Source organism: Kitasatospora sp. NBC_01302 (assembly GCF_035976515.1).
In the GTDB taxonomy this organism is placed as follows: Bacteria; Actinomycetota; Actinomycetes; order Streptomycetales; family Streptomycetaceae; genus Kitasatospora.
Genome location: NZ_CP108404.1, coordinates 1,771,038 through 1,828,708, shown reverse-complemented (window position 1 = coordinate 1,828,708; position 57,671 = coordinate 1,771,038). Strand labels below are relative to the sequence as shown.

Below are 57,671 nucleotides of genomic sequence, written 5' to 3'. Positions count from 1 at the left end.
GCACCGAGCGCGCGCTGCCCGGCGAACAGTCGGTGGTCGAGCTCTTCCGCGCCCAGGTCGAGCGCACGCCGGACCGGATCGCGCTGAGCGGCCCCGAGGGCAAGGTGACGTACGCGGAGCTGAGCCGCCGGGCGGACCGGGTCGCCGCCGACCTGCGCCGCGCGGGGGTGGGCCCCGGCAGCGTGGTCGGCCTGCTGGCGGACCGCACGGTGGCCGGGATCGCGGGCCTGTGGGGGGTGCTGCGGGCCGGGGCCTGCTACCTGCCCCTGGACAGCCGCCACCCGGACGCCCGGATCGCGGGCCTGCTGGCCGATGCCGGAAGCGGCCACTGCCTGCTGGAGCGGCCCTACGAGCAGCGCGACTGCCTTCCGCCCGGCTGCCGGGCGCTGCCGCTGGACGAGCTGGCGATGGACGGCGAGGTGCCCGCGGACTTCCGGGAGGCCGTCGTCGATCCCGCGGACCTGGTCTACGTCATCTACACCTCGGGCTCCACCGGCCGGCCCAAGGGCGTGCAGATCGAGCACCGCAGCCTGACCAACTACGTGCACTGGGCGACCCGCGCCTTCGGGGTGGACACCGACACCCGGCTGCCGCTGATCACCTCGCCCTCCTTCGACGTCACGGGAACCTCGGTCTTCCTGCCACTGCTGGCCGGCGGCGAGGTGATCCTGCTGCGCGAGGAGCCGACCCACCTCTCGCTGCGCCACCTGCTGGAGCGCTCGGGCGCCAACATGCTCAACCTCACGCCCTCCCACCTGGACCTGATCGGCCGCCTCGACCTCGCGCCCGCCGGCTACCGCACGGTGCTGGTGATCGGCGAGCAGCTGCGGGTGGAGGTCGCCGCCCGGGCCCAGGAGATGTTCGGGCCCGCCTGCCGGATCGTCAACGAGTACGGCCCCACCGAGGCCACCATCGGCTGCACCGCGCACACCTACGACCCGCAGGGCGACGCCGGTCTCGCGGTGGTGCCGATCGGCCTGCCCGCCGACAACACCACCGCCCATCTGCTCGACGAGGAGCTGCGGTTCGTCGCCCCCGGCGAGATCGGCGAGCTGTACCTGGGCGGCGCGCAGCTCGCCCGCGGCTACCTCGGCCGGCCCGAACTCGACCGGGAGCGCTTCGTGCGGCTGGCCGACGGCACCCGGGTCTACCGCACCGGCGACCTGGTGCGCCTGCTGCCCTCGGGCGAGCTGGAGTGCGTCGGGCGGATCGACGACCAGGTGAAGGTGCGCGGGCACCGGGTCGAACCGGCGGAGGTGGCGCGGGCGCTGGAGGAGCACCCCGCTGTGCACCGCGCGGTGGTGATCGCCCGGGCCCGGCCCGGACAGCGGGCCAAGGCGCTGTACGGCTACGTGCTGGCCGACCCGGTGGTCGACGCTGCGGAGCTGACGGCACACCTGGCCGAGCGGCTGCCCGCCTACCTGGTGCCCGCGGCCGTCATGGTGCTGCCCGAACTGCCCTACACGGTGAGCGGCAAGGTCGACGCGCGCGCCCTGCCGGATCCGTTCGCCACCGACTCGCCCGCCACCGGCCCGGCCGCCGCCGCAGTGCCCGAGGCGGAACTGGCGCCGCCGGTGGACGCGGTGGAGGATGCGGTGGCCGGCATCTGGGCCGGCGCCCTCGGGGTGCCGCGCGAACGGCTCGACGGGGCAGCCGACTTCCACCGGCTGGGCGGGGACTCGGTGACGCTGCTCGCCATGCTGTCGGGCATCTGCCGGGACGTTCTGCTGAGTCCGGGGCAGGAGGAGGCTTTCATGGGACAGTTGGCGTGGATCCTGCGGGAACCCACCCTGACCCGGGTCGCCGACCTGGCCCGCCGGGCCCGGGCCGGCCAGCGGCTCTGAGCACCGGTGCGCCACCGCGCCACCCGGTGCGGTGGCGCGGCGGCGCCGCCCGCGACCCCTATTCGGCGGCCGTTGCCCACCGCCGCTGAACTGCACCGATGCCCTGGACGAGGGCGGTGCGCGGTCGGCTACGGGGTGGCTACGGGTGTCCCGGCCGAGGCCCCGTCGTTAGCCTGGCCCACCGGTGACTGACTGTCTTGATCCGGATCGGTCGAAGGAACGAAAGCGTGGGAACTCAGGTGGACCAGACCCAGCTCAGTATCGCCCTGGTGCTGGAGAACGCGCTGCAGCGGTTCGGGGTCGAGGGCATGATCCGCTTCCCCGACCGCCTCGGCGCGGTCCAGTCGTTCAACCCCGGTGGCGGACAAGCCTGTTCGGCGGCAGGGAAGCGCTTCGACCTGATCCTGACCGCCTCGGCCGAGCTGGCCACCGGCCGCACCCGGGAGACCGTCCGGGCGCTCTGCGCCCAGGGCGCCCGGCTGCTGCTGCTGGTCGACGGGCCCGACGGGATCGACGCGGCGGCGCTGGCGGAGTACGAGGCCCAGGGCGTCCTGGACTGGTCCGAGCTGGACCCGCAGACCCTGCGCGAGGCCGTCCTCGACGTGATGGCGGGCAAGTTCCACGTCTCCGGCACGCTGGCCCGCCAGCTGCTGGTGCGGGCCGGCCAGGCCTCGGTCCGCGGCGGCCAGGTGGGCGCGCCGGCGGGAGCCGCGCTGACCCCGCGCGAGCTGGAGGTGCTGCGGCTGGTGGCCGAGGGCCTGAGCAACAAGCAGGTCTCCCGCCAGCTGGAGATCTCCGAGCACGGGGTGAAGCGCCACGTCGGCAACGTGCTGACCAAGCTGAACTGCCCCAACCGCACCCTGGCCGTCGTCCGCGCGCTGGAGGACGGGCTGCTGGCGGTGTGAACTGCCTCTTGCCTCAGCGAAGTTCAGGCCGGCGAACGTCGGGTCGGCGCGTTTCGGGGCCGCCGCCGAACCGGGCCGCCAGCTCGCGCTTGAGCACCTTGCCACTGGGGCCGAGCGGGAACGCGTCGACGAACTCCACCAGCCGCGGGTACTTGTACGCGGCCAGCCGCTGCCTGCTCCAGGCGACGATCTCCGCACCCAGCTCCGCGCCGGGCTCGGCGCCGGGCCGGGTGCGCACCACCGCGCAGACCTCCTCGCCGTGCCGCGCGTGCGGCACCCCGACGACCGCGACCTCGGCGATCGCCGGGTGGTGCACCAGCACCTCCTCGACCTCGCGCGGGTAGACGTTGTAGCCGCCGCGCAGCACCAGGTCCTTCTTGCGGTCGACGACGGACAGATAGCCGTCCGCGTCCTTGACCCCGAGGTCGCCGGAGCGGAACCAGCCGTCCACCAGCACCTCGGCGGTGGCCTCGGGACGGCCCAGGTAGCCGGCCATCACACCGTGGCCGCGGATGACGATCTCGCCCACCTCGCCCACCGGCAGCAGCTCGATCCGGCCCTCCAGCTCGGCGCGGGCGATCTCCACCGTCACGCCCCACAGCGGCTTGCCGACCGTGCCGGGGCGGCACGGCCAGGCCCGCTGGTTGTAGCAGACCGACGGCGAGGTCTCGGTCAGGCCGTAGCCCTCGTAGATCTCGCAGCCGAAGGTCTCCCGGAACTCCTGGAGCACCGTGACCGGCAGCGCCGAGCCACCGGAGAAGGCACGGTCCAGCGGCGGCCGGCGCGGGTCGCGGGCCGCCGCGTCGAGCAGCGCCAGGTACATCGTCGGAACGCCCATGAACACCGTGCAGCCGTGGGCCGCCATCAGCTCCAGGGCGCCGGGGCCGTCGAAGCGCTCCATCAGCACCATGGCGGCGCCGGCGCGGAAGCAGGTGAGCATGCCGCAGATCTGGCCGAAGGTGTGGAACAGCGGCAGGCAGCCGAGCAGCACGTCCTCGGGCCGGAAGTCGAAGGGGGAGAGCATCCCGACGCCGACGTTCATCGTGATGTTGAGGTGGGTGAGCATCGCACCCTTGGGCCGGCCGGTGGTGCCGGAGGTGTAGAGCACCACCGCGAGGTCCCCGGGCTCGCACGGCGCGTACCCGGCGACCGGCTCGGCCCGTTCGGCCAGCAGATCCAGCCGCGGCGCCTCGCGCTCCTCGGGAGCGTCCACCGTGAGCAGCGGCACGCCGGCGACCTCCGCGCCCTTGCGGCCCTCGGCGAGCAGGGGACCGGCACAGACGAGCACCCGGGCGGCGCTGTCGCGCAGCACGTACTCGATCTCCGGCGCCCTGAGCAGCGCGTGCACCGGCACGACGACCGCGCCGAGCGCGAGCACGGCGAAGTAGGCGGGCGGGAACGCCAGTCCGTTGGGCAGCAGCAGCGCGACCCGGTCGCCGGGGCGGATGCCCTGCGCCGCCAGCACGCTCGCGTACCGGCGGGCCCGCAGCCACAGGTCGCGGTAGGTCACCTGCTCCCGGCCGAGGGTGATCGCCGGGTGGTCCGGTCGCCGGGCCGCCGATTCGGCGAGCACGGCCGCTACCGAGAGAGTCACCACACCTCCAGGGTCGATCGCTGTCCGCTGTGCGGGGTACGGCAGTCGGCCGGGTGACGGGGGCACCCGGCCGGCCGCCGGGCGCTATCCCTCGGTGCGGGCGATGCCGAGCTCCTGCCAGATGGCGTCCAGCGCCTCGGCGAACTTCTCGACGTCGGCCGTGGTGTGTGTGGCCGAGGGGGCCACGCGCAGGATCTCCTCGCCCTCGCGGACGCTCGGGGCGTTGATCGCCTGCACGTAGATGCCGTAGCGCTCCAGCAGCATGGCCGAGGCCTGGCGGCAGGTGCTGTCCTCGCCGACGAAGACGGAGACGATGTGGGACATCGGCGAGACGAACGGGATGCGCCGCTCGGTCAGCAGCCGGTGCAGCAGCTGCGCGTTCTCCCGCAGGCGGGTGCGCTCCTCGTCCGAGGAGCGCAGGTGCCGCACCGCTGCCAGCGCGCCCGCCGCGATGGCCGGCGGGAGCGAGGTGGTGAAGATGAAGCCGCGGGCGAAGCCGCGCACCGCGTCGATCATCGCGGCGGGGCCGGCGATGTAGCCGCCGCAGGTGCCGTAGCCCTTGGCGAGGGTGCCCATCACGACGGTGAACTCGTCGGCGATGCCCTCCAGGGCGGCGATGCCCGCGCCCTCGGGGCCGTACATGCCGACCGCGTGCACCTCGTCGATGTACGTGGTGGCGCCGTGGCGCCGGGCGGCCTCGGCGATCTCGGCGAGCGGCGCGATGTCACCGGACATCGAGTACACCGACTCCATGACGACGAGCTTGGGGCGGTCGCCGTCGGCGGCCATCAGCTCGTCGAGGTGCGCGACGTCGTTGTGGCGGAAGATCCGCTTCTCCACGCCGCTGTGGCGCAGGCCGTCGATGATCGAGGCGTGGTTCAGCTGGTCGGAGTAGACGACGGTGCCGGGCATCCGGCCGGCCAGCACGGTGAGCGCGGCGTCGTTCGCGGTGTAGCCGGAGGTGAACAGCAGCGCCGCCTCCTTGCCGTGCAGCGCCGCGAGTTCCTTCTCCAGCAGCACGTGGTGGTAGTTCGTGCCGCCGATGTTGCGCGAACCGCCGGAGCCGGCCCCGAAGGTGTCGATGGCCTCCTTCATGGCCGCCAGCACCGACGGGTTCTGGCCCATGCCGAGGTAGTCGTTGCTGCACCAGACGCTGATCTCCAGCTCGCCGCCCTCGTGCCCCTCGCGCGCGGTGGCGCTGGGGAACCGGCCGGCGCGGCGGCCGATCTCCAGGAACTGCCTTGCCTGGTCGGCGAATTCCTGCATCTCCCGGGTGAAGAATTCCAGGTGTTGGGTCATGGTGGTGTCACTCGCCTTCTGAGGAACGAGGCCCAGCGCGCGCAGCTGCGGCTTGTCCGGCTTGCCGGAGGCGTTCAGCGGGAGCTCGTCGAGCAGCATGATGTGTTCGGGGGCGTGCACGGGGGACAGGGCCGCGGCGACGTGGGACCGGATGTCCTCGGCGCCGATCCCGGCACCGGGCTGCAGCACCACGGCCGCGTGCACGTGTTCGACGTTGTCGGCGTCCTTGACGCCGTAGACCGCGGCGTGCGCGACGCCGGGCAGCGCCAGCACGGCGCGCTCCACCTCGGTCGGGTGGACCTTGACGCCCCGGGTCTTGACCACGTCGGCGATCCGGTCCAGCAGGTACAGCAGGCCGTCCTCGTCGAGCCGGCCGAGGTCGCCGGTGCGCACCCAGCCGTCGCGCAGCACGGTGGCCGACAGCTCGGGGTCGTCCCAGTAGCCGTCCATCACGTGCGGCGAACGGAACCACACCTCGCCCTGGGTCCCCACCGGGACCTCGGCGCCGGAGTCGGGGTCGCACACCTTGACCTCGACCTCGGGGAACGGGCGGCCCACCGAGGAGAGCAGTCGCGGGTCCTGGTGCTCCCAGGGGTTGAGGTGGGTGATCCGGCCGCCCTCGCTGGCCCCGTAGGCCTGGAGCAGCCGGAAGCCGAACACCTCGACGGCGTCGGCCAGTCGGGCGGGTGCCGCGGCGCTGCCGGTGTAGATCAGCAGCCAGAGCGTGGTCAGGTCGGCCGTGCGGCTGTCGGGGTGGTCGAGCAGGCGGTAGAGGTGCTCGGTGGCCATGAAGGTCCGGGTGATCTTCTCCTCGGCCACCGTGCGCAGCACCGCGCCGGGCTCGAACTCCTCGTGCAGCACGACCGTTCCGCCGGAGAGCAGGACGGCGTCGGCCATCGGGCCGACCGTGTGGCTCAGCGGGGTGGTGACGAGCATCCGGGGGTGGTCGGCCTCGATCATCGAGCCGAGGTTGGTGCGGACGCTGCTCTCCCAGATGCGGTTGGACATCCGGATGCCCTTGGGGCGCCCGGTGCTGCCGCTGGTGAACAGCACCGCGGCCAGCGCCTCGGCGTCGAACGGCGTGCTCTCGCCGAGCTCCGCCGCGGGCCGCGCGGCGATCGGCACCGCGCCCGCCGCGTCCAGGCGGTAGCCGGTGATCGTCGGCGGCGTGTCCGCCAGAGCAGCCAACTCGGCGGCCCGCGCCACGTTTTCGGCATCGGTGAAGAGCACCGAGACGGCCGTGTCGCGCAGGATCCGCAGCTGTCCCTCGACCGGCAGCACCCGCTTGGCCGACCCCGGGTTGATCGTGCCGAGGTAGCAGACGGCGGCGCCGAGCAGATGGGCGGCGTGACGCGCGCTGAACATGTCGGGGCTGTTGGGCGTCACCAGGATGCCCACCATGCTGCCGGGACCGACCCCGAGGCCGCGCAGGGTGTGCACCGCGCCGCTGACGGCGTCGGCGAAGTCGCCGGCCCGCACGTCGCGACCCTGCCAGGACAGGGCGGCGCGGTCCGGGTCCGCCGCCAGTGCCGCCATGATCTCGGCGGCGTAACCGCCGGTCTGCGAGTCGTCCGGATCAGCCATGGTGACCTCGATTCAATGCGCTTGCCCTGGCCCGGTCCGCGGTCTTGCACGGACTCACGCCAGCTTTTCCGCTGGGCCGACCCACCGGCAATGGGCGAACGGGCCGCCGGACCGGGCCCCCGCCACGGGGCACCACGGGGGTACCCGATCGGCTACTGCCGGATCGGCGCACGCCACGGGCGCGGTGAGCAGCGCACGGGCAGCGCCCTAGGGGACGGTTAGGGGTTGAGGGGCCCCTGGGGCCCGACCATCATCTGGCTAGCGAAATGCCATGGGCGAGGTGGCTGCGAACTCCTGCCGGTGAATTCCGTCGAAGCGCGACGTGAGCCGACTGGATGCGTTGAAGAGGTGGGCAATCAGATGTCGAATGAAGAGACGCTTCGTGACTACCTCAAGTGGGTGACCGCCGATCTGGCGCAGACCCGCCAGCGCCTCCAGGAGGTGGAGAGCGCCGACCACGAACCGATCGCCATCATCGGCATGGCCTGCCGCTTCCCCGGCGACGTCGCCTCGCCGGAGGAGCTGTGGCGCCTGGTGCACGAGGGCCGGGACGCCGTCGACGCCTTCCCCGTCAACCGCGGCTGGGACCGCGACGCCATCTACCACCCGGACCCGGACCACCCGGGCACCTCCTACGTCGACGAGGGCGGCTTCCTGCACCGGGCCACCGAGTTCGACCCGGCGTTCTTCGGCATCTCGCCGCGCGAGGCGCTCGCGATGGACCCGCAGCAGCGGCTGCTCCTGACCACCTCCTGGGAGGCGTTCGAGCGGGCCGGCATCGACCCGGCCACCCTGCGCGGCAGCCGCACCGGCGTCTTCGCCGGTGTCATCTACCACAACTACGCCGCCCGCCTGCACGCCGTGCCGGAGGGCGTCGAGGCGTTTCTGGGCACGGGCAGCTCGGCCAGCATCGCCTCGGGCCGGGTCGCCTACACGCTGGGCCTGGAGGGCCCGGCGCTCACCATCGACACCGCCTGCTCCTCCTCGCTGGTCGCCCTGCACCTGGCCTGCCAGTCGCTGCGCCGCGGCGAGTCCACGCTGGCGCTGGCCGGCGGCGTCACCGTGATGTCCACCCCCGAGGCGTTCGTCGACTTCAGCCGCCAGCGGGGTCTTGCCGCCGACGGCCGCTGCAAGGCGTTCGCCGCCGGTGCGGACGGCACCGGCTGGGGCGAGGGCGTCGGCATGCTGCTCGTCGAGCGGCTCTCCGACGCGCGGCGCAACGGGCACCCGGTGCTGGCGATCGTGCGCGGCACCGCCGTCAACCAGGACGGCGCCAGCAACGGCCTGACCGCCCCCAGCGGCCCCTCGCAGCAGCGCGTCATCCGCCAGGCCCTGGCGGACGCCCGGCTGACGCCCCAGCAGGTCGACGCCGTCGAGGCGCACGGCACCGGCACCTCGCTCGGTGACCCGATCGAGGCGCAGGCGCTGCTCGCCACCTACGGCCAGGACCGCCCCGCGGACCGCCCGCTCTGGCTCGGCTCGGTCAAGTCCAACCTCAACCACACCCAGGCCGCCGCGGGCGTCGCCGGTGTGATCAAGATGGTCGAGGCGATGCGCCACGGCGTGCTGCCCCGCACCCTGTACGCCGAGCAGCCCTCGCCGGTGGTCGACTGGACCGCGGGCGCCGTGCGGCTGCTCGCCGCGGAGCAGGCCTGGCCGCAGGGCGAGGAACCGCGCCGCGCCGCCGTCTCCTCCTTCGGCTTCAGCGGCACCAATGCGCACGCCATCCTCGAACAGGCGCCGCCGGCCCACGAGGCCGCCGAGCAGCCCGCGGTGACCGTGCGCACCCCGGTGGTGCCGTGGGTGCTGTCGGGGCGCACCGAGCAGGCGCTGGCCGAGCAGGCCGCCCGGCTGCTCGCCCTGCTGGACGCCGGGCCCGCGGTGGACCCGGTCGACGTGGGCTTCTCGCTGGCCACCACCCGGGCCGCCTTCGAGCACCGGGCCGTCGTGGTCGGCGGCGAGCGCGACGAGCTGCGGCGGGCGGTGGCCGCCCTCGCCCGCGGCGAGGAGAGTGCCGGCGCGCAGCAGGGCAGCACCGGTCCGGTGGGCCGGGTGGCCTTCCTCTTCGCCGGGCAGGGCAGCCAGCGCCTCGGCATGGGCGCCGAACTGTACGACGCCTTCCCGGTGTTCGCCGAGGCCTACGACGCGGCCTGCGCCGAGCTGGACCGCTACCTGGAGCGCCCGCTCAAGGAGGCCGTCGCCGACCCCGAGCTGCTGCACCGGACCGGATACACCCAGCCCGCGCTCTTCGCGATCGAGGTGGCGCTGTTCCGCCTCGTCGAGTCCTGGGGGGTGCGCCCGGACTACCTGGCCGGGCACTCGATCGGTGAGATCGCCGCCGCGCACGTCGCCGGTGTGCTGACCCTCGGCCACGCCGCCGCGCTGGTGGCCGCGCGCGGCCGGCTGATGCAGGCGCTGCCCGCCGGCGGCGCGATGCTGGCGGTGCAGGCCGCCGAGGCCGAGGTGCTCCCGCTGCTCGCGGGCCGCGCGGACGTGGCGATCGCCGCCGTCAACGGGCCTTCGGCCGTGGTGCTCTCGGGCGCCGAGCCGGCCGTCCTGGCGGTGGCCGGGCAGCTCGCGGAGCTGGGCCGCAAGACCAAGCGCCTCACCGTCAGCCATGCCTTCCACTCGCCGCTGATGAGCGGCATGCTCGACACCTTCCGCGCCGTCGCCGAGCGGCTGAGCTACGCCGCGCCGCGGATCCCGATCGTCTCCACCCGCACCGGCCGGCTCGCCACCGCCGAGGAGCTCTGCTCCGCGGACCACTGGGTGCGCCACGTCCGCGAGGCCGTGCGGTTCCAGGACGCCGTGGCCGGCCTGGAGGCCGAGGGCGTGCGCACCTTCCTGGAGCTGGGGCCCGACGGCACCCTCACCGCCCTGGCCCAGGAGTGCGTCACCAAGGAGGCCGTCCTCGCCCCGGCGCTGCGGCCCGGACGCCCGGAGGCCGAGGCGTTCACCGCGGGCCTGGCGCGGCTGTTCGTGCGCGGGGTCCGGCTCGACTGGCCGGCCGTCTTCGCCGGCCGCGGCGCCCGGCGGGTCGACCTGCCCACCTACGCCTTCCAGCACGAGGAGTACTGGATCGACCGCTCGGCCCCGCTGCCGGCCGACGCGCGCGCGATCGGCCTCGGCTCTGCCGACCACCCGCTGCTCGGCGCGGTCGTGGCACTCGCCGACAGCGACGGCTTCTTCTTCTCCGGCCGCCTCGCGGTCGACACCCACCCCTGGCTGGCCGACCACGCGGTGGCCGGCTCGGTGCTGCTGCCCGGCACCGCCTTCGTCGAACTGGCGATGCGGGCCGGCGACCACGTCGGCTGCGACCGGCTGGAGGAGCTGACCCTGGCGGCGCCGCTGGTGCTGCCCGAAACGGGCGGCGTCCAGGTGCAGTTGTGGGTCGGCCGGGCGGAGGCGACCGGGCTGCGCCCGCTGACCGTCTACTCCCGCCCGGAGGACGCCGAGGACGACGAGCCGTGGACCCGGCACGCCGAGGGCCTGCTCGGCACCGGCACCACCACCGCCCTGGCCGGCTTCGAGACCGCCGTCTGGCCGCCCGCCGAGGCCGCCCCGGTCGAGCTCACCGGCTTCTACCAGGCGCTCGCCGAGGCCGACTTCGGCTACGGCCCGGTCTTCCAGGGCCTGCGCGCCGCCTGGGTGCGCGGCGAGGAGGTCTTCGCCGAGGTCGCGCTGCCCGAGTCCGCCGCCGGCGAGGCGGCCGGCTTCGGCCTGCACCCCGCGCTGCTCGACGCGGCCCTGCACGCCGTGGCCCTCACCACCGGGCAGGGCGGCCCCGCACAGGGGCGGCTGCCGTTCTCCTTCACCGGGGTCGTGCTGCACGCGGTCGGCGCCGCCACGCTGCGGGTGCGGATCGCCCCGGCCGGTCCCGACTCCGTCGCGCTCACCGCCGTGGACGCCGCCGGCGCGCTGGTCTCCACCGTCGAGAGCCTGGTGCTGCGCCCGATCGCCCCCGTCCAGCTCCAGGAGGCCGACCGCCTCGCCGCCGCCGTCGCCGAGGCGCTGTTCGAACTCACCTGGACGCCCCTCACGCTGCCCGAGCCCGCCGACGCGCCCGCCGAGCGGCACACCGTCGTCGGCCCCGACCCGCTCGGCCTCGCCGCCGGCCTGCTCGCCGCCGGGCACGGCGTCGACGCACCGCAGAGCCTGGCCGCCCTGGCCGCGCGCCTGGGCACCGACGGCTCCGCGCCCACCACCCTCCACCTGCCGATCGGCGCTGCCGCGGGCTCGGCCGAGGAGGCCCGCACGGCCGTCCAGGAGGTGCTCGCCCGGCTCCAGGAGTGGCTGGCGGAGGAGGCGTTCGCCGATTCCCGCCTGGTGGTGGTGACCCGCGGTGCGGTGGCCGCCCTGCCGGGTGAGGATGTCGCCGATCTGCCGTCGTCGGCGGCGTTGGGCCTGCTGCGCTCGGCGCAGTCGGAGAACCCGGGCCGGATCGTGCTGGTGGACGTCGACGACGCGTCGCTTTCGGCGCTGCCCGGTGCGGTGGAGCTGGGCGAGCCGCAGCTGGCGCTGCGTGCGGGTGCGGCGTATGTGCCGCGTCTGGTGCGGGCTTCGGCGGCCGGTGACGAGGTGTCGCCGGTGCGGCTGGACGCGGAGGGCACGGTGCTGGTGACCGGTGCGACCGGGACGCTGGGTGGTCTCTTCGCGCGGCATCTGGTGAGCGAGTACGGGGCGCGGCGTCTGCTGCTGGTGTCGCGGCGCGGTGAAGCGGCCGAGGGCGCGGCGGAGTTGGCGGCCGGGCTGACCGAACTGGGTGCTTCGGTGCGGTTCGCGGCCTGTGACGTGGCGGACCGGGAGGCGCTGGCCGGGCTGCTCGGATCGCTGGAGCACCCGCTGACCGCCGTGGTGCACACCGCCGGTGTGCTGGACGACGGCATCGTCTCCTCGCTGACGGCGGAGCGGGTCGACGCGGTGCTGCGACCCAAGGTGGACGCGGCCTGGCACCTGCACGAACTGACGAAGCATCAGAACCTTGCCGCGTTCGTGCTCTTCTCCTCCGCCGCCGGGGTGTTCGGCGCGGCCGGGCAGGGCAACTACGCGGCGGCCAACGCCTTCCTGGACGGGCTCGCCGAGCAGCGCCGGGCGGCCGGGCTGCCGGCCACCTCGTTGGCCTGGGGCCTGTGGGCCGGCGGCATGGCCGGAACCCTGGACGAGGCCGACGTCGAGCGGATGACCCGCAACGGCGTCGCCCCGCTCACCGGCGAGCTGGGCCTGGCCCTGTTCGACGCGGCGCTCGTCCGGCCCGCCGCCACCCTGGTGCCGATCCGGCTCGACCAGGCCGGGCTGCGCCACCAGGCCAGGACCGGCCGCCTGCCCGCCGTGCTGGCGGGCCTGGTGCGCACCCCGGTCCGCCGGGTGGCCGCCGCCGGCGGCGCGGGCGGGGACGCCACGCTGGTGCAGCGCCTGCTCGCGCTCACCGAGGAGGAGCAGCAGCGCGCCCTCGTCGAGCTGGTCCGCACCCAGGTCGCCCTGGTGCTGGGCCACGCGGGCGCCCACACCGTCGACCCGGCCAAGGCCTTCCGCGAGATCGGCTTCGACTCGCTGACCTCGGTCGAGCTGCGCAACCGGCTGAACAGCGTGGCCGGGGTCCGCCTGCCGGCCACCGTCGTCTTCGACTACCCGACCCCCGCCGCACTCGCCGGCTACCTGCACACCGAGGCGCTGGGCCTGGGGGAGGCCGCCACCGAGGCCGCCCCCGCGCCGGTCGCCGCCTCGGACGACCCGATCGCCATCGTCGGCATGGCCTGCCGCTACCCGGGCGGGGTGCGCTCGCCCGAGGACCTGTGGCAGCTGATCGCCGCCGGGGCCGACGGCATCTCCGCCTTCCCCACCGACCGCGGCTGGGACGTCGAGAACCTCTACCACCCGGACCCGGACCACCCGGGCACCTCGTACACCAGCGAGGGCGGCTTCCTGCACGGCGCCGGCGACTTCGACCCGGCCTTCTTCGGGATCTCGCCGCGCGAGGCGCTGGCGATGGACCCGCAGCAGCGGCTGCTCCTGGAGACCTCCTGGGAGGCCTTCGAGCGGGCCGGCATTGACCTGGACTCGGTGCGCGGCAGCCGGACCGGCGTCTTCGCCGGGATCATGTACCACGACTACATCACCCGGCTGCCCGCCATCCCGCCGGGCGTCGAGGGCTACCTCGGCACCGGCAACTCGGGCAGCATCGCCTCGGGCCGCGTCTCCTACGTGCTGGGCCTGGAGGGCCCGGCGGTCACCGTCGACACCGCCTGCTCCTCCTCGCTGGTCGCGCTGCACTGGGCGATCCAGGCGCTGCGGACCGGCGAGTGCACGATGGCGCTGGCCGGCGGCGCGACCGTGATGGCCAAGCCCGACACCTTCGTCGACTTCAGCCGCCAGCGCGGCCTGGCCCGCGACGGGCGCTGCAAGTCGTTCTCGGACGACGCGGACGGCACCGGCTGGGCCGAGGGCGCGGGCATGCTGCTGGTCGAGCGGCTCTCCGACGCCCGCCGCCACGGGCACCCGGTGCTCGCGGTCGTGCGCGGCTCGGCGATCAACCAGGACGGCGCGTCCAACGGCCTGACCGCGCCCAACGGGCCGTCCCAGCAGCGGGTGATCCGCCAGGCGCTGGCCTCGGCCGGGCTGACCGGGGACCAGATCGACCTGGTCGAGGCGCACGGCACCGGCACCACCCTCGGCGACCCGATCGAGGCCCAGGCGCTGCTCGCCACCTACGGCCAGGAGCACACCGAGGAGCAGCCGCTCTGGCTCGGCTCGGTGAAGTCCAACCTGGGCCACACCCAGGCGGCGGCCGGTGTCGCGGGCATCATCAAGGTGATCATGGCGATGCGGCACGGGGTGCTGCCGCAGACGCTGCACGTCGGCGAGCCGTCGACGCACGTGGACTGGTCCGCCGGGGCGGTGGAACTGCTCACCGAGGCCCGGGAGTGGCCGCAGGGCGACCGGCCGCGCCGGGCCGGCGTCTCCTCGTTCGGCATCAGCGGCACCAACGCGCACGCCATCATCGAGGAGCCGCCGGCAGTGCCTGTGGCGTCCGTGGCGTCCGCGTCCGTGCTGCCGGTACTGCCTGCCGTGCCTGTGATGCCCGTACTGCCCGTCGTGCTGTCGGCGAAGAGCCCCGAGGCGCTGCGGGCGCAGGCCGAGCGGCTGCGGGAACACCTGCGGGAGCGGCCCGGGACCACCCTGCCCGACCTCGCTTTCTCGCTCGCCACCACCCGCACGGCCTTCGAACACCGCGCGATCCTGCCGATCGCCGAACCCGAGCTGCTCGACGCCGAGTTGGCGTCCTTTGCGGCCGGCGAGCCGGCCGCGGCGTGTGCGGTGCTGGGTGTGGCGGGTTCGGCGGGGCGGACGGCGTTCCTGTTCGCGGGGCAGGGGAGTCAGCGGGCGGGGATGGGGGCGGAGTTGTGTGCTGCGTTCCCGGTGTTCGCCGAGGTCTATGAAGCGGTCCGTGTGGAGTTGGACCGGTACCTGGAGACGCCGCTGGCCGAGGCCGGTGGGCTGCTGGATGAGACGGCGTATACGCAGCCGGCGTTGTTCGCGTTGGAGGTGGCGCTGTTCCGGTTGGTGGAGTCGTGGGGTGTGGTGCCGGACTTCTTGGTGGGGCATTCGATTGGTGAGGTGGCGGCGGCGCATGTGGCGGGGGTGTTGTCGCTGGCGGATGCGGCGCGGTTGGTGGTGGCGCGTGGGCGGTTGATGCAGGCGTTGCCTGCGGGTGGTGCGATGGTGGCGGTGCAGGCGGGCGAGGCGGAGGTGTTGCCGCTGCTGGTGGGGCGTTCGGATGTGGGGATTGCTGCGGTCAACGGGCCTGCTGCTGTGGTGCTTTCGGGTGCCGAGGCGGGGGTGTTGGAGGTTGTGGGTCGGCTGGGTGGCAGGTTCAGGCGGCTGACGGTGAGTCATGCGTTCCATTCGCCGTTGATGGAGCCGATGCTGGCGGAGTTCCGTGCGGTGGTGGCGGGGTTGGCTTTCGGGGAGCCGCGGATCCCGATCGTGTCGACGTTGGACCGGTCGGCGGATCTGGCTTCGGTGGAGTACTGGGTGCGGCATGTCCGTGAGGCGGTGCGGTTCGCCGACGCGATCGCGGTGTTGGAGGCGGAGGGGGTGCGCAGCTTCCTGGAGCTGGGGCCGGACGGCACGCTCTCCGCACTCGGCCAGGCCTGTGTGAGCGCCGAGGACGAGGCGCTGTTCGCTCCTGTGCTGCGCCGTGACCGGGCGGAGGCGGAGACCTTCACCACCGCCCTCGCCCAGCTGCACGTGCGCGGCGTCAAGCTCGACTGGTCGGCCGTCTTCGCGGGCACCGGTGCCCGGCGGATCGACCTGCCCACCTACGCCTTCCAGTACGAGCGCTACTGGCTGGAGGCGCCGCCGATTCCGGTGGGCGAGGCGGCCGTTGCCCTGCTCGGTCTCGACCTGGCCGATCACCCGCTACTGGGCGCCTTCGTCGGCCTGGCCGACGCCGACGGGCTGCTCTTCACCGGGCGGCTCGCGGTGGACACCCACCCCTGGCTGGCCGACCACGCCGTCGGCGAGGTCGTCCTGCTGCCGGGCACGGCCTTCGTGGAGCTGGCGATCCGGGCCGGCGACCAGGTCGGCTGCGACCTGCTGGACGAGCTGACGCTGGAGGCGCCGCTCGTCCTGCCGGAACGCGGTGGCGTTCAGATGCAGGTCGCGGTGGGTGGGCCCGACGAGGCCGGTCGACGTCAACTCTCGGTCCACTCGCGGCTGGAGGACGCGGGACCGGAGGAGCCGTGGACCCGGCACGCGACCGGTGTCCTCGCGGTGGGCGAGCGGGCGGCGTCGTTCGAGCTGACGCAGTGGCCGCCGGCCGGCGCGGAGACGGTGCCGGTCGAGGCGGTCTACCCGAACTTCGAGGCGGCGGGCTTCGGTTACGGTCCGGCCTTCCGTGGGTTGCGGGCGGCCTGGCGGCGTGGTGGTGAGGTGTTCGCCGAGGTGGTGCTGCCGGAGGGGGCTGCTGAGGAGGCGGGTCTGTTCGGTCTGCATCCGGCGTTGTTGGACGCGTCGTTGCATGCGATCGGGCTGATGGGTGGCCTGGTGGCGGAGCCGGGTGAGGGGCGGTTGCCGTTCGCGTGGTCGGGTGTGTCGCTCTTCGCTGCGGGTGCGGTGGAGTTGCGGGTGCGGTTGTCGGCGGTGGGCACGGGTGCGGTGTCGTTGGTGGTGGCCGATGGCACGGGTGCGCCGGTGGCGTCGATCGACTCGCTCGTTCTGCGGCCTTTCTCGGCGGAGCAGTTGGCGGTTGGTGGTGGGCGGTCCGAGGCGTTGTTCCGGACGGAGTGGTCGGGTGTGGCGCTGCCGTCGGCCGGGTCGCTCGGTGCGGTGGCGGTGCTGGGTGAGGACGGCCTCGGGTTCGTGGGGGCCAGGTGTGTGGTGGAGTTGCGCGAGCTGGTCGCGGCGGTGCCGGACACGATCGTGCTGCCTGTGCTGCCGGTGGAGGCTGGGGACGTTGTCGCAGCCACCCATGAGGCTGTGCGCGTTGCCTTGGCGCTGGTGCAGGAGTGGTTGGCGGAGGAGGCGTTCGCCGATTCGCGCCTGGTGGTGGTGACGCGTGGTGCGGTGGCTGCGTTGCCGGGTGAGGACGTGCGTGATCTGCCGTCGGCGGCGGTTCTGGGTCTGTTGCGGTCGGCGCAGTCGGAGAATCCGGGCCGGATCGTGCTGGTGGATGTGGACGATGCTTCGTCGTCCGTGCTGGCGGCGGCCGTGGAGGTGGGTGAGCCGCAGGTGGCGCTGCGTGCGGGGGTGGCGTATGTGCCGCGTCTGGTGCGGGCTTCGGCGGCCGGTGACGAGGTGTCGCCGGTGCGGCTGGACCCGGAGGGCACGGTGCTGGTGACCGGTGCGACGGGGACGCTGGGTGGTCTCTTCGCGCGGCATCTGGTGAGCGAGTACGGGGTGCGTCGGCTGCTGTTGGTGTCGCGGCGCGGTGAAGCGGCCGAGGGTGCGGTGGAGTTGGCGGCCGGGCTGACCGAGCTGGGTGCCTCGGTGCGGTTCGCGGCCTGTGACGTGGCGGACCGGGAGGCCCTTGCGTCGCTGCTCGCCTCGCTGGAGCAGCCGCTGACCGCCGTGGTGCACACCGCGGGTGTGCTGGACGACGGGGTGATCTCGTCCCTGACTCCGGAGCGGCTGGCTGCGGTGCTGCGGCCCAAGGTCGATGCGGCCTGGCACCTGCACGAGCTGACGAAGCATCAGAACCTTGCCGCGTTCATCGTCTTCTCCTCCGCTGCCGGGGTGTTCGGTGCGGCCGGGCAGGGCAACTACGCGGCGGGCAACGCTTTCCTGGACGCGCTCGCCGAGCACCGGCACGCCGCCGGTCTGCCGGCCCTCTCGCTGGCCTGGGGTCTGTGGGCCGAGGACGGCGGGATGGGCGCGGCCCTGGTCCGCTCGGACGTCGAGCGGATGGCGCGCGGCGGAGTCACCGCGCTGACCGCCGAGGACGGCCTGCTGCTCTTCGACGTGTCCGTGCAGGCCCCGGACCCGGTCCTGGTGCCGGTCCAGCTCGATCTCGCGGGCCTGCGCGCCCAGGCCGGGCTCGGCCTGCTGCCGCCGCTGCTGCGCGGCCTGGTCCGGGTGCCGGTGCGGCGCGCGGCGAAGGCGGCGGGCGGCGGTGCCGGATCGGCCCTGGCCCAGCGGCTGCTGGCGCTGCCGGAGGACGAGCGCGAGGCCGCGCTGCTGGCGCTGGTCTGCGCCGAGGTCGCCGCGGTGCTCGGCTACCCCGACCGCGTCTCCGTGGACGGCTCCCGCGCCTTCAAGGAGCTCGGTTTCGACTCGCTGACGGCGGTCGAGCTGCGCAACCGTCTCAACGGAGCCACGGGACTGCGGCTGCCGGCCACCCTGGTCTTCGACTACCCGACCCCGACCGCGCTGGCCGGGCTGCTCGGTGCCGAGCTGCTGGGCGCGCTGCCCGGGGACGGCCTGCCCGCCGTGGTGGCCGCGGCCGTCGACGACGATCCGATCGCGATCGTCGGCATGGCCTGCCGCTTCCCCGGCGGGGTGGCCTCGCCCGAGGACCTGTGGGACCTGGTCGCGGGCGGCCGGGACGCGATCTCCTTCTTCCCCGAGGACCGCGGCTGGGACACCGAGAACCTCTACCACCCGGACCCCGACCACCCCGGAACCTCCTACACCCGCGAGGGCGGCTTCCTGCACGACGCCGGTCACTTCGACCCGGGCTTCTTCGGCATCTCGCCGCGCGAGGCACTGTCGATCGACCCGCAGCAGCGGCTGCTGCTGGAGACCTCCTGGGAGACCTTCGAGCGGGCGGGCATCGACCCGACCTCGCTCAAGGGCAGCCGGACCGGCGTCTTCGTCGGCGTGATGTACAACGACTACGGCGTCGTGCTGCAGCACTCGATCGAGGGCCTGGAGGGCCAGGTCGGCACCGGCTCGACGGGCAGTGTGGCCTCCGGCCGGGTCTCCTACACGCTGGGCCTGGAGGGTCCGGCGGTCACCATCGACACCGCCTGCTCCTCCTCGCTGGTCGCGCTGCACCTGGCGTGCCAGTCGCTGCGCTCGGGCGAGTCGACCCTCGCGCTGGCCGGTGGCGTCACGGTGATGCTGACGCCGGGCACCTTCGTGGAGTTCAGCCGCCAGCGCGGGCTGGCGACGGACGGGCGCTGCAAGGCCTTCTCGGACGACGCGGACGGCACCGGCTGGGGCGAGGGCGTCGGCATGCTGCTGGTCGAGCGGCTCTCCGACGCGCGGCGCAACGGGCACCAGGTGCTGGCCGTGGTGCGCGGCTCCGCGGTCAACCAGGACGGTGCGTCCAACGGACTGACGGCGCCGAACGGTCCGTCCCAGCAGCGGGTGATCCGCCAGGCGCTGGCCAATGCGCGCCTGACGCCGGCCCAGGTCGACGCGGTGGAGGCGCACGGCACCGGCACCTCGCTGGGCGACCCGATCGAGGCCCAGGCGCTGCTCGCCACCTACGGTCAGGAGCACACCGAGGACCGGCCGCTCTGGCTCGGCTCGGTCAAGTCCAACCTCGGCCACACCCAGGCGGCGGCGGGCGCGGCCGGTGTGATCAAGATGGTGATGGCGATGCGGCACGGGGTGCTGCCGCAGACGCTGCACGTCGGCGAGCCGTCGACGCACGTGGACTGGTCCGCCGGAGCGGTGGAGCTGCTGAGCCGGGCCCAGGAGTGGCCGCAGACGGGCGAGCCGCGCCGCTCCGCGGTCTCCTCCTTCGGGATCAGCGGCACCAACGCGCATATCCTGCTGGAGCAGGCGCCCGCCGGCGAGGCGGCGCCGGCGCCGAGGCCGGCCGAGCGCATGCCCGTGCTGCCGTGGGTGCTGTCGGCGCGCACGGCGCAGGGGCTGCGCGGACAGGCCGAGCGGCTGCTGGCCCAGCTGGACGCCGAGCCGGCGCTCAACCCGGTCGACGTCGGCTTCTCCCTGGCCACCGGCCGGGCCGCCCTGGAGCACGGGGCCGTGCTGGTCGGCGGCGACCGTGCGGAACTGCGTGACGCGCTGGCGGCGCTGTCGCGCGGCGAGTCGGCGGCGCGGGCCGTGGCCGGGCGTGCGGGCACGGCGGGGCGGACGGCGTTCCTCTTCGCGGGGCAGGGCAGCCAGCGCCTCGGCATGGGCGCCGAACTCCACGCCGCCTACCCGGTGTTCGCCGCGGCCTACGACGCCGCCACCGCCGAGCTGGACCGGCACCTGGCGGTGCCGCTGGCCGAGGCCGGTGCGCTGCTCGACGAGACGGCGTACACCCAGCCCGCGCTCTTCGCCCTCGAAGTCGCGCTCTTCCGCCTGGTCGAATCCTGGGGCCTGCGACCGGACTTCCTGGCCGGGCACTCGATCGGTGAGCTGGCCGCCGCGCACGTCGCGGGCGTCCTCTCGCTCGCCGACGCCGCCAGGCTGGTGGCCGCCCGCGGCCGGCTGATGCAGCAGCTGCCCGCCGGTGGCGCCATGGTGGCCGTCCAGGCCGCCGAAGCGGAGGTGCTGCCGCTGCTCGCCGACCGCTCCGACGTCGGTATCGCGGCCGTCAACGGGCCGACCTCCGTGGTGCTTTCGGGCACCGAGGCGGCGGTGCTGGAGCTGGCCGGGCAGCTGGGTGGCAAGTCCAGGCGGCTGACCGTGAGCCATGCGTTCCACTCGCCGCTGATGGAGCCGATGCTCGCCGAGTTCCGCGCGGTGGTATCGGAGTTGGCCTTCCACGAACCGCGGATCCCGATCGTCTCCACGCTCGACCAGGACGCCGACCCCACCACGGTCGACCACTGGGTGCGCCACGTCCGCGAGGCCGTCCGCTTCGCCGACGCGATCGCGGCGCTGGAGGGCCACGGCGTCCGCACCTTCCTGGAGCTGGGCCCGGACGGCACGCTCTCCGCGCTCGGCCAGGCCTGCGCGAGCGTCGAGGACGAGGTGCTCTTCACGCCCGTGCTGCGCCGTGACCGCGCGGAGGCGGAGACGTTCACCACCGCCCTCGCCCAGTTGCACGTGCGCGGCGCCAAGGTCGACTGGCCGGCGCGCTTCGCCGGGCTCGGCGCCCACCGGGTGGGTCTGCCGACCTATGCCTTCCAGCACGAGCGCTTCTGGCCCCGGCCGCTGACCGGCTGGGTCGGTGACGTCGCGTCGGCCGGTCTCGGCTCGGCGGATCACCCGCTGCTCGGTGCCTCGCTGGCGCTCGCGGATGCCGACGGCCACCTGTTCACCGGTCGGCTCGCGGTCGAGGCGAAGCCCTGGCTGGCCGACCACGCGATCGCGGGCAGCGTGGTGCTGCCGGGCACCGCTTTCGTGGAGCTGGCGATCCGGGCCGGCGACCAGGTCGGCTGCGGCCTGCTGGACGAGCTGATGCTGGAGGCTCCGCTCGTCCTGCCGGCGAAGGGCGGCGTTCAGGTGCAGCTGTGGGTCGGCACACCGGACGAGGCGGGCCGGCGCAGCGTCAGCATGTACTCGCGTGCCGAGGACGCGCCGTTCGGCGAGCCCTGGATGCGGCACGCGACGGGTGTGCTGGCGGTGGGTGAGCGGGTGGCGTCGTTCGAGTTGGCGCAGTGGCCGCCGGCGGGTGCCGAGGAGGTCGCGGTCGACGCGGTCTATCCGGGCTTCGAGGCGGCGGGCTTCGGGTACGGTCCGGCGTTCCGGGGGTTGCGGGCGGCCTGGCGGCGCGGCGAGGAGCTGTTCGCCGAGGTGGCGCTGCCGGCGGAGGTCGTCGAGGAGGCGGGCCTGTTCGGTCTGCATCCGGCGCTGCTGGACGCGACCCTGCATGCGATCGGGCTGGGCGGGCTGCTGGAGGACACCGGACAGGGGCGGTTGCCGTTCGCCTGGTCGGGTGTCTCGCTCTTTGCCGCCGGTGCGGCCGAGGTGCGGGTGCGGCTGGCGGCGGCGGGCCCGGACGCGGTGTCGCTGGCGGTGGCGGACGGGTCGGGTGCGCCGGTGGCGTCGATCGACTCGCTCGTGCTGCGGCCCTTCTCGGCCGAGCAGTTGGCGGGCCACGGGGACCGGCACGATGCGCTGTTCCGGCCCGACTGGACGCGGGTCGCCCTGTCGTCGTCGGAGTCGCCCGGTTCGGTCGCGGTGCTCGGTGCGGATCGTCTCGGGCTCGCGGGGGCCAGGTGCGTCGCGGAGTTGAGCGAGCTGGTCCCGGCAGCGCCGGACACCGTCGTGCTGCCGCTCCTGCCGCTCCTGCCGACCGATGCCGTGGATGTCGTCGCGGCCACGCATGAGGCGGTGCGCCGCACGCTGGGGCTGGTCCAGGAGTGGCTGGCGGAGGAGGCGTTCGCGGGCTCCCGGCTGGTGGTGGTGACCCGGGGCGCGGTGGCCGGTACCACCGAGCACAGCGTGGCCGATCTGCCGTCGGCGGCGGTGCTCGGTCTGCTGCGGTCGGCGCAGTCGGAGAACCCGGGCCGGATCGTGCTGATCGACATGGACGACCTGTCGCTGGCCGCGCTGCCCGGTGCGATCGACGCGGGCGAGCCGCAGCTGGCGTTGCGGGAGGGCCGGGCGTTCGCGGCGCGGTTGGCGCGGGTGGTGGTGGCCGAGGCCGAGGCGCCGGTGCTGGATCCGGCGGGCCTGGTGCTGCTCACGGGTGCGACGGGTTCGCTGGGTGGTCTGGTGGCCCGGCATCTGGTGGCGGAGTACGGTGCGCGGCGCTTGCTGCTGGTCTCACGTCGTGGCGGAGCAGCCCCCGGGGCTGCCGAGTTGGCGGCCGGGCTGGCGGAGCTGGGTGCTTCGGTGGAGTTCGTGGCCTGCGATGTCGCGGACCGGGAGGCCCTTGCGTCGCTGCTCGGTTCGCTGGAGCAGCCGCTGACTGCCGTGGTGCACACCGCGGGTGTGCTGGACGACGGGGTGATCTCCTCGCTGACTCCGGAGCGGCTGGCTGCGGTGCTGCGGCCGAAGGTGGATGCTGCTTGGCATCTGCACGAGCTGACGAGGCATCAGGATCTGTCCGCGTTCGTGGTCTTCTCCTCCGCTGCCGGTGTGTTCGGCAATGCGGGGCAGGCCAACTATGCGGCGGCGAACAGTTTCCTGGACGCACTCGCTCAGCACCGTCGGGCGGCGGGGCTGCCGGCGGTGTCGTTGGCCTGGGGTCTGTGGGCCGAGGACGGCGGTATGGCCGGGGAGTTGGGTGCGGCCGAGGTCGAGCGGATGGCGCGCGGCGGTGTGCTGCCGCTCTCCGCGGCCGAGGGGCTGGCGCTGCTGGACGCCTCGGTGCGCTCGGGTGATCCGGTACTGGTGCCGGTCCGTCTTGAGCAGGCCGGTCTGCGGGAGCGGGCCGAGGCGGGGATGCTGCCGCCACTGCTGCGCGGCCTGGTCCGGGCGCCGATGCGGCGCACCGTCGAGGCCGTCAGCGGTGCCGCTGCGTCGGCGCTGGCCCAGCGGCTCGCGGCCGTGGCCGAGACCGAGCGGGCGGCGGTGCTGCTGGAGCTGGTCCGCGCCGAGGTCGCGGCGGTGCTCGGCTACACCGGGCCGGATGCGGTGGAGGCCGACCGGGCCTTCAAGGACCTGGGCTTCGACTCGCTGACGGCGGTCGAGCTGCGCAACCGGCTCAACGGGGTGACGGGTCTGCGGCTGCCGGCCACGCTGGTCTTCGACTACCCGACGCCGACCGCGCTCGCGGGGCTGCTCGGTGCCGAGCTGCTGGGCGCGCGGCCCGAGGACGGCGAGCCGTCCGTGCCGGCGGCGGCCGTCGACGACGATCCGATCGCGATCGTCGGCATGGCCTGCCGCTTCCCCGGCGGGGTGACCACGCCGGAGGGCCTGTGGGACCTGGTGGCCGGTGGCCGGGACGCGGTCTCGTTCTTCCCCGAGGACCGGGGCTGGGACACCGAGAACCTCTACCACCCGGACCCCGACCACCCCGGCACCTCCTACACCCGGGAGGGCGGCTTCCTGCACGAGGCAGGGCTCTTCGACCCCGGCTTCTTCGGCATCTCGCCGCGCGAGGCGCTCTCGATGGACCCGCAGCAGCGGCTGCTGCTGGAGACCTCCTGGGAGGCGTTCGAGCGGGCGGGCATCGACCCGACCTCGCTCCGGGGCAGCCGGACCGGCGTCTTCGTGGGTGTGATGTACAACGACTACGGCGCGCTGCTCCAGCAGTCCGTGGAGGCGATGGAGGGCCAGGTCGGCACCGGGGCCTCGGGCAGTGTGGCCTCGGGCCGGGTCTCCTACACGCTGGGCCTGGAGGGTCCGGCGGTCACCATCGACACCGCCTGCTCCTCGTCACTGGTCGCGCTGCACCTGGCCTGCCAGTCGCTGCGCTCGGGCGAGTCGACGCTGGCGCTGGCCGGTGGCGTCACGGTGATGCTGACGCCGGGCACCTTCGTGGAGTTCAGCCGCCAGCGCGGGCTGGCCGCCGACGGGCGGTGCAAGCCGTTCTCGGACGACGCGGACGGCACCGCCTGGGGCGAGGGCGTCGGCATGGTGCTGGTGGAACGCCTGTCGGACGCACGGCGCAACGGGCACCAGGTGCTGGCCGTGGTGCGCGGCTCCGCGGTCAACCAGGACGGTGCCTCCAACGGACTGACGGCGCCGAACGGGCCGTCCCAGCAGCGCGTGATCAAGCAGGCGCTGGCCAGTGCGCGTCTGACCCCGGCCCAGGTCGACGCGGTGGAGGCGCACGGGACCGGCACCACCCTCGGCGACCCGATCGAGGCCCAGGCGCTGCTGGCCACCTACGGCCGCGAGCACACCGCGGAGCAGCCGCTCTGGCTCGGTTCGGTGAAGTCCAACCTCGGGCACACCCAGGCCGCCGCCGGTGCCGCCGGGATCATCAAGATGGTGCAGGCGATGCGCCACGGCGTGCTGCCGCAGACGCTGCACGTCGGCGAGCCGTCGACGCACGTGGACTGGTCGGCGGGCGCGGTGGAACTGCTGAGCGAGGCCCGGGACTGGCCGCAGACGGGCGAGCCCCGCCGGGCGGCGGTCTCCTCCTTCGGTTTCAGCGGGACCAACGCGCACATCATCCTGGAGCAGGCGCCGGACGCCGAGCCGGCGCCCGAGCCCGCCGACGAGGCCCCGGCCGCACCCGTCGTCGTCGGACACCCGCCGCTGCTGCTCTCCGGCCGCACGCCGGAGGCGCTGCGCGGCCAGGCCGGGCGACTGCTCGCCCACCTGGACGCCGAGCCGGCGCTCGACCCGGTCGACGTCGGTTACTCGCTGGTGACGACGCGCACGGTGCTGGAACACCGCGCGGCGGTCCTGGGCGGCAATCGCGAGGAGCTGCGCCGCGGCCTGGCGGCGCTGTCGCGCGGCGAGTCGGCGGCGCGGGTCGTCATCGGCGGCGCCGGTTCGGCGGGCCGCAGCGCGGTCCTGTTCACCGGCCAGGGCAGCCAGCGCGCCGGGATGGGCGCCGAACTCCGCGCCGCTTTCCCGGTGTTCGCCGCGGCGTACGACGCGGTCCGCGTCGAGCTGGACCGGCACCTGGAGACGCCGCTGGCCGAGGCCGATGCCCTGCTCGACCAGACCGCCTACACCCAGCCGGCACTCTTCGCGCTCGAAGTCGCGCTCTTCCGTCTCGTCGAATCGTGGGGTGTGCGGCCGGACTTCCTGGCGGGGCACTCGATCGGTGAGCTGGCCGCCGCGCACGTCGCGGGCGTTCTCTCGCTGTCCGATGCCGCCAAGCTGGTGGCCGCCCGTGGCCGATTGATGCAGGCGCTGCCCGCGGGTGGTGCGATGGTGGCGGTGCAGGCGGGCGAGGAGGAGCTGCTGCCGCTGCTGGCCGACCGCTCCGACGTGGGGATCGCCGCCGTCAACGGGCCTTCGGCCGTGGTGCTTTCGGGTGCCGAGCCGGCGGTGCTGGAGCTGGCCGAGAAGCTGGACCGCAGGACGAAGCGGCTCACCGTCAGCCACGCGTTCCACTCGCCGCTGATGGAGCCGATGCTGGCGGAGTTCCGCGCGATCGCCGCCCAACTGACCTTCCACGCCCCGACGATCCCGATCGTCTCCACGCTCGACCAGGGCGCCGACCTGACCGACCCCGAGTACTGGGTGCGCCACGTCCGCGAGGCCGTCCGCTTCGCCGACGCGATCACGGCGCTGGAGGGCCAGGGCGTCCGCACCTTCCTGGAACTGGGCCCCGACGGCACCCTCAGCGCGCTGGCGCAGGCCTGCGTGAGCGCCGAGGACGAGGCCCTGTTCACGCCCGTGCTGCGCCGTGACCGCGCGGAGGCGGAGACGTTCACCACCGCCCTCGCCCAGTTGCACGTGCGCGGCGCCAAGGTCGACTGGCCCGCACTCTTCACCGGACTCGGAGCCCAACGCGTCGACCTGCCGACCTACGCCTTCCAGCAGGAGAACTTCTGGCCCCGGGTCCGTGCGGGCCTGGTGGGCGATGTCGCCTCGGCCGGTCTGGGGGCAGCCGACCACCCGCTGCTGGGTGCCTCGTTGGCGCTCGCGGACGGCGACGGCCACGTCTTCACCGGGCGGCTCGCGGTGGACAGCCACCCGTGGCTGGCCGACCACGCGGTGGCCGGCACGGTGCTGCTGCCGGGCACCGCCTTCGTGGAGCTGGCGATCCGGGCCGGCGACCAGGTCGGCTGCAGCGTGGTGGAGGAACTGACCCTGGAGGCGCCGCTGGTGCTGCCGGCCAAGGGTGCGGTGCAGGTCCAGGTGACCGTTGCCGCGCCGGACGAGAGCGGTCGGCGCGGGGTCGGCCTGTACTCGCGGGCCGAGGACGCCGAACCGGACCAGCCGTGGACCCGGCACGCCAACGGCCTGCTGGCGGTCGATGCCGCCGAGGCGCGGGTCGGGCTGCCCGGCGACCTGACCCAGTGGCCGCCGACCGGTGCGCAGCCGGTGGCCGTCGACGGCCTGTACGACGGCTTCGCGACGGCCGGCTTCGGCTACGGCCCGGTGTTCCAGGGGCTGCGGGCGGCCTGGCGGCGCGGTGACGAGCTGTTCGCCGAGGTCGCGCTCCCCGAGGGCAGCCGGGCGGAGGCGGGCCACTTCGGTCTGCATCCGGCGCTGCTGGACGCCACCTTGCACGCGATCGCGCTCGGTGGCCTGCTGGAGGACACCGGCCAGGGGCGGTTGCCGTTCGCCTGGTCGGGTGTCTCGCTCTTCGCCACCGGCGCGGCCGAGGTGCGGGTGCGGCTGGCGGCGGCGGGTCCGGATGCGGTGTCGCTGACGGTGGCGGACGGGTCGGGTGCGCCGGTGGCGTCGATCGACTCGCTCGTCCTGCGGGCCTTCTCGCCCGAGCAGTTGGCGGGCAGCGGCGGTCGGCACGAGGCGCTCTTCCGACCGGAGTGGACGGGCGTGGCGCTGCCGTCGGCCGGCTCGCTCGGTGCGGTCGGGGTGCTCGGTGCGGACGGCCTCGGGCTGGCGGGCGCGGAGTGCTTCGACGACCTGGAGGGACTGGGCGGGATCGTGCCGGACACGGTCGTCGTGCCGCTCCTGCCGACCGGCGCCGTCGATGGCGCCGCGGCCACCCATGCGGCTCTGCACCGCACGCTGGCGCTGGTGCAGGAGTGGCTGGCGGAGGAGGCGTTCGCCGGCTCCCGGCTGGTGGTGGTGACGCGCGGTGCGGTGGCCGTCAGCGCCGAGGAGGACGTCACGGATCTGCCGTCGGCGGCGGTGCTCGGTCTGCTGCGGTCGGCGCAGTCGGAGAACCCGGGCCGGATCGTGCTGGTGGACGTGGACGACGCGTCGCTGTCCGTGCTGCCCGGTGCGCTGGCCGCCGGTGAGCCGCAGCTGGCGTTGCGGGAGGGCCGGGCGTTCGCGGCGCGGTTGGCGCGGGTGCCGGTGGCGGCCGGGGCCGAGCTGCCGGTGCTGGATCCGGCGGGCCTGGTGCTGCTCACGGGTGCGACGGGTTCGCTGGGTGGTCTGGTGGCCCGGCATCTGGTGGCGGAGTACGGTGCGCGGAGTCTGCTGCTGGTCTCGCGTCGTGGCGGAGCAGCCCCCGGGGCTGCCGAGTTGGCGGCCGGGCTGGCGGAGCTGGGTGCTTCGGTGCGGTTCGCGGCCTGTGACGTCGCGGACCGGGGGGCCCTTGCGTCGCTGCTCGGTTCGCTGGAGCAGCCGCTGACCGCGGTGGTGCACACCGCGGGTGTGCTGGACGACGGGTTGATCTCCTCGCTGACTCCGGAGCGGCTGGCTGCGGTGCTGCGGCCGAAGGTGGATGCGGCCTGGCATCTGCACGAGCTGACGAGGCATCAGGATCTGTCCGCGTTCGTGGTCTTCTCCTCCGCTGCCGGTGTGTTCGGCAATGCGGGGCAGGCCAACTATGCGGCGGCGAACAGTTTCCTGGACGCACTTGCTCAGCACCGTCGGGCGGCGGGGCTGCCGGCGGTGTCGTTGGCCTGGGGTCTGTGGGCCGAGGACGGCGGTATGGCGGGGGAGTTGGGTGCGGCCGAGGTCGAGCGGATGGCGCGCGGCGGTGTGCTGCCGCTCTCCGCGGCCGAGGGGCTGGCGCTGCTGGACGCCTCGCTCGGTGCTGGTGATCCGGTGCTGGTGCCGGTCCGTCTTGAGCAGGCCGGTCTGCGGGAGCGGGCCGAGGCGGGGATGCTGCCGCCGCTGCTGCGCGGCCTGGTGCGCGGCGTCGCCGTCCGCCGTGCGGTGGAGGCGAGCGGACCGTCGCTCGCCCAGCGGCTGGCGGGCGTGGCCGAGGAGGACCGCGAGGCGGTCGTGCTGGAGCTGGTCTGCGGTGAGGTGGCGGCGGTGCTCGGCTATGCCGGCCCGCACGCGGTGGAGGCCGACCGGGCCTTCAAGGACCTGGGCTTCGACTCGCTGACGGCCGTCGAGCTGCGCAACCGGCTCAACGGGGTGACGGGTCTGCGGCTGCCGGCCACCCTGGTCTTCGACTACCCGACCCCGATGGCCCTGGTCGACCTGCTGCGGGCGGAGGTGGTGCCCGACCCGGCGCAGGCCGTCGCACCGCTGCTCGACGAGCTGGACCGGCTGGAGGCCGCCCTGCTGGGGACGGCACCGGACACCGAGGCCCACCTGCGGGTCGCCAACCGCCTGCAGGCCCTGCTCACCCGGTGGAACGACCAGCAGGCCCCCGCCGCGGACGCCGAGGTGGCCGAGCAGCTCGACGAGGCCAGCGACGACGACCTGTTCGACTTCATCGGCAAGGAATTCGGCATCTCCTGATCGCCGCCCGCTTTTGTCGCAACATCCCGAGAGGTGACCTGACATGTCGGCTGAGATGGTGGCCGAGGAGAAGCTTCGGTACTTCCTGAAGCGCGTGACCGCGGATCTGCACGAGACGCGTCGCCGGCTGAAGGAGTTCGAGGACGGCGAGCACGAGCCGATCGCGATCGTCGGCATGGCCTGCCGCTTCCCCGGCGGGGTGGCCTCGCCGGAGGGGTTGTGGGACCTGGTCGCGGGCGGCCGGGACGCGGTCTCGTTCTTCCCCGAGGACCGGGGCTGGGACACCGAGAACCTCTACCACCCCGACCCCGACCACCCCGGCACCTCCTACTCCCGCGAGGGCGGGTTCCTGGACCGCGCGGGGGCCTTCGACCCGGGCTTCTTCGGGATCTCGCCGCGCGAGGCGATGTCGATGGACCCGCAGCAGCGGCTGCTGCTGGAAGCCTCCTGGGAGGCGCTGGAGCGGGCGGGCATCGATCCGGCCACCCTCAGGGGCAGCCGGACCGGCGTCTTCGTCGGCGTGATGTACAACGACTACGGCGTCCTGCTGCAGCAGTCGATCGAGGGCCTCGAGGGACAGTTGGGGACCGGTACCTCGGGCAGCATCGCCTCGGGCCGGGTCTCCTACACGCTGGGCCTGGAGGGTCCGGCGGTCACCATCGACACCGCCTGCTCCTCCTCGCTGGTCGCGCTGCACCTGGCCTGCCAGTCGCTGCGCTCGGGCGAGTCGACGCTGGCGCTGGCCGGTGGCGTCACGGTGATGCTGACGCCCAGCACCTTCGTCGAGTTCAGCCGCCAGCGCGGGCTGGCGACGGACGGGCGCTGCAAGGCCTTCTCGGACGACGCGGACGGCACCGGCTGGGGCGAGGGCGTCGGCATGCTGCTCGTCGAGCGGCTCTCGGACGCGCGGCGCAACGGGCACCCCGTGCTCGCCGTGGTCCGGGGCAGTGCGGTCAACCAGGACGGTGCCTCCAACGGTCTGACGGCGCCGAACGGTCCGTCCCAGCAGCGGGTGATCAAGCAGGCGCTGGCCAGTGCCGCCCTCACCGGCGACCAGGTCGACGCGGTCGAGGCGCACGGCACCGGCACCTCGCTGGGCGACCCGATCGAGGCGCAGGCGCTGCTCGCCACCTACGGCCAGGGCCGCCCGGCCGACCGGCCGCTCTGGCTCGGCTCGGTGAAGTCCAACCTGGGGCACACCCAGGCCGCGGCCGGTGCCGCCGGGATCATGAAGATGGTCATGGCGATGCGGCACGGGGTGCTGCCGCAGACGCTGCACGTCGGCGAGCCGTCGACGCACGTGGACTGGTCGGCGGGCGCGGTGGAGCTGCTGAGCGAGGCCCGGGACTGGCCGCAGACGGGCGAGCCCCGCCGGGCGGCGGTCTCCTCCTTCGGTTTCAGCGGGACCAACGCGCACATCATCCTGGAGCAGGCGCCGGACGCCGAGCCGGTGTCCGAGCCCGCCGACGAGGCCCCGGTCGCACCCGTCGTCGTCGGACACCCGCCGCTGCTGCTCTCCGGCCGCACGCCGGAGGCGCTGCGCGGCCAGGCCGAGCGACTGCTGGGCCGGCTGGACGCCGATCCCGACCTGTCCGTGCTGGACACCGCCTTCTCGCTGGCCACCACCCGCGCCGTCTTCGAGCACCGTGCGGTCGTGCTCGGCGGCGAACGCGAGGAACTGCGCCGGGCGCTGACGGCACTGTCGCGCGGCGAGTCGACGGCGCGCGCCGTGGCCGGGCGTGCGGGCACGGCGGGGCGGACGGCGTTCCTCTTCGCGGGGCAGGGCAGCCAGCGCGCCGGAATGGGCGCTGAACTGTACGACGCGTTCCCGGCGTTCGCCGAGGCGTACGACGCGGTCCGCGTCGAGCTGGACCGGCATCTGGAGACGCCGCTCGGCGAGGCCGATGCGCTGCTCGACCAGACCGCCTACACCCAGCCGGCGCTCTTCGCGCTCGAAGTGGCGCTCTTCCGGTTGGTCGAATCGTGGGGTGTGCGGCCGGACTTCCTGGCGGGGCACTCGATCGGTGAGCTGGCCGCCGCGCACGTCGCGGGCGTTCTCTCGCTGGCCGATGCCGCGCGGCTGGTGGCGGCGCGTGGTCGGCTGATGCAGGCGCTGCCTGCCGGTGGTGCGATGGTGGCGGTGCAGGCGAGCGAGGAGGAGCTGCTGCCGCTGCTGGCCGACCGCTGCGACGTGGGGATCGCCGCCGTCAACGGGCCTTCGGCCGTGGTGCTTTCGGGTACCGAGCCGGCGGTGCTGGAGCTGGCCGAGAAGCTGGACCGCAGGACGAAGCGGCTCACCGTCAGCCACGCGTTCCACTCGCCGCTGATGGAGCCGATGCTGGCGGAGTTCCGCGCGATCACCGCCCAACTGACTTTCCACGAGCCGAAGATCCCGATCGTCTCCACGCTCGACCGGTCCGCCGACCTGACCGACCCCGAGTACTGGGTGCGCCACGTGCGCGAGGCCGTCCGTTTCGCCGACGCGATCACGGCGCTGGAGGGCCAGGGCGTCCGCGCCTTTCTGGAGCTGGGCCCGGACGGCACCCTCAGCGCGCTGGCGCAGGCCTGCGTGAGCGCCGAGGACGAGGCCCTGTTCACGCCCGTGCTGCGCCGCGACCGCGCGGAGGCGGAGACCTTCACCACCGCCCTCGCCCAGCTGCACGTGCGCGGCACCAAGGTCGACTGGCCCGCACTCTTCACCGGACTCGGAGCCCAACGCGTCGACCTGCCCACCTACGCCTTCCAGCACGAGCAGTTCTGGCCCCGGCCGCTGACCGGCTGGATCGGCGACGTCACCTCGGCCGGTCTGGGCGCGGCCGACCACCCGCTGCTGGGCGCCTCGCTCACCCTCGCGGACGCCGACGGCCACCTGTTCACCGGCCGCCTCGCCGTCGACACCCACCCGTGGCTGGCCGACCACGCCGTGGCCGGGACCGTGCTGCTGCCGGGCACCGCCTTCGTGGAGCTGGCGATCCGGGCCGGCGACCAGGTCGGCTGCGGGCTGCTGGACGAGCTGTCGCTGGAGGCACCGCTCGTCCTGCCCGCCAAGGGCGCCGTCCGGGTGCAGCTCTGGGTCGGCACCGCGGACGAGTCCGGCCGGCGCACCGTCAGCCTCTACTCGCAGCCGGAGGATGCGCCCGCCGAGGAGCCGTGGACCCGGCACGCCACCGGTCTGCTCGCCCAGGACCCCGGTGCACCGGCGTCCGTCGAGCCCGCCGTGTGGCCGCCCGCCGACGCCGAGCCGCTCGCGGTCGACGCGCTCTACGACACGCTCGCCACGGCCGGCTACGGCTACGGACCGGCCTTCCGGGGCCTGCGCCAGGCCTGGCGGCGCGACGGCGAGCTGTTCGCCGAAGTCGAGCTGCCCGAGGCCCACCGGACCGAGGCCGCCTGGTTCGGCCTGCACCCGGCGCTGCTCGACGCCTCGCTGCACGCGATCGGCATCGGCGGTGTGCTGCCGGACACCGGGCAGGCCCGGCTGCCGTTCGCCTGGAGCGGTGTCGCCCTGCACGCGGCCGGTGCGGTCGCCCTGCGGGTGCGGATCGCGCCGAAGGGGCCGGACTCGGTCTCGCTCTCCCTCGCCGACGGCACCGGGGCACCGGTGGCCACGGTGGCCGAGCTGGTGCTGCGACCGGTGGCGATGGAGCAGCTGACGGCGAGCCGGACCGCTCACCACGAGTCGCTCTTCCAGCCGGTCTGGCACCCCGTCCCGCTCCCGGCCGCGCCCGCGGCCGACGGCGGACCGTGGGCGGTGCTCGGCGCCGCCGACGGCTACGGCTACGGCCCGGACCAGGCGGTCGGCTACGCCGACCTCGCCGCGCTGCGTGAAGCGGTCCATCAGGGCGCCCCGCTCCCGCGGACCCTGGTAGCCTCCTTCACCGCGCCGGCCGACCCCGACCTCCCCGCCGCCACCCACCGGCGCACCGCCGAGGCCCTCGCGCTGGTGCAGCAGTGGCTGGCCACCGAGGAGTTCACCGAGACCCGGCTGGTGGCGCTGACCCGGGGCGCGGTCACCACCGGGGACGAGGACGCGGTGACCGACCTCCCGGCGGCCGCCGTCCGTGGCCTGCTCCGCTCCGCGCAGGCGGAGAACCCGGACCGGGTGCTGCTGCTCGACCTCGACACGGTCGGGGACCTCTCGCACGAGACCCTGTCGGCCGCGGTCGCCACCGGTGAGCCCCAACTCGCCCTGCGCGACGGGTCGGCGTACGCGCCGCGGCTCGCCCGGGTGCCGGTCGCCGAGCCCGAGGCCGAGCCCGAGCCCGGGTCCGAGGCCGAGCCTGTCCTGGAGCTGGAGCTGGAGCTGGAGCTGGAGCCGGACCTGGCGTCGGACCCGGACCTGGAGTCGGGTGGGACGGTGCTGGTCACGGGTGCGACGGGGACGCTGGGTGCGCTGGTGGCGCGGCATCTGGTGGCGGTGCGGGGTGTGCAGCGGCTGTTGCTGGTCTCGCGTCGTGGTGCGCGGGCCGCTGGTGCGGTCGAACTGGCGGCCGAGTTGCGGGAGTCGGGCGCGGAGGTGACGCTGGCGGCCTGTGACGTGGCGGACCGGGCGGCGCTGGCGGCGCTGCTCGCCTCGCTGGAGCGCCCGTTGACCGCCGTGGTGCACACCGCCGGTGTGCTCGACGACGGTGTGATCTCCTCGCTCACCCCCGAGCGGCTGGCCGCCGTGCTGCGGCCCAAGGTCGACGCGGCCTGGCACCTGCACGAACTGACGAAGCATCAGAACCTCACCTCCTTCGTGCTCTTCTCCTCGGCGGCGGGCACCTTCGGCACCGCGGGCCAGGCCAACTACGCCGCCGCCAATGCCTTCCTGGACACGCTCGCCCAGCAGCGCCGGGCGGCGGGCCTGCCCGCGACCTCGCTGGGCTGGGGCCTGTGGGCCGAGGACGGCGGCATGGCAGGGGAGTTGAGCAGCTCCGACACCCAGCGGATGGCCCGTGGCGGGGTCGGCGCGCTGACCTCCGCGGAGGGCCTGGCGCTGCTCGACACCGCCACCGCGCTGGACGGCGCGAGCTACGTCCCGATCCGGCTGGACTTGGCCGGCCTGCGCGGCCTGGCCGAAGCCGGCCTGCTGCCGCCGCTGCTGCGCGGCCTGGTGCGGGCGCCGATGCGCCGCGCGGCCGAGGCGGCGGGCGGTGCGGGCGGCTCGGCGCTGGCGCAGCGGCTCGCCGCCCTGCCCGAGGCCGACCGGGCGGGTGCGCTGGTGGAGCTGGTCCGCACCGAGGCCGCCACGGTGCTGGGCTACCCGGGCGCGCACGCGGTGGAGACCGACCGGGCCTTCCGGGACCTCGGTATCGACTCGCTCACCGCGGTGGAACTGCGCAACCGCCTGAACGCCGTCACCGGACTGCGGCTGCCCACCACCCTGGTCTTCGACCACCCCAACCCGCTGGCCATCGCCGAACTGCTGGGCGAGGAGCTGCTCGGCACCCTGCCGGCCGCTGCCGCCGCCGCGGTCCTCACACCGTCGGACGACGACCCGATCGCGATCATCGGCATGGCCTGCCGGTTCCCCGGCGGGGTCGCCTCGCCGGAGGACCTGTGGCGCCTGGTGGCCGACGGCGGCGACGGCGTCTCCGGCTTCCCCACCGACCGTGACTGGCCGCTGGAGGCGCTCTACGACACCGACCCGGAGCGGCCGGGCACCTCCTACACCCGCGAGGGCGGCTTCCTGCACGACGCGGGCCTGTTCGACCCGGGCTTCTTCGGCATCTCGCCGCGCGAGGCGATCTCGATCGACCCGCAGCACCGGCTGCTCCTGGAGACCTCCTGGGAGGCCTTCGAGCGGGCGGGCATCGACCCGGCCTCGGTCAAGGGCAGCCGCACCGGCGTCTTCGCGGGCGTGATGTACGGCGACTACGCCCCGCTGCTGATGCAGTCGGCCGACGCCATGGAGGGCTACGTCGGGACGGGCAGCTCCAGCAGCGTCGCCTCGGGGCGGGTCTCCTACACCTTCGGCCTGGAGGGCCCGGCGGTCACCATCGACACCGCCTGCTCCTCCTCGCTGGTCGCCCTGCACCTCGCCGCCCAGGCGCTGCGCACCGGTGAGTGCACGATGGCGCTGGCCGGCGGCTCGGTGGTGATGGCCTCGCCGACCTCGTTCGTCGAGTTCAGCCGCCAGCGGGGGCTGGCCGCCGACGGCCGCTGCAAGCCGTTCTCGGCCGACGCGGACGGCACCAGCTGGGCCGAGGGCGTGGGCATGCTGCTGGTCGAGCGCCTCTCGGACGCGCGGCGCAACGGGCACCCGGTGCTCGCCGTGGTGCGCGGCTCGGCGATCAACCAGGACGGCGCCTCGAACGGCCTGACCGCCCCGAACGGCCCGGCCCAGCAGCGGGTGATCCGCCAGGCCCTGGCGAACGCCCGGCTGACGGCCGACCAGGTGGACGCCGTCGAGGCGCACGGGACGGGGACGCCGCTGGGCGACCCGATCGAGGCGCAGGCGCTGCTGGCCACCTACGGCCGCGAGCACACCGCGGAGCGGCCGCTCTGGCTCGGCTCGGTCAAGTCCAACCTCGGGCACACCCAGGCCGCGGCCGGTGCCGCCGGGATCATGAAGATGGTCATGGCGATGCGCCACGGCGTGCTGCCCAGGACGCTGCACATCGGCGAGCCGACCCCGCACGTGGACTGGACGGCGGGCGCGGTCGAGCTGCTCACCGAGTCCCGGCCCTGGCCGGAGACCGGCGAGCCGCGCCGGGCCGCGGTGTCGTCCTTCGGCTTCAGCGGCACCAACGCGCACGTGATCCTCGAGCAGGCGCCCGAGGACGAGGAGCCGGCCGCGGTGGCTGCGGCACCGGCGGCGAGCGGGACGGCGGTGCCGTGGCTGCTGTCCGCCCGCTCCGAGCCGGCCCTGCGCGAGCAGGCGGCGCGGCTGCTCGGCCGGCTCCACACCGAGCCCGAGATCGCGCTGTCGGACGTCGCGGTGGCGCTGGCCACGACCCGCGCGTCCTTCGAGCACCGGGCGGTGGTGGTCGCGGGTGATCGCGAGGCGGCGGAACGCGGCTTGGCGGCGCTGGCCTCGGGTGGGGCCGCGGCGGAGGTGGTGCGCGGGGTGGCCGGCTCGGCGGGGAGGGTGGCGTTCGTCTTCCCGGGGCAGGGGTCGCAGTGGGTGGGGATGGCGGTGGAGTTGTTGGAGTGCTCGCCGGTGTTCGCGGCGCGGATGGGGGAGTGTGCGGTTGCGTTGTCGCTGTTCGTGGCGGGGTGGTCGTTGCTCGATGTGCTGGGTGATGCGGGGGCGTTGGAGCGGGTGGAGGTGGTGCAGCCGGTGTTGTGGGCGGTGATGGTGTCGCTCGCGGAGGTGTGGCGGTCGGCGGGGGTTCGTCCGGCGGCGGTGGCGGGTCATTCGCAGGGGGAGATCGCGGCGGCGGTGGTGGCGGGTGCGCTCTCGCTGGAGGACGGTGCGCGGGTGGTGGCCCTGCGCAGCAGGGCGATCGCTGACGGGCTGGCGGGCCGGGGCGGCATGGTGTCGGTGGCGCTGCCGGTGGCCGAGGTGCGCGAGCGCCTGGCCGGATGGGGTGAGGCGCGGGTGTCGGTGGCGGCGGTGAACGGGCCGTCGTCGGTGGTGGTGTCGGGTGAACCGGCGGCACTGGACGAGCTGTTGGCCTCGTGCGAGGCGGACGGGGTGCGGGCGCGGCGGGTGCCGGTGGACTACGCCTCGCACTCGGCGCAGGTGGAGGCGATCCGGGGCGAGCTGCTGGAGCTGCTGGCGCCGGTTCGTCCCCGGGCCGGTGCGGTGCCGTTGCTGTCGACGGTGTCGGGTGCGTGGGTGGACGGTTCCGGGATGGATGCGGAGTACTGGTTCACCAATCTGCGGGCGACGGTGGAGTTCGAGAACGCTGTCGGCACGCTGCTCGCGGAGGGCTTTGGGACGTTCGTCGAGGTCAGTGCGCATCCGGTGCTGGCGATGGCGGTGCAGGAGGGCATCGAGGCCGCCGGGCGCGATGCGGTGGCGTTCGGGACGCTGCGCCGTCACGAGGGCGGTCCGGAGCGGCTGTTCGCCTCGCTCGCCGAGGCGCATGTCCGCGGCATCCAGGTGGACTGGGCGGCCTTCCTCTCCGGCCGTGGCGCGCGGCGGATCGACCTGCCGACCTACGCCTTCCAACGCGAGCGCTACTGGCCCAAGCCGTACGCCGGGGTCTTCGGGGACGTCTCCGCGGCCGGTCTGGGCGCGGCCGAGCACCCGCTGCTGGGCGCCTCGGTCACCCTCGCGGACGCCGACGGCCACCTGTTCACCGGCCGGCTGGCCCTCGACACCCACCCGTGGCTGGCCGACCACGCGGTCATGGGCGCGGTGCTGCTGCCCGGCACGGCCTTCGTGGACCTGGCGATCCGGGCCGGCGACCAGGTCGGCTGCGACCACCTGGAGGAGCTGACCCTGGAGGCTCCGCTGGTGCTGCCCGAGCGCGGCGCGGTCCAGCTGCAGCTGACCGTGAGCACGCCGGACACCGCCGGACGGCGCCGGTTCGCCCTGCACGCGCGGCGCGAGGACGCGCCGCTGGAGCAGCCGTGGACCCGGCACGCCACCGGCGAGCTGTCCACCGCCCCGGCCGGTGCCACCGCCCCGGCGGGCACCGCGACGCCGTGGCCGCCGCAGGACGCCGAACCCGTCCGCGTGGACGGCCTCTACGACGCCTTCGCCGCCCTCGGCTTCGCCTACGGTCCGGCCTTCCGGGGCGTGCGGGCCGCCTGGCGGCGCGACGGCGAGATCTTCGCCGAGCTCGCCCTGCCCGAGGAGTGCCGGGTGCAGGCCGAGGCCTTCGGCCTGCACCCGGCGCTGCTCGACTCCGCCCTGCACACCCTGGCGCTCGGCGGGATCGTCGCGGACACCGGCGGTGGGCGGCTGCCGTTCGCCTGGAGCGGGGTCCGCCTGTGCGCCACCGGCGCGACCGACCTGCGGGCCCGCATCCGGCCGGTCGGCGAGGACGCGATCGCGCTGGAGCTGACCGACGCGGCCGGAGCCCCGGTGGCGAGCGTGGACTCGCTCGCGCTGCGCCCGGTCTCGCCCGAGCAGTTCGGGGCCGCCGGCGGCGGGGTAAGTGACGCGCTGTTCGGCCGGGAGTGGGTCGCCCTGCCGGCACCCGCCGAGGCCGCCGCCCGCGGCGCCGACTGGGCGCTGCTCGGCCCGGACCCCGAGGGCTGGGCCACCGGCCTGCCCGGCACCGGGACCGCCCGGTACGCCGACCCGGCCGCGCTGGCGGACGCGGTCGCCGCCGGGGCGCCGATGCCGCCGGTCGTGCTGGCCTGCTGCCCGCCGCCCGCCGCCGGTACCCTCCCCGCCGCCGACACTGTGCAGGCGACGCACCAGGCGGTGCACCGGGCGCTGGAGCTGGTGCAGGGCTGGCTCGCGCAGGAGTGCACGGCGGACGCGCGGCTGGTGCTGGTCACCCGTGGCGCGGTGGCCGCCCGGCCCGGCGAGGACGTGACCGACCTGGCGTCGGCCGCCGTCTGGGGCCTGATCCGCACCGCGCAGACCGAGAACCCCGACCGGTTCGTCCTGATCGATCTGGACGGGACCGCGCGGTCCGCCGCCGTGCTGGACCTCGCGTGCACCCTGGAAGAGCCGCAACTCGCCCTCCGAGGCGGTGGGTTGATCGCCCCCCGGCTGGCCCGGGCCGCCCTGCCCGCCCAGCAGGACGAGGCCGCCGAGGCGCGTCCCGGCTGGAACCCCGCCGGGACGGTGCTGCTCACCGGCGCCACCGGCGAGCTGGGCCGCCTGCTGGCCGGTCACCTGGTCGCCGAACACGGCGTGCGGCACCTGCTGCTGGTCTCGCGCAGTGGCGAAGCGGCCGCCGGGGCCGCCGAGTTGCGGAGCGAGCTGGCCGGGCTCGGCGCCGAGGCGCGGTTCGCCGCGTGCGACGCGGCCGACCGGACGGCGATGGCCGAGCTGCTCGCCTCGGTGCCGGCGGAGCACCCGCTGACCGCCGTGGTGCACGCGGCCGGTGCGCTCGACGACGGCGCCGTGGTCTCGCTCACCCCGGAGCGGGTCGACCGGGTGCTGCGCCCGAAGGTCGACGCGGCCTGGCTGCTGCACGAACTGACGCTGCATCATAAGCTGGACGCCTTCGTGCTCTTCTCCTCGGTGGCCGGCGTCTTCGGCGGCCCGGGGCAGGCCAACTACGCGGCGGCCAACGCCTTCCTGGACGCACTCGCCGAGCACCGGCGCGCCCACGGCCTGCCGGCGACCTCGCTGGCCTGGGGCCTGTGGGAGACCGCCTCCGGGATGACCGGCGAGATGGGCGAGGCGGACCGGCGGCGGCTGGCCCGCGGCGGTGTGGCGCCGCTCTCCTTCGCCGAGGGGCTGGCACTGTTCGACGCCGCCGAGGCGCTCGACGAGGCGCTGCTGGTGCCGGTCAAGCTCGACCTGGCCGGCCTGCGCGCCCACGCCGCGGCGACCGGGCAGGTGCCGGCGCTGCTGCGCGGCCTGCTGCGGGTGCCGGTGCGCCGGGCCGCCGCCGGTCGGCAGGAGTCGGCCGGGGCGCTCGCCGCGCAGCTGGCCGGCCGCACCGGGCCGGAGCGCGAGGCGATCCTGCTCGATCTGGTGCGCGCGCACGCCGCCGCCGCGCTCGGCCACCCGGGCCCGGAGGCGGTGGACATCGAACGCGCCTTCCTGGAGCTCGGTTTCGACTCGCTGACCTCGGTGGAGATGCGCAACCGGCTCGCTCTGGCGACCGGTCTGCGGCTGCCCGCCACGCTGCTCTTCGACCACCCCACCGCGCGGCTGCTGGCCGCCCGGCTGAACCGGCAGCTGGAGTCGTCGGACGCTCCGGGGGCGGCCGCCGCGGCGGCCGAGGCGCCGGAGAGCGGGCCGGCCGGCACCATGGCGGCCATGCTGCGCACCGCCGCCGCAAGCGGGCGCAGCGAGGAGTTCATGGCCCTGCTCTTCGCGGCCTCCCGCTTCCGGCCCGCCTTCGCGCAGGACGAAGCGGCCGAGCTGGCACCGGAGTTGCTCCGGCTGGCCGAGGGGCCCGAGCGGCCGCTGCTGGTCTGCCTGCCCTCGCTGCTCGCAATCTCCGGCCCGCACCAGTACGCCCGGATCGCGGCGGCCTTCCGGGGCCGGCGCGAGGTCCTGGCGCTGCCGCTGCCGGGCTACCTGGCGGGCGAGTCGCTGCCGGAGACGGCCGGGGCGATGCTCGAACTGGGTGCCCGGGCGGTGCTGCGGGCCACCGGGGGAGCGCCGTTCGTCCTGCTCGGCCACTCCACCGGCGGACTGCTGGCGCAGGCCACGGCGGCCCGGCTGGAGGAACTGGGCAGCGGTCCGCTCGGTGTGGTCCTGGTGGACACCTACTCCTTCACCGGCCCGGAGGCCGACGGCAGTGACACCGGTGACTCGGACGCGGACCGCTCCGACACCGCCGGCCTCGGCGTCGCGGCCCGGATCCTGCCGGTGCTGACCGGGGCCATGCTCGCCCGCGAGGGCGGCTACGTGCCGATGGACGACGCCAGGCTCACCGCGATGGGCGGTTACCTGCGGCTCTTCGCCGACCGCCGGCCCACCGCCATCACCGCGCCCACCCTGCTGGTCCGGGCCGCCGGTCCGCTGACCGCCCCTGCGGTGGACGGCGGACCGGCGCCGGTCACCGCGGCGGTGCAGGCGTCCTGGCCGCTGCCGCACACCGCGGTGGACGGACCGGGCGACCACTTCACCGTGATGGAGGAGCACGCCGCCGTCGTCGCCGAGCTGATCGAGGACTGGCTGCGCTCGATGCGGTGATCCCCGGACTCCCGGCCCCCTTTCCGCCTACGGTGGGAGGGCACAGACCGCCGTCCCGGCCCGACCCCCGCGGGCCGGGGCGGCTCCCCGCACGTCGGCCGGACCGGCCACGGCGCCCGTCCGGCCCCGGCCCGCCCGACCCCGACACGCCCGACCGCGAGAACCGCGCCGAGCACGAGAAACCGCACCGAGCACGAGAACCGCACCGACCCGAGAGAGACGAGAGATCCGAATGAGCGTCCCGACCAGCGCCGCACACGACCTGTGGATACGCCGCTTCCACCAGGCCCCCGACGCCAAGGTGCGCCTGCTCTGCCTGCCGCACGCCGGTGGCTCGGCCAGCTTCTACTTCCCGGTGTCGGCCGCCCTGTCGCCGCAGATCGAGGTGCTCTCGGTGCAGTACCCGGGGCGTCAGGACCGGCGGCTGGAGCCGAGCATCGGGACCATCACCGAGCTGGCCGACCAGGTCCACCGCGTTCTGGGCGCGCTGGACGACCGTCCGCTGGCCCTGTTCGGCCACAGCATGGGCGCGGTCCTCGGCTTCGAGCTGGCCCGCCGGCTGGAGGCCGAGGGGCGGGTGCCGGCCGCGCTCTTCGTCTCCGGGCGCCGCGGCCCGGCCACCCACCGCGCCGAGTTCGTCCACCAGCGCGACGACGACGGCCTGGTGGGCGAGCTCAAGACGCTCAGCGGCACCAACACCGCGCTGCTGGGCGACGAGGAGATCCTGCGGATGATCCTGCCCGCGATCCGCAACGACTACCGGGCGATCGAGACCTACGAGCGCCCGCCGGGCGGCCCGTTGAGCTGCCCGATCGTGACGCTGATCGGCGACGACGACCCCAAGTCCACCGTGGACGAGGCCAAGGTCTGGGCCGAGGAGACCACCGGCGACTTCTCGCTGCGGGTCTTCCCCGGCGGCCACTTCTACCTGGCCGCCCAGCAGCGCGCGGTGCTCGGCGAGATCACCGACCGGCTGCGCCCCTACACCGGCTGACCCAGTGCGGCCAGGGCCCGCAGCGGCCGGCCGGAGCCGGCCCGCTGCGGGCCCTCGTGCACACCCGCGCCGCGGGGCGGACAAGCCGTCAGGAGGCGTACCAGGCGGAGCCGCTCGTCACCAGGCAGAGGTCGCTCGGCAGATCGCTGCGCCGGGTGACCTTGAGCTTGCGGTAGACCCGGGTCAGGTGCTGCTCGACCGTGCTGACCGTGATGAACAGCTCACGGGCGATCTCGCGGTTGCTGTGTCCGAGCGCGGCCAGCCCGGCGACCCGCCGCTCGGCGTCGCTCAGCCCGTCCGTGGCGGAGGCGGTGGAGCCGGCGGCCTCGGCCGTGGCCACCTCGGTGGCCGGTGCCGGTGCCACCTCCTCGCGCAGCTCCGAGAACATGCTGGACAGCCCGCGCTGGATCGGCTCGGCGCTCTGCTCCTTGGCCAGCTGCCAGGCCCGGCTCATCATGATCCGGGAGCGCTTGTGGTCGCCCAGGTTCTGGTGGGCGTAGCCCAGGTCGGCCAGGGCCAGCGCCAGTTCGACCCGCGAGCCGCAGCGCTGGAGGTCGTCCACGGCCTGGCGCAGCAGCGAGGGCCGGTACTTGAGCTCGGCGACCGCGGCGCTGAGCCGCATGGTGAGGCCGCGCGAGCGCGAGGGGCCGGGCTGCAGCCGCTTGGTCTGCTCGTCGATCAGCACCTTGGCCTGCTGGTGGTTGCCCATCTGCAGGTGGACCCGGGCCGCCGCGCTGCGCCACGACACCACGCTCGGCAGGTCGAGGTCCCAGTCCTGCATCATCTCGCCGCAGATCAGGAAGTCGTCCAGGGCCGCGTGCGGGTGGTTGGTGGCAAGCCGGAACTCACCGCGGGCGAACAGGTAGTGCATGCCGTAGCGGGTCTGGTAAATGGCTTGCGGGACAGGCCGGTTGAGCAGCTGGGCGGCGTCCTCGTACTTGCCCATCAGGGTGTAGGTCATCAGCAGCGTGGCGAGCGGCAGGCCGATGTTCACCCCCCAGGCGTTCCAGGGGAGTTGCTCCAGGGCGCTGGTGGCGTAGCGCTCGGCGTCCACCAGCCGGCCCTGGCGCACCGCGATCAGGCCGCGCAGGGCCAGCAGCGGCGGGCGGATGCCCTCGGCGGCCCGGCCGACCCGGCCCAGCAACTGCTCGCAGCAGAAGGCAGCGCGCTCCAGCTGGTCGCCGTAGACGAGCGCGAGCAGCGCGAACTCGACCTGCTCCCAGTGGCGGTAGGTCAGCCCGATGCTGCGCAGCACCTGCTCGGCGCCGAGGAAGGTGTTCTCGTCGGCCCGGCCGCTGAGCACCTCGTCCAGGGCGGCGGCGGCCTGCAGCTGCGGGTCGGCGCGCACGGCGGCCGGCGTGCGGTCCTGGTTGACGTTGCACGAGCCGAACGGCCGCAGCTCGGCCAGCGCGCCCGGGTAGGAGCTGGAGAACTGCAGCTTGACGGTCTGCACCTCGGAGGCGGTCCGCGCGTCGATCGGCCGGCCCAGGGTCAGCAGGTGCTCCAGCAGGTGGGTGGCCTCGGTGATCCGGCCGTGCCGCAGCAGGTACTTGACGACCACCACCGAGTCCCGGTCGTCCAGCTCGCCGGCCCGCAGGGCGGCGGTGAGCATCGGCAGGTGCCGGGTGGCGCTGCCGGGCTGCAACTGCCACTCGACGCCGGCCAGCAGGGTCAGCACCTTGGCGCGCTCGCGGGGGTCGGTGCAGCCGCGGTGGGCGTGCTCCACGCTGCGCCGGGCCAGGTCCGCGTCACCGTCGAAGAGCGCCTGCCGGGCCACGTCGCACAGGACCCGGGTGCTCCAGCCCTCACCGGGCCGGTCGGAGGCGAGCAGCTGCTCGGCGATGGCCCGCTCGGGCGCGCCCTGGCCGTAGAGGAGCCGGGCGGCCTGCGTGTGCAGGGCGCTGAGCTCGGCGGCGTCGGTGTCGTGCAGGACGGCGGTGCGCACCGCGGGGTGCCGGAACCGGCCGTCCTCCAGCAGGCCTGCCGAGTGCAGGCCGTCGATGACCCCGGCCACCAGGCTGGGGAAGAGGCCGAGCAACTGGCCGAGCAGGTGGTCGGAGGCCTGGTCGCCGAGGACGGCGATGCCGCGGGCCACCGCGAGCGCGGCCGGCTCGCTGCGGTGCAGGCAGCTCACCACGGCCTGGGAGAAGGCGAACCCGTCACCGAGACCGGCCGGGTACTGGTCCAGGGAGTGCCGGGTGGACGAGCGCAGGTCCTCCAGGAGACCGTGCACGAGCAGGGGGTTGCCGCCGGTGAGCGCGTCCACCCGGGGCGCCAGCTCCGCGGCCCGCTCGGTCTCCAGCCGGGTGCCGAGCAGGTGGACCACGCCCTCGTGGCTGAGCGGTCCGAGCATGATCCGGCGGCAGTGCGGCTGGCGCAGCAGCTCGGCGTGGAAGGCGGGCCGCGGGTGCTGGCGGGCGGTGCGCTCGGTGAGCACCACGGCGATCCGGGCGGTGCCGAGCCGGCGGATCAGGAAGAGCAGCCACTGCAGGGAGAACGGGTCGGCGTGGTGGGCGTCGTCGACGCAGATCAGCAGCGGGATGGTCTTCGACAGGTCGAACAGGACGCCGCACAGCGCCTGCACCAGATCGGCCGGCAGCTGGTCGGGGCCGGTGGCCCGGGCCGCGACCGCCAGCAGGTGCCGGGTCCGCACGGCACCGTCGGCATCCAGCGGGGCCTGGTGCAGCAGCTGGCCGACGATGCTCAGCGGCGTGCCGGCCTCGGCCTGCGCACCGGTGGCGCGCAGCACCGTGGCTCCGGCCGCGCCCGCCTGCTCGCCCAGGGCGCTGAGCAGGACGGACTTGCCGCTGGCCACCGGGCCGACCACCAGGCCGACCGAGCCGGCGCCCTGGAGCGCGGCGGTGGTGATGCTGTTGAGGACAAGCAGTTCTTCGGTGCGTTCGATGAGGTCAGGACGGCCCGTCATATGGCTGCTCCTTGCTTCGGGTCCTGAATCCGGCCCAGGCGAGGTCTCGAGGTCGACGGTTCCACTAAGTCGGATTCGGCCCGGGGGGTGAGGGGGGACTCCGGCACGGCGGTCTTTTGCAGAGGAAAGGCCGGCCGCACTCCGTGCTGGAACACATTTCTCCCAGATGAAATGCACGAAAATCTTGACGACATTCTAATGACTGGAATTCACCTGGGCAGCGGTGAGTAGTCGGTCCGCACCGGACGGGTGGGGCCGCAGCACTCCATATCCGCGCACAGGTAGGCCGTTGTGGTCCGGCCTTGGCGAGTTGCGGGACAGCTGGTCGGAAACATAACACTGCTCGGGTGACCGGGACACGTCTGTCGTGGAGAACTGATCAAGAATTGAGGATGGCGGCCGGCCCGGGAGTCGCCCGGGGGGCGGGTTGGGGTGATTGATCCGACATGGCGCGACAAATCGGGCAGCGATCGGCCCGTGCCGGGGCGGCACGAGGGTGGGAAACACCGTGTTAACTCTCAGATTTCAGACAGAGTTTGATGGTCCACCAGGTTTCACTCCGGTCGCGGCGGGTCGGGCGGCGCCGGTCCGGCGGTGCGGTGCGGTTGTCCCGTTAGGGCGCCGAGGGCTGCCAGTTGAGGTGCAAGAGTGCCCGATCGGGCAGGCCGGCGAGCGTCGATGTGCCCGATCGGGCACTCTTGGGAACGCCAACGACCGGGCCGGTCCAGCGCGTTGACTGGACCGGCCCGGTCGGCTGGTTCACCTGTTGTTCACTTCTGATCAAACGTCAGTTCACGCCTCGTCGGTCATGCGGTCCAGCCGCAGGGTCAGCCGGGAGCGCCGGTGGCGCACCGGCGGCAGGTCGAGCAGCGGCCCGAGCTGGCCGACGATCCGGTCGGCGGCCGACTTGGAGATCCCGAACACCACGGCGACCTCACGCATGGTCAGGTTGGTGCGGCGGTAGACCGAGACCAGCAGGACCCGGTCCGCCAGGCAGAGCGTCCAGCGTCGCCCCACCCGCGGTGCGTCCGCCTCGGTGTGCGGCCGCAGGGCGTGCAGCAGCTCCTCGAACTCCGTGGTGTCCAGGCCCGTGAGGAGTTCGACCCACGTGGGCTGGGCTGCGCTGATCAACTGTGCCATGACTTTGTCCGCACCGCTCCGGCCGGTCGCCCTGCACGGCACGGTCCATGCCGGCTCGCCGCGGATTCCCTGTTCCAGTAGTTCCATCGCTTCCCCCGTGGTTCGTGTGCTGAGCGTCTTGCGCGCCTGCCGGCCCGTCGGGTGACGGACCCTCAGTCCTCCGGCAGCAGCACCGGAGCGAGCTGGTCGAAGAGGTCCCCCGGACCGGGGTTCTCCGGGCTGGTGGCGCCACCGAGGTGGTGCAGCACGCCCCAGACGGCGTTCAGCGCCGTGGTGACCGCGCCCTCGGCGAAGCCGGCCGTCCAGGAGACGTCGTCGCCGGCCAGGAAGAGCCCGCGCCGCTCGGGCGGCAGGCCGTCCTGGACGAACTGGCCGAACAGCCGGCGCTGGTAGCGGTACTGCCCCGGCAGATTGGCCTTGAAGGCGCCCATGAACAGCGGGTCGGTCTCCCAGGTCACCGAGACCGGCGGTCCGACGATGTGCCGCCGCAGATCGACCCCGGGGTAGATCTCGCGCAGCGCCCCGAGCAGCACCTCCAGGCGCTGCTCGTCGCTCAGCGTCGCGACCTTCAGCGAGTCGTCGTTCCAGGTGTAGGAGAGGCAGATCACCCCGGGCCGGTCGGGGCCCTCGTCGAAGAGGTAGACCCCGCGCGGCATCCGGTCACTGAGCGTCATGCTCATCGTGTCGCGGCCGGTCGCACCGTCCCGGTCCCGCCAGAACGGCCGGTCGGTGAGCACGAACAGCTTGGAGGAGCCCATGTAGTGGGTCCGCTCGACGGCCGTCCACTGCTCGGTGGAGAGCAGTGCGGGGTCGCAGTCGATCTGGCTCAGCAGCGTCCACACGTGCGGGGTGTGGACCACCGCCGGGTAGCTCGCCCGCCCGCCGCCCGCGTCCTCCACCAGCACGCCCCCGGCCACCCGCCGCAGCGCGGTCACCGCTGGACGGGGGGTGCCCTCGTGCAGGCTCGCGAGCGAGGTGTCGGCCGGCCAGTGCGCGGCCCGGCCCGCGGGCCGCCGCCACAGGCCCTGGACCAGCTGCCCGGTGCCGCCGACGATGCCCACCTGGTCCTGGTCGGCGCCGGTGAACACCACCCGCAGCACCTCCAGGATCGAGTTGGGGAAGTCGGTGTCCCAGCCGCCGGTGCCGAAGCCGACCTGGCCGAACAGCTCCCGGTGCCGGAACGAGCGGAAGTACGGTGAGGCGGCCAGGAAGCCGTAGAAGGACTGGTCGTCCAGGGTGCGCACCATACGGTTCCACACCGCCTTGAGCAGCACGGTGTCGCGCCGGCGCACGGCGTCCTCCATCACCGCCAGCTCGGCCTGGTCCAGCAGCGTCTTCTGCCAGGCGTCGGCCACCTGCTGGTAGACCGGCGGCAGGTCCTCGACGGCCCGCGCGTAGTGCCGCTCGCCGCCCAGGTGCACCAGGGTGCTGGGGGTGCCCGGGGCCAGCGGGTTGGGGAAGGGGCGGGTGCGCAGGCCGAGCGCGTCGATGTAGTGGAACAGCGTGCTGGCCGCGACCGGGAAGCGCATCGCACCCAGTTCGGCGGCGTACCGCGGGTCCGCCGCGAACGGCACCGACCGCATCCGTCCGCCCAGCTCACCGGCCTCGTAGAGCACCGGGCGCAGCCCCAGGCGCAGCAGCTCGTGGCCCGCGACCAGGCCCGCCATGCCGCCGCCGACCACGGCCACCGGCGTGCCGTGCCGCGCGGCGGGCAGCGAGCCGAGTCCGGCGGGGTGGCGCAGCCAGTCGTCGTAGGCGAAGGGGAAGTCGGGGCCGAACATCGTCAGGGGTGCGGTCACATCACGCGCGGCCGGATATGCGCGGGCACTGAGGGACATCGGTGGACACCTTTCGGGACCCGGCTCGCGCGGTCAGCCCAGGCGGTCGGGCAGGCCCTGGTAGAGCTCGGGGCGCCGGTCATGGAGGTAGGGAGTGTCGCGGCGCGCCTTGGCCACCACCGCCGGGTCGATCTCGGCCAGGAGCAGGCCCTCGGTGGGCTCCTCCCGGGTGAGCCGGGTGCCGTCCGGGGCCGCCACGGTGCTCAGCCCGCAGAAGTCCAGGCCGCCGCGCTCGCCGATCCAGTTGGCGTAGGCGATGTAGAGCTGGCTCTCGAAGGCTCTGGCGGGCACCAGGGTGCGCGCGACCACGTGCCAGGGGTTCATCAGTGCGGTCGGCACCAGCAGCAGTTGGGTGCCGGCCAGGGCGTGGGCCCGGACGGCCTCCGGGAACTCGACGTCGTAGCAGATCAGCAGACCGACCGTCAGTTCGCCGAGCCGCGCCTGCACCACGCCGTTGTCGCCCGGCACGAACCGGGACCGGTCCACCTCGCCGAACAGGTGCGCCTTGCGGTAGCCGGCCAGCGGGACGCCCTCGGCGGAGACGAGCCGGCTCGCGTTGTAGACCGCGTCCCCGTCGCTCTCCGGCCAGCCGTACAGCAGCGCGATGCGGTGCTCGCGGGCGATCCCGGCCACTGCGGCGCCGTGCCGGCCACCGGCCGGTTCACGGGCCTCGGCCAGCATGCCGGGCCGCAGCGGGTAGCCGCCCACGGTCATCTCCGGGGCGACCAGCAGCTCCGCGCCCGCCTCGGCCGCCTGCCGGGCCGCCGTCCGAAGCCGCTCCAGCAGGTGCGGAACGTCGGGGGAGCCGCACGCGGCCTGCCAGCAAGCAATTCTCATCGCGGGCTTCCTCGTGGTGCGGTGGAATCATCGGCAGCGGAATCATCCGGGACGGGCATTGCCGCCGCCGAAGCTATGGGTGTCCGAATAATCCGGGCAACCCCTAACGTGCCCCTAGGGCGGCGTTCGGGTCGGCGGTGAAAGGCGCGCCGGCGCACGGGGAGAAGGGGGCCTAGGGGTCGGACAGGGGTGGCGGGGATTGTCCCTGCCGATAGGTTCGGGGCGACCGACACGGCCGAGAGAACGGGCTGACATGACGACCGGTGAGCCGGGTAGCAGCGCTATCGTCTTTCCCGCCATGGGCCCGTCGCGATTCGCCGACTTCGGTCGGTTCATGGTGGTCAACAGGCAGGCCAGAAAACGCTTTGCGATCGCCGACGAGGTACTCGGCTACCGGATCTTCGACGCCCTGCGGCAGAGCGAGGACGACTATGCCGAGGTCGCACAGATCACCTCGTTCGTCGCCTCGCTCGCCCTGGTCGAGTGGGGCGGCGCGCAACTGCCGGGCCCGGTCGACCATTGCGCGGGGGTGAGCTTCGGCAAGATGGCCGCCGCCGCGCACGCGGGTGTGCTGCCGTTCGAGGAGTGCGTGCTGCTGGTCGCCGAACTCGCCCGCTGCGAGCGCGAGTACTTCGCCGAGCAGCACACCGGGATCGTCACCCACTCCTTCGTGAAGGTCGGCCCGGCCGCCCTCGACGAGCTGCTGGCCGAACTGGCCGTGGCCGACGAGTGGTTCGAGATCTCCTCGTACCTGGACCACGACATGCACATGGTGTCCCTCGACGAGCGGGCGCTGGAGGGCTTCAAGCAGCGGATCGGTGCGGTCGGCGGCTACTCCCTCTACACCATGCGCCCGCCCGCTCACGCGGCGATCTTCGCCCCGCTGCGTGAGCGGATCGACCAGGAGGTGCTCGGCGGCCACCGGTTGCGCGATCCGCTGCTGCCGATCGTCTCCGACCAGGACGGCTCGCTGGTCACCACCGCCGAGCAGGCCCGGGAGTGGATCCTGGGCGGCTACACCCGGCCGATGCGCTGGCCCGGCGTGGTGGACACGCTGGTCGCGCAGGGCGTGCGGCGCATCGCCATCGTCGGCCGGGACCGCCTGCTGCGCCGCCTCAAGTGCACCACCGAGAGCCTCACCGCCCTCACCCTCGCCCCGGAGTCGGCGCTCAAGCCCGGTGGTTGACCGGGCCGGGCCGCCGCGCCGGTGGCCGCACCGCCCGGACGGAATCCGCGGGCGGCGCTTTCGCCGTGCCCAACCCACTTATGGATGTGGGTAGTTGACGGTCGGCCGACTGGGGTCGGTTAGGGGTTCCGGCCCCTGCCGGGTGCTCGGTAGCCTCCGGTTACGTGCGGGCCCGGCCCGCCCCGAATCCCCCTTTGACACCACCCCCGGCCGCCCGGGCATGCGGGCGGCCGCGGTGGGCCGCCGAGCACGAGAAGGATGAGTGGAGCCGATGCCGGCCAAGATCCTCGCGGAGAACTCCGCAGCGACGCTCGCCGAGTTCGAGCAGGACACCCTGCGGATCGCCCAGGTCCTGCGGGAGCGGGGCGTGGGACTGGGCGACCGGGTACTGCTGAAGGCCGGCAACTCGATCGCCTATGTCTCGGTCCTCTTCGCCCTGATGCACCTGGGCGCCTCGGTGGTGCTGGTGGACCAGCAGGAGAAGCAGGAGGCCACCGGCTCGATCATCCGGCGGGCCGGCACCAAGCTGGTCCTGGTGGACGACGACGCCCCGGTGCCGGCCGACACCGAGCCCGTCTACCTCTACGAACTGATCTCCGCCGCACCCGACTTGGCGGTCACCGAGGAGCGGCTCTCGTTCGACGCCTGGTCCGACCTGGACGACGCGCTGATCATGTGGTCCTCCGGGTCGACCGGCGAGCCCAAGGGCATCGTCAAGAACGGCGGCCGGATGCTGGCCAACCTGGAGCGCAACGCCCGGCACATGGGCCACCGCGCCGACGACGTCCTGCTGCCGCTGCTGCCCTTCTCGCACCAGTACGGCCTGTCGATGGTGCTGATCGCCTGGATCGTCCAGGGGTCACTGGTGATCGCCCCCTACAAGCGCGCCGACCGGGCGCTGCGGATGGCCGGGCACTCGGGCGCCACCGTGCTGGACGCGACCCCGGCCAGCTACCGCAGCATGCTGAACATCATCGGCCAGAAGCCCTCCCTGGCCGGGGCGTTGCGCACGGTGCGGATGTTCTGCAGCGGCGCCGCCCCGCTCGACCAGTCGTTGGTGGAGCGCTACGTCGAACGCTTCGGCCTGCCGCTGCTGGACAGCTACGGCAGCACCGAGGCGGGCAACGTGGCCTTCGCCACCAGCGACAACGCCGTCTCCTGCGGGCAGGTCATGGACGGCCTGCGGGTGCGGGTGGTGGACGACGAGGAGAACGAGGTGCCGGCCGGCGAGGTGGGCGAACTGCTCGTTGAGACACCGGACGTGATGGTCGGCTACCTCACCCCGGACGGCGGGATCGACCCGGTGGACCAGCGCGTCTTCCGCACCGGGGACCTCGGCTACCTCGACGCGGCGGGCAACCTCTTCGTGCTGGGCCGCAAGTTCGCGGTGCACCGCAACGGCTACACGCTCTACCCCGAGATCGTCGAGCGCAAGGCGGCGGCCGGCGGCTGCTCGGTGCGGATCGTGCCGCTGCCGGACGAGCGCCGCGGCAGCAGCCTGGTCTTCTTCGTGGAGGACGAGCAGCAGCGCGACGCCGCCCACTGGCGCGCGGTGCTGGGCGAGTTGCTGCCGGCCTACGAGCAGCCCAACCGGGTGATCGTGGTGGAGCAGTTCCCGCTCAACCGCAACGGCAAGCCGGACAAGCGCCGGATGACGGAGCTCGCCGAAAACGCAAGTAATATGACGACTCATCGGGATATCGCCTGATCGATCGTCCGGGCGGCGGGGCGCCAGTCGCCGGGCCGCCTCCTTGCCCCGCAGCCGGCCGGCCGCGGCCCCCGAGCGGGAGGAACGACACCGTGCCCCACTCCGACGGACCTCGCCTGCGCCCGCCCCGCCACCGGGTCGAGCGCCGGGCCATCGCCTGGTGGGTGGTGCGGGCCGCACTGATCCCGATGCCCACCGCGCTGGTGCTGGGCGTGCTCGACCTGCTCATCCCGCCGGCCCGGTTCGTCTTCGGCCCGCTCTTCCTGGCCGTCCTGCTGCCCGGACTCTGCTACCTGGTCGTCATGCCGCTGTGGCGCTACCGGGTGCACCGCTGGGAGACCACCGACCAGGCCGTCTACACCGCCTCCGGCTGGCTCTGGCAGCGCCGGCGGGTGGCGCCGCTGTCGCGGATCCAGACCGTGGACACCGTGCGCGGCCCGCTGGAGCAGCTCTTCGGGCTCAGCGCCGTCAAGGTCACCACGGCCTCCGTCGCGGGCGCCGTGACCATCCGGGGGCTGGACCGGCACCGGGCCGCCGAGGTCGTGGAGCACCTGACCGCCGTCACCCAGGCCACCCCGGGGGACGCGACGTGAGCACCGGCACCCAGGAACCGGCCGGGACGGCCGGGACCGCAGGGAGCGCAGGGAGCGCCGACACCGCCGGGACGACGGACGGCGCCGCAGCCGCCGGGCCCACCCGGCCCGCCGAGGCCGCCCAGCCCAACGAGCCCGCCTGGCAGCGGCTCAGTCCGCGGCTGATCCCGGTCCACCTGGCCTGGCTGGCCCTGCCCGCCTTCACCACCCTCGCCACCCTGCTCGGCACCGGCGGCCGGCCCGGCCTGCAGGCGCTGATCACCCTCGCCTCGCTCACCACGGCCTTCCTGGTGGTGGCCGGCCTCAACCTGACCCGGCTGCTGACCACCGGCTACCGGATCACCACCGAGCGGCTGGAGCTGCGCTCGGGCCTGCTCTTCCGCAGCCGCCGCGCCGTCCCGCTGGAGCGCATCCGCAGCGCGGACATCACCGCCCGTCCGCTGCACCGCCTGCTCGGGCTCGCCACCGTCAGCATCGGCGCCGGTGCGCACGGCGGCTCGGCCGGCCGGGCGCTGCGGCTGGACGGCGTCACCGCGGTCCAGGCCGGCGCGCTGCGCCAGGACCTGCTCAACCGCCGGGCCACCCTGATCGCCCAGCGGCCCGGCGAGCCGGGCCCCGAGGCGCCGCCGCCGCTCGCCGAACTGTCCTGGCAGTGGCTGCGCTACGCCCCGCTCACCATCTGGGGGGTCGGCAGCCTCTTCGCGCTCCTCGGCACCGCCTACAAGATCCTGCACGACCTGGGTGTCGACCCGCTGAAGCTGGGCCTGGTGCACGGGCTGACCACCGCCTTCACCGCCGTGCCGCTGTGGCTCGCGCTGCCGCTGGCGCTGCTGCTGGTGGCCGTGCTCGGCACGCTGGCCGCGGTCGGCCAGTACCTCGAAGGCTGGTACGGCTACCGCCTGGAGCGCGAGGAGGGCGGCATCCTGCGGGTGCGGCGCGGGCTGTGGATCCACCGCTCGGTCTCCATCGAGGAACGCCGGCTGCGCGGCGTCGAACTGGTCGAACCGTTCCTGCTGCGCCGCGCCGGCGGTGCGCGGCTGAACGCCATCGCCACCGGCCTCGGCAGCGCCGAGGAGAACCGTACCCGCGGCGCCCTGCTGCCGGCCGCGCCGCGCGCGCACGCCCTGCGGGTGGTCGGCGCACTGCTGCCGGACGATCAGCCGTCCCCGCTGACGGCCGCCTTGCGCCCGCACCCGGCGGCGGCCCGGCGGCGCCGGATCAACCGGGCGGTGGCGCTGGTCGCCCTCACCGCCGGAGCCCTGGCGCTGCCCGGCATCTGGCTGCCGGTGCTGCTGCCGGTCGCCGCCGCGGTCGCCGTCGTCCTGCTGCCCGTGGCGCTCTGGCTGGCCGTCGACGCCCACCGGGCGCTGGGCCACGCGCTGGTCGGCGACTACCTGGTGACCCGCGCGGGCACCTTCGCCCGGCGCACGGTCGCCCTGGAGCGCGCCGGGGTGATCGGCTGGAGCATCAGCCAGTCCCCGTTCCAGCGCCGCCTGGGGCTGCTCACGCTCACCGCGACCACGTCCGCGGGCGGCGGCGCCTACCGGGTGCGCGACGTGGGCGTGGCCGAGGGGCTCGCGTTCGCCGAGCAGGCCGTGCCGCGCCTGCTCGCCCCGTTCCTCGAAGCGGGCTGACCCGGGGCACGGCGCCGGCGCGCCGGTCCGGAAATGGCGGTTCCGGCATTACCGCAGCCGTCGGAGGGTATTTCCGCACGGCCGGCGCGGCTTTTCGGAAATGCCTTTTCCGGCGCCGGAATTCGGTCAGGGGTCGGCAGGGGATTGGGTAGGGGTGGCCGGGGGGCCGTAGGGGTTTCTGCTGCTCACCGGCGCTGGCAGGGTGGCTGACGGTGTTGGATACCGTCTGCTGGGTGGTGGAGCGCGATGATGAACCAGTCCGAGGGTCTCATTTCGGAGCCGGACGGTACGGGTGCCGGAAATACCGCGGCGCGGGCGTCCTGGGAACAGCGGCTGGCCGACCGTTCGGTGGCGGAGCAGCAGCGCCTGCTGCTGGCCCTGGTGCTGGACCAGGCGACGGAATCCCTGCGCGGAAAGCCCGCCGCCCCGGTCGAGGCCGACCGCCCGTTCCTGGAGCTCGGCTTCGACTCGCTGGCCGCCGTCGACCTGCACAGCCGGCTGGCCGCCGCCACCGGGCTGCGGCTGCCCGTCACCCTGGTCTTCGACCACCCCACCGCAGCCTCGCTCGCCCGCCACCTGCGCACCGAACTGCTGGGCCTGGCCGCCGACACCGGCACCGTGGTGCCGCTGGGCTCCGCCGACGACGAGCCGATCGCGATCGTCGCGATGGCCTGCCGGTTCCCCGGCGAGGCGAACTCGCCCGAGCGGCTGTGGCAGCTGGTGGCGGACGGCACCGACGCGATCTCCGCCTTCCCGGCCGGCCGCGGCTGGGACCTGGGCGGCCTCTACGACCCGGACCCCGACCACCCCGGCACCAGCTACGCCCAGGCCGGCGGGTTCCTGCACGACGCCGACACCTTCGACCCCGGCTTCTTCGGCATCTCGCCGCGCGAGGCGCTGGCGATGGACCCGCAGCAGCGCCTGCTCCTGGAGACCTCCTGGGAGGCCTTCGAGCGCGCCGGCATCGACCCCACCACCCTGCGCGAGTCGCGCACCGGCGTCTTCATCGGCGCCGAGGCGCAGGACTACGGCCCGCGCCTGCACGAGGCCACCGAGGGCCTGGAGGGCTACCTGGTCACCGGCAGCGCGCTGAGCGTCGCCTCGGGCCGGCTCTCCTACACCTTCGGCTTCCAGGGCCCGGCCGTCACCATCGACACCGCCTGCTCCTCCTCGCTGGTCGCCCTGCACCTCGCGGTGCAGTCGCTGCGCCGCGGCGAGTGCGGCGTGGCGCTGGCCGGCGGCGTGGCCGTGATGGCCAACCCCGGCTCCTTCATCGCCTTCAGCCGCCAGCGCGGCCTGGCCCCCGACGGCCGCTGCAAGCCCTTCGCGCAGGCCGCCGACGGCACCGCCTGGGGCGAGGGCGTCGGCATGCTGCTGGTCGAGCGGCTCTGCGACGCCGAGCGCAACGGCCACCCGGTGCTCGCCGTGGTGCGCGGCACCGCGATCAACCAGGACGGCGCGTCGAACGGCCTGACCGCCCCGAACGGCCCCGCCCAGCAGCGCGTCATCCGCCAGGCCCTGGCCGACGCCCGCCTGACGCCCGCCGAGGTCGACGCCGTGGAGGCGCACGGCACCGGCACCACCCTCGGCGACCCGATCGAGGCCCAGGCGCTGCTCGCCACCTACGGCCAGCAGCGCCCCGAACACCCGCTGTACCTGGGCTCGCTGAAGTCCAACATCGGCCACACCCAGGCCGCCGCCGGCATCGGCGGCGTGATCAAGATGGTGATGGCGATGCGGCACGGCGTGCTGCCGCGCACCCTGCACGTCGACCGGCCCAGCGAGCACGTGGACTGGAGCGCGGGCGCGGTCGAGCTGCTCACCGAGGCGCTGCCCTGGCCGGAGCTGGACCGCCCGCGCCGGGCCGCCGTCTCCTCCTTCGGCATGAGCGGCACCAACGCGCACGCCGTCATCGAGCAGGCCCCGGCCGCCGCCGCGGAGCCGGTCACCGCCGCGCCCGCGGCCGTCACCCCGGCCGTGCTGCCCTGGGCGCTGTCCGCCCGGACCCCCGAGGCGCTGCGCGGCCAGGCCGAGCGGCTGCTCGCCCACCTGGCCGCCCACCCCGGGCAGCGCCCGGCCGACCTCGGCCACTCGCTGGCCACCACCCGGGCCGGCTTCGAGCACCGCGCGGTGCTGCTGGCCGGTGAGCGCGCGGACTTCGAACGGGCGCTGCGGGCCCTGGCCGACGGCGGCGAGCTGCCCGGACTGGTCCGGGGCACCCCGGTGGCCGGCCGCACGGCGTTCCTCTTCACCGGCCAGGGCAGCCAGCGCCTGGCGATGGGCCGCGAGCTGTACGCGACCTTCCCGGTCTTCGCCACGGCGCTCGACCAGGCCTGCGGCCACCTGGACCTGCAGCTGGACCGCCCGCTGCGCGAGGTGCTGTTCGCCGCCGAGGGCTCCGAGGAGGCCGGGCTGCTGCACCTGACCGCCTACACCCAGCCCGCGCTCTTCGCCGTCGAGGTGGCGCTCTTCCGGCTGGCCGAATCCTGGGGCCTGACCCCGGACGTCCTGGCCGGCCACTCGATCGGCGAACTGGCCGCCGCGCACGCGGCCGGCGTCCTCAGCCTGGCGGACGCGGCGCTGCTGGTCGCCGCCCGTGGCCGCCTGATGCAGGAACTGCCCGGCGGCGGCGCCATGCTGGCCGTCCAGGCCACCGAGGCCGAGGTGCTGGCGCTGCTCGCCGACCGCGCGGACGTCGCCGTCGCCGCCGTCAACGGGCCCCGGGCCGTGGTGATCGCGGGCGACGAGGACGCGGTGGCGGCCCTCGCCGAGCAACTGCGCACCGAGGGGCGCAAGGTCAAGCGCCTGCAGGTCAGCCACGCCTTCCACTCCCCGCGGATGGACGCGATGCTGGACGAGTTCCGGCGCTGCGCCCAGGTGGTGACCTACCGCGCCCCGAAGATCCCGATCGTCTCGACGCTGGACCAGGGCGCCGACCTGACGGACCCCGAGTACTGGGTGCGCCACGTCCGCGAGGCCGTCCGCTTCGCCGACGCCGTCGAGACGCTGGAGCGCGAAGGCGTGCGCACCTTCGTCGAGGTGGGTCCGGACGGCGTGCTGTCCGCGATGGGCCAGGAGTGCGTCACCGAGCCGGTCGCCTTCCTGCCGCTGCTGCGGGCCGGGCGCCCCGAGGTCCACAGCTTCACCGCCGCGCTGGCCCAGGCCCAGGTGCGCGGCAGCGTGCTCGACTGGGACGGCGTCTTCGCCGGCCAGCAGGCCGTCCGGGTCGAGCTGCCCACCTACGCCTTCCAGCGCGAGCGCTACTGGCTGGAGAGCGGCAGCCCGCTCGGCGACGTCGCCGCGATCGGCCAGGGCAGCGCCGACCACCCGCTGCTGGGCGCCGCGGTGGCGCTGGCCGACGTCGACGGCTTCCTCTTCACCGGCCGCCTCGCCCTGGACACCCACCCGTGGCTGGCCGACCACGCGGTGCGGGGCACCGTGCTGCTGCCCGGCACCGCCTTCGTCGACCTGGCGATCCGGGCCGGGGACCAGGTCGGCTGCGACCTGGTCGAGGAACTCACCCTGGAGGCCCCGCTGCTGCTGCCCGAGCAGGGCGGCGTGCAGCTGCAGATCGTGGTCAGCGGCGCCGACGAGCACGGCAGCCGCTCGCTCAGCCTGCACTCGCGGATCGAGGGCGCCCCGGCCGAGGAGCCGTGGACCCGGCACGCCACCGGCGTGCTCGGCGCCGGGGCCGCGCCGGCCGGCTTCGAGCTGACCGCCTGGCCGCCGGCCGGCGCCCGCGCCGTCGACGTCGAGCAGCTGCGCACCGGCCTGATCGAGGCCGGCTTCGGCTACGGGCCCACCTTCCAGGGCCTGCGGGCCGCCTGGCTGCGCGGCAGCGAGATCTTCGCCGAGATCGCGCTGCCCACCGGCACCGAGGAGGACGCCGACCGGTTCGGCCTGCACCCCGCGCTGCTGGACGCCGCCCTGCATGCGCTCGGCGCCGCTGACGGCGCTGACGGCTCCGAGCGCTCCGACGGTGCGCTGCGCGGCGGTCTGCCGTTCAGCTGGACCGGCGTCGCCCTGCACGCCACCGGCGCCGCCGCGCTGCGGGTGCGGGTCGTGCCGCTGGGCCAGGGCGAGGTGGCGCTCGAACTCGCCGACGGCACCGGCGCGCCGGTGATGTCGGTGCGCTCGCTGGCGCTGCGCGAGATCTCCGCCGAGCAGCTGGGCGCCGCCCGCGCCGCGCACCACGAGGCGCTCTTCCGGGTGGAGTGGACGGCGCTGCCCGTCCCCGCCGGTGCTCCCGTCCCCGCCACCGCGCCCGCGCCCGGCCGGTGGGCCGCGCTCGGCGCCTTCGCCGGGGCCGAGACCTTCGCCGACCTGGCGGCGGTGGCGGCGGCCGAGG

Annotated in this window: 15 protein-coding genes and 2 pseudogenes (2 of these 17 cut by a window edge); 10 read left to right on the top strand and 7 right to left on the bottom strand. The window is 74.4% G+C overall.

Annotated elements, in window-relative coordinates; translation table 11 throughout:
- Together OG294_RS07480 and OG294_RS07475 are read left to right on the top strand one after the other, a co-directional pair.
- Window positions 1-1,844, top strand: the 3' portion of a protein-coding gene (locus OG294_RS07480) for a non-ribosomal peptide synthetase (RefSeq protein ID WP_327065631.1). Its footprint begins 1,264 nt before the window's first position; the window shows 1,844 of its 3,108 coding nt (coding positions 1,265-3,108); its start codon lies beyond the left edge, outside the window; its stop codon occupies window positions 1,842-1,844.
- A 227-nt stretch (window positions 1,845-2,071) separates the two neighbouring features.
- Window positions 2,072-2,749, top strand: a complete 678-nt coding sequence (locus OG294_RS07475; RefSeq protein WP_327065630.1) for a response regulator transcription factor — start codon at window positions 2,072-2,074, stop codon at window positions 2,747-2,749.
- A 13-nt stretch (window positions 2,750-2,762) separates the two neighbouring features.
- On the opposite strand, the gene OG294_RS07470 is transcribed toward OG294_RS07475, so the two are convergent.
- The 3 genes and pseudogenes from OG294_RS07470 to OG294_RS07460 form a co-directional block, all read right to left on the bottom strand.
- Window positions 2,763-4,343, bottom strand: coding sequence for a long-chain-fatty-acid--CoA ligase (locus OG294_RS07470; protein ID WP_327065629.1), 1,581 nt, complete (start codon window positions 4,341-4,343; stop codon window positions 2,763-2,765).
- Window positions 4,344-4,427: 84 nt separating this feature from the next.
- Window positions 4,428-5,642, bottom strand: a complete 1,215-nt coding sequence (hemA, locus tag OG294_RS07465; protein ID WP_327071469.1) for a 5-aminolevulinate synthase — start codon at window positions 5,640-5,642, stop codon at window positions 4,428-4,430.
- A 72-nt stretch (window positions 5,643-5,714) separates the two neighbouring features.
- Window positions 5,715-7,178 (bottom strand): annotated as a pseudogene (locus tag OG294_RS07460) (class I adenylate-forming enzyme family protein); the annotation flags it as partial.
- 408 nt (window positions 7,179-7,586) lie between these two features.
- Here OG294_RS07460 and OG294_RS07455 point away from each other — a divergent pair.
- The 3 genes and pseudogenes from OG294_RS07455 to OG294_RS07445 all read left to right on the top strand — a co-directional run bounded on the left by OG294_RS07455 (window position 7,587) and on the right by OG294_RS07445 (window position 41,461).
- Entirely contained in the window at window positions 7,587-28,757 is a 21,171-nt protein-coding gene (locus tag OG294_RS07455) for a type I polyketide synthase (RefSeq protein WP_327065628.1), read from the top strand.
- A gap of 55 nt (window positions 28,758-28,812) precedes the next feature.
- Window positions 28,813-40,440: pseudogene (locus OG294_RS07450) on the top strand (type I polyketide synthase); the annotation flags it as partial.
- Between the two features lie 259 nt (window positions 40,441-40,699).
- Window positions 40,700-41,461, top strand: coding sequence for a thioesterase II family protein (locus tag OG294_RS07445; RefSeq protein ID WP_327065626.1), 762 nt, complete (start codon window positions 40,700-40,702; stop codon window positions 41,459-41,461).
- An 88-nt stretch (window positions 41,462-41,549) separates the two neighbouring features.
- Here the strand turns inward: OG294_RS07445 and OG294_RS07440 are convergent, their stop codons facing one another.
- The 4 genes from OG294_RS07440 to OG294_RS07425 all read right to left on the bottom strand — a co-directional run bounded on the left by OG294_RS07440 (window position 41,550) and on the right by OG294_RS07425 (window position 48,202).
- On the bottom strand, window positions 41,550-44,387 hold the full coding sequence (locus tag OG294_RS07440; protein WP_327065625.1) for a helix-turn-helix transcriptional regulator: 2,838 nt from the start codon (window positions 44,385-44,387) through the stop codon (window positions 41,550-41,552).
- A gap of 792 nt (window positions 44,388-45,179) precedes the next feature.
- Window positions 45,180-45,527, bottom strand: a complete 348-nt coding sequence (locus OG294_RS07435) for a helix-turn-helix domain-containing protein (protein ID WP_327065624.1) — start codon at window positions 45,525-45,527, stop codon at window positions 45,180-45,182.
- 152 nt (window positions 45,528-45,679) lie between these two features.
- On the bottom strand, window positions 45,680-47,365 hold the full coding sequence (locus OG294_RS07430; RefSeq protein WP_327065623.1) for a flavin monoamine oxidase family protein: 1,686 nt from the start codon (window positions 47,363-47,365) through the stop codon (window positions 45,680-45,682).
- Window positions 47,366-47,398: 33 nt separating this feature from the next.
- Window positions 47,399-48,202, bottom strand: a complete 804-nt coding sequence (locus OG294_RS07425) for a carbon-nitrogen hydrolase family protein (protein WP_327065622.1) — start codon at window positions 48,200-48,202, stop codon at window positions 47,399-47,401.
- Window positions 48,203-48,500: 298 nt separating this feature from the next.
- Here OG294_RS07425 and OG294_RS07420 point away from each other — a divergent pair, with 298 nt between their 5' ends.
- The 5 genes from OG294_RS07420 to OG294_RS07400 form a co-directional block, all read left to right on the top strand.
- Window positions 48,501-49,388, top strand: a complete 888-nt coding sequence (locus OG294_RS07420; RefSeq protein WP_327065621.1) for an ACP S-malonyltransferase — start codon at window positions 48,501-48,503, stop codon at window positions 49,386-49,388.
- 271 nt (window positions 49,389-49,659) lie between these two features.
- Complete coding sequence (locus tag OG294_RS07415) at window positions 49,660-51,096, top strand: class I adenylate-forming enzyme family protein (protein ID WP_327065620.1); 1,437 nt, start codon at window positions 49,660-49,662, stop codon at window positions 51,094-51,096.
- Between the two features lie 92 nt (window positions 51,097-51,188).
- Window positions 51,189-51,689, top strand: coding sequence for a PH domain-containing protein (locus OG294_RS07410; RefSeq protein ID WP_327065619.1), 501 nt, complete (start codon window positions 51,189-51,191; stop codon window positions 51,687-51,689).
- Complete coding sequence (locus OG294_RS07405) at window positions 51,686-53,323, top strand: PH domain-containing protein (RefSeq protein ID WP_327065618.1); 1,638 nt, start codon at window positions 51,686-51,688, stop codon at window positions 53,321-53,323. Before OG294_RS07410 ends, OG294_RS07405 begins: the two co-directional genes overlap by 4 nt.
- Window positions 53,324-53,572: 249 nt before the next feature.
- On the top strand, window positions 53,573-57,671 hold the 5' end (the start) of the coding sequence (locus tag OG294_RS07400; protein WP_327065617.1) for a type I polyketide synthase. It continues 31,466 nt past the right edge of the window; the window shows 4,099 of its 35,565 coding nt (coding positions 1-4,099); it begins with the start codon at window positions 53,573-53,575; the stop codon falls past the right edge of the window.

Coding starts and splice junctions, on each gene's coding strand:
- OG294_RS07435 (WP_327065624.1), bottom strand. CDS start 45,527: ATGGCACAGTTGATCAGCGCAGCCCAGCCCACGTGGGTCGAACTCCTC.
- OG294_RS07420 (WP_327065621.1), top strand. CDS start 48,501: ATGGGCCCGTCGCGATTCGCCGACTTCGGTCGGTTCATGGTGGTCAAC.
- OG294_RS07455 (WP_327065628.1), top strand. CDS start 7,587: ATGTCGAATGAAGAGACGCTTCGTGACTACCTCAAGTGGGTGACCGCC.
- OG294_RS07445 (WP_327065626.1), top strand. CDS start 40,700: ATGAGCGTCCCGACCAGCGCCGCACACGACCTGTGGATACGCCGCTTC.
- hemA (WP_327071469.1), bottom strand. CDS start 5,642: ATGACCCAACACCTGGAATTCTTCACCCGGGAGATGCAGGAATTCGCC.
- OG294_RS07425 (WP_327065622.1), bottom strand. CDS start 48,202: ATGAGAATTGCTTGCTGGCAGGCCGCGTGCGGCTCCCCCGACGTTCCG.
- OG294_RS07440 (WP_327065625.1), bottom strand. CDS start 44,387: ATGACGGGCCGTCCTGACCTCATCGAACGCACCGAAGAACTGCTTGTC.
- OG294_RS07415 (WP_327065620.1), top strand. CDS start 49,660: ATGCCGGCCAAGATCCTCGCGGAGAACTCCGCAGCGACGCTCGCCGAG.
- OG294_RS07430 (WP_327065623.1), bottom strand. CDS start 47,365: ATGTCCCTCAGTGCCCGCGCATATCCGGCCGCGCGTGATGTGACCGCA.